General features: G+C 39.4%; 52 protein-coding genes and 1 pseudogene (2 of these 53 cut by a window edge). 23 read left to right on the forward strand and 30 right to left on the reverse strand.

Features of this window, described 5'->3' with window-relative positions:
- The 3 genes from hemW to ESY88_RS07540 form a co-directional block, all read right to left on the reverse strand.
- Nucleotides 1–582 carry the 5' portion of a radical SAM family heme chaperone HemW gene (gene hemW, locus ESY88_RS07530; RefSeq protein ID WP_147086263.1) on the reverse strand. It extends 552 nt beyond the left edge of the window, so only the first 582 of its 1,134 coding nucleotides appear in the window; the start codon lies at nt 580–582; the stop codon falls past the left edge of the window.
- Nucleotides 583–783: 201 nt separating this feature from the next.
- Nucleotides 784–1,389, reverse strand: a complete 606-nt coding sequence (gene ruvC, locus ESY88_RS07535) for a crossover junction endodeoxyribonuclease RuvC (protein ID WP_223270759.1) — start codon at nt 1,387–1,389, stop codon at nt 784–786.
- Entirely contained in the window at nt 1,389–2,018 is a 630-nt protein-coding gene (locus ESY88_RS07540; RefSeq protein ID WP_147086202.1) for a cell envelope biogenesis protein OmpA, read from the reverse strand. Before ESY88_RS07540 ends, ruvC begins: the two co-directional genes overlap by 1 nt.
- A 29-nt stretch (nt 2,019–2,047) precedes the next feature.
- Here ESY88_RS07540 and ESY88_RS07545 point away from each other — a divergent pair, with 29 nt between their 5' ends.
- From ESY88_RS07545 to ESY88_RS07560, 4 genes are all read left to right on the forward strand, one after another.
- Nucleotides 2,048–3,016, forward strand: a complete 969-nt coding sequence (locus tag ESY88_RS07545; RefSeq protein ID WP_147086201.1) for a lysylphosphatidylglycerol synthase domain-containing protein — start codon at nt 2,048–2,050, stop codon at nt 3,014–3,016.
- Complete coding sequence (locus ESY88_RS07550; protein WP_147086200.1) at nt 3,016–4,146, forward strand: glycosyltransferase family 2 protein; 1,131 nt, start codon at nt 3,016–3,018, stop codon at nt 4,144–4,146. Before ESY88_RS07545 ends, ESY88_RS07550 begins: the two co-directional genes overlap by 1 nt.
- A gap of 55 nt (nt 4,147–4,201) precedes the next feature.
- Complete coding sequence (locus ESY88_RS07555; RefSeq protein ID WP_147086199.1) at nt 4,202–5,083, forward strand: hypothetical protein; 882 nt, start codon at nt 4,202–4,204, stop codon at nt 5,081–5,083.
- A gap of 89 nt (nt 5,084–5,172) precedes the next feature.
- The gene (locus ESY88_RS07560; protein ID WP_147086198.1) at nt 5,173–6,483 is read left to right on the forward strand and encodes a TlpA family protein disulfide reductase; all 1,311 of its coding nucleotides are present in this window, start codon (nt 5,173–5,175) and stop codon (nt 6,481–6,483) included.
- Between the two features lie 253 nt (nt 6,484–6,736).
- On the opposite strand, the gene ESY88_RS07565 is transcribed toward ESY88_RS07560, so the two are convergent.
- The gene (locus ESY88_RS07565; protein WP_147086197.1) at nt 6,737–8,281 is read right to left on the reverse strand and encodes an Rne/Rng family ribonuclease; all 1,545 of its coding nucleotides are present in this window, start codon (nt 8,279–8,281) and stop codon (nt 6,737–6,739) included.
- Nucleotides 8,282–8,606: 325 nt separating this feature from the next.
- A complete protein-coding gene (locus tag ESY88_RS07570; RefSeq protein ID WP_147086196.1) occupies nt 8,607–8,897 on the reverse strand; it encodes an HU family DNA-binding protein in 291 nt (96 codons plus the stop codon).
- Nucleotides 8,898–9,033: 136 nt separating this feature from the next.
- Between ESY88_RS07570 and mutY the strand changes: the two genes are divergently transcribed.
- From mutY to gldD, 4 genes are all read left to right on the forward strand, one after another.
- A complete protein-coding gene (gene mutY, locus ESY88_RS07575) occupies nt 9,034–10,080 on the forward strand; it encodes an A/G-specific adenine glycosylase (RefSeq protein WP_147086195.1) in 1,047 nt (348 codons plus the stop codon).
- 123 nt (nt 10,081–10,203) lie between these two features.
- Complete coding sequence (locus tag ESY88_RS07580) at nt 10,204–10,668, forward strand: single-stranded DNA-binding protein (protein WP_147086194.1); 465 nt, start codon at nt 10,204–10,206, stop codon at nt 10,666–10,668.
- Between the two features lie 22 nt (nt 10,669–10,690).
- Entirely contained in the window at nt 10,691–12,001 is a 1,311-nt protein-coding gene (locus tag ESY88_RS07585) for a gliding motility-associated protein GldE (protein ID WP_147086193.1), read from the forward strand.
- 160 nt (nt 12,002–12,161) lie between these two features.
- Entirely contained in the window at nt 12,162–12,743 is a 582-nt protein-coding gene (gldD, locus tag ESY88_RS07590; protein WP_147086192.1) for a gliding motility lipoprotein GldD, read from the forward strand.
- Between the two features lie 80 nt (nt 12,744–12,823).
- Here gldD and ESY88_RS07595 read toward each other — a convergent pair whose 3' ends face one another.
- The 12 genes from ESY88_RS07595 to ESY88_RS07650 all read right to left on the reverse strand — a co-directional run bounded on the left by ESY88_RS07595 (nt 12,824) and on the right by ESY88_RS07650 (nt 31,331).
- Nucleotides 12,824–16,024 (reverse strand): TonB-dependent receptor, encoded by a 3,201-nt coding sequence (locus ESY88_RS07595; RefSeq protein ID WP_317128673.1) that lies wholly within the window; start codon nt 16,022–16,024, stop codon nt 12,824–12,826.
- A gap of 837 nt (nt 16,025–16,861) precedes the next feature.
- Nucleotides 16,862–18,544, reverse strand: a complete 1,683-nt coding sequence (locus tag ESY88_RS07600; RefSeq protein WP_147086190.1) for a choice-of-anchor J domain-containing protein — start codon at nt 18,542–18,544, stop codon at nt 16,862–16,864.
- 10 nt (nt 18,545–18,554) lie between these two features.
- Nucleotides 18,555–21,101 (reverse strand): TonB-dependent receptor, encoded by a 2,547-nt coding sequence (locus ESY88_RS07605; protein ID WP_317128674.1) that lies wholly within the window; start codon nt 21,099–21,101, stop codon nt 18,555–18,557.
- Nucleotides 21,102–21,263: 162 nt separating this feature from the next.
- A complete protein-coding gene (gene pgi / locus ESY88_RS07610) occupies nt 21,264–22,910 on the reverse strand; it encodes a glucose-6-phosphate isomerase (protein ID WP_147086189.1) in 1,647 nt (548 codons plus the stop codon).
- A gap of 3 nt (nt 22,911–22,913) precedes the next feature.
- Nucleotides 22,914–24,209, reverse strand: a complete 1,296-nt coding sequence (locus ESY88_RS07615) for a peptidoglycan DD-metalloendopeptidase family protein (RefSeq protein ID WP_223270760.1) — start codon at nt 24,207–24,209, stop codon at nt 22,914–22,916.
- Between the two features lie 11 nt (nt 24,210–24,220).
- On the reverse strand, nt 24,221–25,156 hold the full coding sequence (locus tag ESY88_RS07620) for a tryptophan 2,3-dioxygenase family protein (RefSeq protein ID WP_147086187.1): 936 nt from the start codon (nt 25,154–25,156) through the stop codon (nt 24,221–24,223).
- 21 nt (nt 25,157–25,177) lie between these two features.
- A complete protein-coding gene (locus tag ESY88_RS07625) occupies nt 25,178–25,957 on the reverse strand; it encodes a DUF3108 domain-containing protein (protein ID WP_147086261.1) in 780 nt (259 codons plus the stop codon).
- A gap of 650 nt (nt 25,958–26,607) precedes the next feature.
- Nucleotides 26,608–27,768 (reverse strand): 4-hydroxyphenylpyruvate dioxygenase, encoded by a 1,161-nt coding sequence (gene hppD, locus ESY88_RS07630; protein ID WP_147086186.1) that lies wholly within the window; start codon nt 27,766–27,768, stop codon nt 26,608–26,610.
- Between the two features lie 115 nt (nt 27,769–27,883).
- Nucleotides 27,884–28,375: a CCC motif membrane protein gene (locus ESY88_RS07635; protein WP_147086185.1), complete on the reverse strand. Its 492-nt coding sequence runs from the start codon at nt 28,373–28,375 to the stop codon at nt 27,884–27,886.
- A gap of 9 nt (nt 28,376–28,384) precedes the next feature.
- On the reverse strand, nt 28,385–29,551 hold the full coding sequence (locus ESY88_RS07640) for a homogentisate 1,2-dioxygenase (RefSeq protein WP_147086184.1): 1,167 nt from the start codon (nt 29,549–29,551) through the stop codon (nt 28,385–28,387).
- A gap of 502 nt (nt 29,552–30,053) precedes the next feature.
- Complete coding sequence (locus ESY88_RS07645) at nt 30,054–30,425, reverse strand: DUF3127 domain-containing protein (RefSeq protein WP_147086183.1); 372 nt, start codon at nt 30,423–30,425, stop codon at nt 30,054–30,056.
- 36 nt (nt 30,426–30,461) lie between these two features.
- On the reverse strand, nt 30,462–31,331 hold the full coding sequence (locus ESY88_RS07650; RefSeq protein WP_147086182.1) for a flavin reductase family protein: 870 nt from the start codon (nt 31,329–31,331) through the stop codon (nt 30,462–30,464).
- Between the two features lie 389 nt (nt 31,332–31,720).
- Between ESY88_RS07650 and ESY88_RS07655 the strand changes: the two genes are divergently transcribed.
- Both ESY88_RS07655 and ESY88_RS07660 read left to right on the forward strand, forming a co-directional pair.
- Nucleotides 31,721–32,875, forward strand: a complete 1,155-nt coding sequence (locus tag ESY88_RS07655; protein ID WP_147086181.1) for a sensor histidine kinase — start codon at nt 31,721–31,723, stop codon at nt 32,873–32,875.
- Nucleotides 32,876–32,915: 40 nt separating this feature from the next.
- Complete coding sequence (locus tag ESY88_RS07660) at nt 32,916–33,266, forward strand: hypothetical protein (RefSeq protein ID WP_147086180.1); 351 nt, start codon at nt 32,916–32,918, stop codon at nt 33,264–33,266.
- 99 nt (nt 33,267–33,365) lie between these two features.
- Here the strand turns inward: ESY88_RS07660 and ESY88_RS07665 are convergent, their stop codons facing one another.
- Nucleotides 33,366–33,755, reverse strand: coding sequence for an HIT family protein (locus ESY88_RS07665; RefSeq protein ID WP_147086179.1), 390 nt, complete (start codon nt 33,753–33,755; stop codon nt 33,366–33,368).
- A 327-nt stretch (nt 33,756–34,082) separates the two neighbouring features.
- Nucleotides 34,083–34,556 (reverse strand): transcription elongation factor GreA, encoded by a 474-nt coding sequence (greA, locus tag ESY88_RS07670; protein WP_147086178.1) that lies wholly within the window; start codon nt 34,554–34,556, stop codon nt 34,083–34,085.
- Between the two features lie 197 nt (nt 34,557–34,753).
- Here greA and ESY88_RS07675 point away from each other — a divergent pair, with 197 nt between their 5' ends.
- Nucleotides 34,754–35,179: a Rieske (2Fe-2S) protein gene (locus ESY88_RS07675; RefSeq protein ID WP_147086177.1), complete on the forward strand. Its 426-nt coding sequence runs from the start codon at nt 34,754–34,756 to the stop codon at nt 35,177–35,179.
- Nucleotides 35,180–35,284: 105 nt separating this feature from the next.
- On the opposite strand, the gene ESY88_RS07680 is transcribed toward ESY88_RS07675, so the two are convergent.
- From ESY88_RS07680 to ESY88_RS07715, 8 genes are all read right to left on the reverse strand, one after another.
- Entirely contained in the window at nt 35,285–37,726 is a 2,442-nt protein-coding gene (locus tag ESY88_RS07680) for a TonB-dependent receptor (protein WP_147086176.1), read from the reverse strand.
- A 699-nt stretch (nt 37,727–38,425) separates the two neighbouring features.
- Entirely contained in the window at nt 38,426–38,830 is a 405-nt protein-coding gene (gene arfB / locus ESY88_RS07685; protein WP_147086175.1) for an alternative ribosome rescue aminoacyl-tRNA hydrolase ArfB, read from the reverse strand.
- Between the two features lies 1 nt (nt 38,831).
- A complete protein-coding gene (locus ESY88_RS07690) occupies nt 38,832–40,409 on the reverse strand; it encodes a DUF4301 family protein (RefSeq protein ID WP_147086174.1) in 1,578 nt (525 codons plus the stop codon).
- Nucleotides 40,406–40,975, reverse strand: coding sequence for an AAA family ATPase (locus tag ESY88_RS07695; RefSeq protein ID WP_147086173.1), 570 nt, complete (start codon nt 40,973–40,975; stop codon nt 40,406–40,408). Before ESY88_RS07695 ends, ESY88_RS07690 begins: the two co-directional genes overlap by 4 nt.
- The gene (gene pnuC, locus ESY88_RS07700) at nt 40,933–41,568 is read right to left on the reverse strand and encodes a nicotinamide riboside transporter PnuC (protein ID WP_189702551.1); all 636 of its coding nucleotides are present in this window, start codon (nt 41,566–41,568) and stop codon (nt 40,933–40,935) included. Before pnuC ends, ESY88_RS07695 begins: the two co-directional genes overlap by 43 nt.
- Nucleotides 41,552–41,812, reverse strand: coding sequence for a thiamine-binding protein (locus tag ESY88_RS07705; protein WP_147086172.1), 261 nt, complete (start codon nt 41,810–41,812; stop codon nt 41,552–41,554). The genes pnuC and ESY88_RS07705 overlap by 17 nt, the downstream gene beginning before the upstream one ends.
- Nucleotides 41,813–41,907: 95 nt before the next feature.
- On the reverse strand, nt 41,908–42,636 hold the full coding sequence (locus tag ESY88_RS07710) for a geranylgeranylglyceryl/heptaprenylglyceryl phosphate synthase (RefSeq protein ID WP_147086171.1): 729 nt from the start codon (nt 42,634–42,636) through the stop codon (nt 41,908–41,910).
- A gap of 108 nt (nt 42,637–42,744) precedes the next feature.
- Nucleotides 42,745–43,371 (reverse strand): 4'-phosphopantetheinyl transferase family protein, encoded by a 627-nt coding sequence (locus ESY88_RS07715; RefSeq protein WP_147086170.1) that lies wholly within the window; start codon nt 43,369–43,371, stop codon nt 42,745–42,747.
- A 132-nt stretch (nt 43,372–43,503) separates the two neighbouring features.
- Here ESY88_RS07715 and ahcY point away from each other — a divergent pair, with 132 nt between their 5' ends.
- Both ahcY and ESY88_RS07725 read left to right on the forward strand, forming a co-directional pair.
- Nucleotides 43,504–44,820, forward strand: coding sequence for an adenosylhomocysteinase (gene ahcY / locus ESY88_RS07720; RefSeq protein WP_147086169.1), 1,317 nt, complete (start codon nt 43,504–43,506; stop codon nt 44,818–44,820).
- Between the two features lie 289 nt (nt 44,821–45,109).
- Nucleotides 45,110–45,574 (forward strand): DUF1569 domain-containing protein, encoded by a 465-nt coding sequence (locus ESY88_RS07725; protein ID WP_147086168.1) that lies wholly within the window; start codon nt 45,110–45,112, stop codon nt 45,572–45,574.
- A gap of 715 nt (nt 45,575–46,289) precedes the next feature.
- On the opposite strand, the gene ESY88_RS07730 is transcribed toward ESY88_RS07725, so the two are convergent.
- Nucleotides 46,290–48,377, reverse strand: a complete 2,088-nt coding sequence (locus ESY88_RS07730) for a S46 family peptidase (RefSeq protein WP_147086167.1) — start codon at nt 48,375–48,377, stop codon at nt 46,290–46,292.
- Nucleotides 48,378–48,646: 269 nt separating this feature from the next.
- Here ESY88_RS07730 and ESY88_RS07735 point away from each other — a divergent pair, with 269 nt between their 5' ends.
- The 5 genes from ESY88_RS07735 to ESY88_RS07755 all read left to right on the forward strand — a co-directional run bounded on the left by ESY88_RS07735 (nt 48,647) and on the right by ESY88_RS07755 (nt 52,279).
- Nucleotides 48,647–49,120, forward strand: coding sequence for a very short patch repair endonuclease (locus tag ESY88_RS07735; protein WP_147086166.1), 474 nt, complete (start codon nt 48,647–48,649; stop codon nt 49,118–49,120).
- A 103-nt stretch (nt 49,121–49,223) separates the two neighbouring features.
- A complete protein-coding gene (locus ESY88_RS07740) occupies nt 49,224–50,366 on the forward strand; it encodes a methionine aminotransferase (protein ID WP_147086259.1) in 1,143 nt (380 codons plus the stop codon).
- A 98-nt stretch (nt 50,367–50,464) separates the two neighbouring features.
- Nucleotides 50,465–50,995: a hypothetical protein gene (locus ESY88_RS07745; RefSeq protein WP_147086165.1), complete on the forward strand. Its 531-nt coding sequence runs from the start codon at nt 50,465–50,467 to the stop codon at nt 50,993–50,995.
- 5 nt (nt 50,996–51,000) lie between these two features.
- A complete protein-coding gene (locus ESY88_RS07750) occupies nt 51,001–51,501 on the forward strand; it encodes a hypothetical protein (RefSeq protein ID WP_147086164.1) in 501 nt (166 codons plus the stop codon).
- 1 nt (nt 51,502) lies between these two features.
- The gene (locus ESY88_RS07755; protein WP_147086163.1) at nt 51,503–52,279 is read left to right on the forward strand and encodes an amidohydrolase; all 777 of its coding nucleotides are present in this window, start codon (nt 51,503–51,505) and stop codon (nt 52,277–52,279) included.
- Here ESY88_RS07755 and ESY88_RS07760 read toward each other — a convergent pair.
- Complete coding sequence (locus ESY88_RS07760) at nt 52,266–53,873, reverse strand: Ig-like domain-containing protein (RefSeq protein WP_147086162.1); 1,608 nt, start codon at nt 53,871–53,873, stop codon at nt 52,266–52,268. The genes ESY88_RS07755 and ESY88_RS07760 overlap by 14 nt on opposite strands.
- An 87-nt stretch (nt 53,874–53,960) precedes the next feature.
- Nucleotides 53,961–54,560, reverse strand: a complete 600-nt coding sequence (locus ESY88_RS07765) for a ComF family protein (protein ID WP_317128675.1) — start codon at nt 54,558–54,560, stop codon at nt 53,961–53,963.
- 150 nt (nt 54,561–54,710) lie between these two features.
- Here ESY88_RS07765 and ESY88_RS07770 point away from each other — a divergent pair, with 150 nt between their 5' ends.
- The 5 genes and pseudogenes from ESY88_RS07770 to ESY88_RS07790 all read left to right on the forward strand — a co-directional run.
- The gene (locus ESY88_RS07770; RefSeq protein ID WP_147086160.1) at nt 54,711–55,595 is read left to right on the forward strand and encodes a hypothetical protein; all 885 of its coding nucleotides are present in this window, start codon (nt 54,711–54,713) and stop codon (nt 55,593–55,595) included.
- A 181-nt stretch (nt 55,596–55,776) separates the two neighbouring features.
- On the forward strand, nt 55,777–56,028 hold the full coding sequence (locus ESY88_RS07775) for a type II toxin-antitoxin system ParD family antitoxin (protein ID WP_147086159.1): 252 nt from the start codon (nt 55,777–55,779) through the stop codon (nt 56,026–56,028).
- 58 nt (nt 56,029–56,086) lie between these two features.
- Nucleotides 56,087–56,320: pseudogene (locus ESY88_RS07780) on the forward strand (type II toxin-antitoxin system RelE/ParE family toxin); the annotation flags it as partial.
- 335 nt (nt 56,321–56,655) lie between these two features.
- Entirely contained in the window at nt 56,656–56,835 is a 180-nt protein-coding gene (locus ESY88_RS21375) for a hypothetical protein (RefSeq protein WP_223270761.1), read from the forward strand.
- A 304-nt stretch (nt 56,836–57,139) separates the two neighbouring features.
- Nucleotides 57,140–57,671, forward strand: partial view of a glycine--tRNA ligase gene (locus tag ESY88_RS07790; protein ID WP_147086158.1) — the beginning only. The gene runs 1,010 nt beyond the window's last position; the window shows 532 of its 1,542 coding nt (coding positions 1–532); it begins with the start codon at nt 57,140–57,142; its stop codon lies beyond the right edge, outside the window.

Genomic DNA, 57,671 nt, shown 5'->3' on the forward strand with positions numbered 1-57,671 from the left:
CGTTTTGGGTTCTACCGTGAGCGCATAACTCGAAATGTGCGGAATATCAAAGGTCAAGGCCGTTTGGATATTTTGCAGCCAACGCGCGTTGCTCAAACCGGGAATACCATAAATCAAATCGACGGAAATGTTATCAAAAAGACGTGTTGCTTCTTCTAAACAGGTTTTGGCTTCCTCGGCGTTGTGCGCGCGATTCATCAGTTTTAAATCCTGCTCAAAAAAGGATTGAATCCCAATGGACAATCGGTTGATTGGCGAATTTGCAAAGCTGTTGAGTAGTTGCGTAGTTAAATCGTCTGGATTGGCTTCCAAAGTGATTTCTGGATGGGCAACAACTTCGTAATATTTATAAACCGTTTCAATCAAAAATCGCAACTCATCAATCGTCAATAAACTGGGAGTGCCGCCGCCAAAATAGATGGTTTCAACCTGTTGCTTAGCAAATTCGTTTCTACGCAATGTAATTTCTTTGGCCAGAGCTTCAATCATGTCATCGCGTTTCTTGAGAGACGTCGAGAAATGAAAATCACAGTAATGACAGGCTTGTTTGCAAAAAGGAATATGAATGTAGATACCAGACATTGAATAACGAATAACGAATAACGAATAACGAATAACGAATAACGAATAACGAATAACGAATAACGAATAACGAATAACGAATAACGAATAACGAATAACGAAAGTAAAAAAGCTACTTCACAAAGTAACACAAAGAAGCTCGAACTTACACAAAGTTATCACTAAATCGAAGCACTGAAAACTACAACTGAGACTGAAAACTCATTTCTTTTTACGCAAGTCAACAATAGGATTGTTTTTCACTCCCCCTTTGGTGGCTGTGGGGCTCTTACTATTCTGTTTTACAAAAGCATCCCAACCCGAATAGCTCTTACCAATTTCAATACGCCCCTGATTATAAAAATGACACACTGCAGCCGCCAGCCCATCAGTAGCATCGAGGTTTTTAGGAAGGGTTTTAAGGCCTAAAAGGCTTTGCAGCATTTTGGCCACTTGTTCTTTACTGGCATTTCCGTTACCCGTAATGGCCATCTTTATTTTTTTGGGCGAATACTCAGTTATAGGCACTTCCCGGGACAAGCCTGCTGCCATGGCCACGCCTTGTGCTCTTCCTAACTTGAGCATACTCTGCACATTTTTTCCGAAGAAAGGCGCCTCAATGGCAATTTCATCGGGATGGTGTGTGTCAATAAGCTCTATGGTGCGCTCAAAAATGAGCTTTAATTTGAGATAATGATCACTGTATTTTTTGAGGTCGAGTTCATTGAGTTGGAGAAATTCCATCTTTTTGCCCACGACTTTTATGAGTCCAAAACCCATAATGGTCGTGCCTGGGTCAATTCCCAATATGATTTTTTCGTTTACCATTAATCGCAGTATCTACAGCCACTCAAGGAAAATGTCAATCCAAAAGTCACAGTTAATAAATCGCCATTGAAAGCACCAAAGCCTTCAGCAACGGGATCAAAATCATTCGCAAAGCCCATAATGTAGGACACATCGGTGTAAACGGACAAAGTTTGCGACAATCCATAATGAAACTCAACACCTGCCATCGCATTCAAAAATGACAAGTCATTGTTGCTGTAATTACCCAAAGGCTTAATTATGGAATATCCAGGACCAGCGTGCGCTACAATACCGATGCGTTGTGGCAAAAAAACCAGCGCTTCGGTAGGATCATAAACGAGCTGTGCATTGATGCGTGTATAATTGGTTTTAAATTCCAGCGAAGCCTCGCCACTGGAAAACCGATTGAAGCCAAAGTCCAACTTAGCGCCCAACTGTTTTTTGAACATGTGCTGAATGCCAAGATTTACCGTCGGAAAATTTAGCGATTTCGATTCAAAACCGGCAACAAACCCCGATGATGACGCATTGTTGACACCAAGTGCCAACTGTGCTTTCCACTCATTGGTTGGGCGCTGCGCAAATGACAAGGTAGTAATCAAAGCGCATACCACAGCAAAGATTAGAGGTCTATAATTTGGGGTCATATCATTTTTATGATTTAATTTGCGCCATCATGCTTGTACGCCTTTCCCACAAAACTAAACAATTCTTTTTTGTACTTATTAAATTAAGTGTTGTTGTTGCTGCATTTTATATCATCTCTCATAAATTGACCAGCAACGATGCTTTAGAAATAAGCTCTTTTTTAAAGGTTTTGCAAGAAAACGAGCTATTCTCCATTGAAAACGTCTTTCTTTTACTGCTTTTGACCGTTTTTAATTGGTTTTTTGAAATCCTTAAATGGCAACTCCTTCTAAAACCAATAAGCCCTATTTCATTTAAAATCGCTGCAGCACAAAGTCTGGGCGCATTGACCGCGTCGTTGCTTACACCCAACCGGCTTGGTGAGTATGCAGCTAAAGTAATGTACTTTAAAAAGCCAAAACGAAAGGCTGTGGTTTTACTCAATCTGCTGGGGCACCTGCTGCAAATGAGCGTTACCGTTATTTTTGGGGTCATCGGTCTTTGGCTATTTCAATCGCAACAGGATTTGGGGATCGATTACATCAAGATTTCACTGGTCATTTTTGTAATTGTAGGTTTAATAATACTTGTGCTTTTTCTTCTGAATAAAATCAAGATGCGAATCAAAGGATATTCCGTAGAAAAACTGAAACACTTTTTTCAAAAACTTCCGAAGCAAACATTCGTTTACGTGTTTTTGTGCTCAGTGGTACGTTATCTTATCTTTTCATTCCAGTTTTTTTTATTGCTGAAATTATTCAAGGTCAACATCTCTTATTTTGATGCCATGACTGTGATATCCTCGGTGTATCTTTTGGCTTCCATAATCCCATCGCTTTTGATTTTTGATGTGCTTATCAAAGGAAGTGTTGCGGTTTATTTATTTGGTTTGATTGCTGTGAATGGTTTAACAGTGCTTAGTGTGGTAACTTTGATGTGGCTGTTAAATTTTATGCTTCCAAGTGTTTTTGGAAGCTATTATGTGCTTAATTTTAAACTTCCTAAATCTACTGCCTAATGCTACTTATCATCATTTTGATCATAACCCTTTTATATGTAGCGCTCATTGGCAGCTTTGTGATTGGTTTTGACCGTGTTGAAATCTTCAAACTCACAGACAAGACCCCAAAAACCGGTTTCACAATTGTGATCCCTTTTAGAAATGAAGCGCAGCACTTGCCAATCCTTCTAAAATCTCTATTAAAACTTCGTTATACCAAACAGCTTTTTGAGATCATTTTGGTAGATGACGACTCTTCAGATGCTTCCGTAGCGATCATTGAAAAACAGTTGCCGCGATTCAAAAATGTATCTATCACTATATTGAAGAACACTAGAAAAACAGATGCTCCAAAAAAAGACGCCATTACCGAAGCCATTATAAACGCCAAGCACGATTGGATTGTGACCACAGATGCCGATTGCCAAGTCCCAATATTTTGGCTGAATTGTTTGGACGCTTTCATACAGCAACGGGATAGCAACTGCATTGTTTTACCCGTGGCTTACGTGGCGCAAAATTCTCTATTGTCCCGTTTTCAAATCTTGGACATGCTCAGTTTACAGGCTTCCACCATTGGAGGTTTTGGCATCAACAAACCCTTTATGTGCAATGGCGCAAATCTGGCTTATAGAAAAACAGCATACCACGAGGTTGAAGGTTTTGAGGGCAACTCGCATATCGCAAGTGGCGATGATGTTTTTTTGCTGGAAAAAATGCTTAAAAAAGCGGCTCACAAGGTCAATTACCTTAGAAGCAGTAAGGCCATAGTGCTTACAAAATCACAGCAATCCTTGCGCCACCTCATTTCGCAACGAGTGCGTTGGGCTGCCAAGACCTCTAATTATAAGAATAAATTCGGAAAAATCACAGGGATCATCGTACTCTTGATGAACGCGCTTCTGCTTGTGTTTCCATTTTTGTTGCTGCTAGGCATTATCAGTTTAAAACTCTTTATCTACATCTTGATCATAAAATTTTGCCTTGATTTTTTATTGCTATTTAAAAGTGCCCGTTTTTTTGAACAGGAATCCGCATTGAGCAGCTATATGTGGAGTTGTTTTATATATCCCTTTTTCAGTGTTTATGTGGCAATTCTCTCGGTTTTTAATGGCTATAACTGGAAAGGTCGCGCTTACCTAAAATAATTTGGCTTTCAATTATTTTCGTTAGATTTACCCAAACTTTAATCCCTCTTTTCAGATGAAAAAATTAGCGTTCTTTTTCTGCTTCATTGTTTGCAGTATAAGCCTCCAAGCTCAAGAAACCCATCTGGTTGATGGGGAATCGGTAGAATTGGAGATCGAAGCCAACGGGAAATTGGATTTACTCTGGAAGATTATCAATCGCGAGTATCGGTATTTTGTAAAAACGGAATCCAATGAACTCATTGAGTTGAAAAACACCGAGTCCAACGACGGGGACTTTCAATATGAATACAGGACAACGCTCAACCAACTTACCCAAGATGAAACGCTCGATACAGGCGCTGTGAATTTCACACTTTCTAGTTTAAAAGCATTTGTGGATGCCTACAATGCAGCATCAGACAACAGCTATCAATCTGTACCCACCGAAAAGCGCATCACCACAAGGCTGGGTGTTTTTGGCGGCATCACCAATAGCCCTTTCATCTCAAATCCAGACAACCTAAAGTCGGGACTGTTTGGTGCAGAACTTGAGGTTTTAGACGCTAGGGGACTTATGCGCTCGGCACTGTTCATGCAAGTTAGACATGTACTAGAACATGATGACCTCGCTTATTCAACCACCGAAATCGCTTTAGGCTATCGCTTTCGAGTCGTCAATAAAAGAGCCTTCAACCTTTATGTGCAAACTAAATTTGCCACTTTGAATTTTTCTGATGCCACAATTGTTAGTACTGATGAAAACGACATCCTCACTCAAAATAATATAAAGGAGACTTCTTTTGATATACCGCTTATCTTTGGCATAGGTGTAGATATAAGAGTCAGCGAAAACAGTTTCATCACTTTAGGCTATGATCAATTATTTGCTATATTGATTGATAATCAAGGTAATTTCTCAACCGATTTCACACTTGGGTACAAGTTCAATCTTTGATCAAGTTTTCTTGACACGCCGTTTTGGAAAACAGTTTGCATCCTAATGCTTACTACCAATTTAGCTTCCTAATTTTAAATTATTTTTTGATGAAATCAATCCTTTCCATTCTTCTTTTACTTCCCTTTCTCAATTTTGCCCAACACAGTGTAAGCGGAACATTTTTACCTGCCGAAAATTACACCTATGCGCTCCTATACCAGTCGAAACCTTCTGGCACAGAATATCTGGATCGCTCGAAAATAGGAGAAGCAGGGGATTTCAAAATCGAAATGGATTCTAGCTACACGCCTGGCATGTATAAAATAGTGTATGCCTTACCTGCTGAAGAATATAATTTCAGCTTCATTTATGACGGAAAGGAAAATATTGCCATCACATTAAGTGAAGATCAAGGCTTGGCATTTACAGAGAGTAGCGAAAACAAGTTGTGGTCTTCCTATACCAACAGCATCAATTTGGTAAACCGAAGCATCAATAATTTCTACACACAACAAAGTAGTGATCAAAAGGCACTCACGGCCATTTTTAAGACCTTAGGCAATACCCAAGACTCTTTTGAACAGGCCGCCAATGGCATGTTGGTTTCTGTGTTTATAAAAGCCAATAGGCCCTATGCCCCCAAGGAATACCAAAATTTAAGCAGCTATTCCCAAAACGTGAAACGCAGCTATTTGGATGCAGTGGATTTTGGTGATCCGCTTTTGCAAAGTTCAGATTTTTTGATGGATCGGGTGATTACCTATATTTTTGGATCTTCGGAAGCAAACAGTACGGCGCAATTTAAAACCGATGTCGCTACCCTTGTGGCCAAAATAGGAACGAATAACCCAATCATAAAAACCATCTTGTTGGAAACCATCTGGCGAAAATTTAAGCTTATGGATTCGGTTGAAATGGCCAATTATGTAAGTGACACCTATTTGATGGCGCTGGCCAAAAACGCCAATTACACGGCATTGATAGAAGAATTGAAGGTAGATAAAAGCACAGCTCTAGGTTCTATGGCGCCCAATTTTGACATCGAGTATCTTAAGGATGGCAAAGCAGTGAAAACGAATCTCTACGATTTGGCTGGTGCCGAAAATTACTTACTCATTTTTTGGAGCAGCACATGCGGGCATTGTCAAGAGGAATTACCGAAAATCAAGGAACTCCTATCTAATAAACCAAACGTGAACGTTATTGCCATTGGATTGGAAGATGACGACGTAATTTGGAAAAATGCCATTAAACAATTCCCGGAGTTTATTCAAGTGTTGGGCTTAGGCCGTTGGGACAACCCCATTTCTAACGATTATGGGATAGCATCCACGCCGACTTATTTTCTGCTGAACCATAAGAAAGAAATTATTGCTAAGCCTTATGATGTTGAAGCTTTAAAAGCTGAACTGGAATGAGACTCTTCGCGAAGTATACCGTAGTCTTGAACCAATACCCTTTCCTAAATTTCATCAACAGGTTAACAATCGCATAATCCAATGCCAGCGGCATTGTAGGTTTGTAGAAAAGCCAAGCCAGCTGCAATCCCGACTCCAACGGAGTCGCACAACCGCACTGATGCGCAGGTCAATGACGCAAAATTTATTGATTTCTGAAACAAAAAAAACCCTTTTCGATCCCGATAGTTATCGGGAGAAAAGGGTTTGGATATTATTTGATTTCCTTACCATCTTTATCAAAAAAGTGGTATTCAAGATATGTGTAAGCATCTCTGGGTAAAACCTTTACCCATTTTTTGTGCTCCAAAAACCATTTGGAACGTACTGATGGAAAACCTCTAGTAATAAAGGCTGCTATAAAAGGATGTGTGTTTAAGGTTATCTTTTTAAAGTCTTTTTTTAAGAGTCTCTCGAGGTCTTGGGTAATGCGTTGAATCACTTTTATTGGTGCTTCAATCTCACTGCCTGCAACTCCGTTAGGATCTTCTTCTTTTGTTTTAATGTTGCGTTCTGGACGCACTCTTTGTCTGGTAATTTGTATCAAACCAAACTTACTAGGTGGCAAAATCTTGTGTTTTGCCTTATCATCGTTCATTTCGTCACGAAGATGATGGTACAATTTTTTTCGATTCTCTGCTTTATTCATGTCAATGAAATCGACAACGATAATGCCGCCCATATCACGCAAGCGTAATTGTCTGGCTATTTCTGTTGCTGAAATCATATTGACTTCTAGAGCAGTATCCTCTTGATTTTTTTCCTTATTGGATCGGTTTCCACTATTCACGTCAATAACGTGCATAGCTTCGGTATGTTCAATAACTAAATAGGCACCTTTTGCCATAGAGACTGTTCGACCAAATGAGGTCTTTATTTGACGCTCAATACCAAACTTTTCATAAAGTGGTACGCCATTTTTATACAGTTTGACTATAGATTCTTTGTTCGGTGCTATCTCGTGAACATAATCCTTAATTTGTCCGTAAAGCGTTTCATCATCAATAGTAATCGATGAGAATGAGTCGTCAAAGATATCTCTTAAGATAGAGGAAGCTTTGTTCATTTCACTCAACACCTTACTCGGGTGATGCGCTTTGTTCAATTTTTTACACATTGCTGTCCATCGTTCCAGCAAATTCTGTAAATCTTTGTCGATTTCGGCAACTTTCTTGCCTTCTGCGACGGTACGGATGATCACGCCAAAACCTTTAGGGGTTATGCTTTTTACCAAACGTTTCAAACGTTCTTTTTCATCCTTCGATTCAATTTTTTGTGAAATTGAAATACGGTCTGAAAATGGTACTAAGACAATATAACGCCCCGCAATGGATAGCTCACTGCTTATGCGAGGTCCTTTGGTTGAGATTGGCTCTTTTACAATCTGTACTAATAGAGATTGATTTGACTTTATAGCGTTAGCGATGCTTCCGTTTTTGTCAATATCTTTCTCAAACTGAAAATTTTTCAGTAAAAAATCGGTATGTCTACCTGTGCTTACACGCTTGACGAATTTTAAAAGGGAAGGTAATTTTGGGCCTAAATCATGATAGTGCAAAAATGCATCTTTCTCATAACCCACATTTACAAATGCAGCATTTAAACCGGGAACAGCTTTTCTAACTTTGGCGATAAACACATCACCAACTTGAAAGTTGTTATCCTCTTCCTCCTTGTGCAATTCAACAAGTCTTCCATCTTTTAGTAAGGCAAAATCAACAATATCAGAACTAGATCTAATAATCAATTCTTTTTCCATGTTGTTAATTTTAGTCCGTTTTGATTCATTTCAAAACAGATGGATTTACTATAATTTGACACAGGAATCCCGATATGTATCGGGAAAATCCAGCAAATTCATGAAATGCGAAGGTAAATACGCAAATTTAACCATGAATTTTATATCAAAGAACGTTTGTTAAAAACTGAAAAAGTAGTTAAAAAACTACTTTTTCAATTTATTTCTTTTTGTGACGATTAGCGCGTCTACGTTTCTTACGCTTATGCGTCGCTACCTTGTGTCTTTTTCTTTTTTTACCACTTGGCATAAATTATGTTTTTAAATTAATTTTTATTTTAAATTCTTAGTTGACTTCAACGTTGGTCTTAACACCTTCTACAAATACTTTTGCAGGTTTAAATGCAGGAATGTTGTGAGCAGGAATCTTAATTGTAGTGTTTTTAGAAATGTTACGTCCTGTTTTTTCTGCTCTAGTTTTAACGATAAAACTTCCAAAACCTCTCAGGTAAACGTTATCTCCACCTTCTAATGAAGATTTTACTTCTTCCATAAAAGTTTCAACCGTTGCTTGAACATCACCTTTTTCCATTCCTAGTCTGTCAGAAATCTTAGCTACTATATCAGCTTTTGTCATTGTTATTAATTTTTAGGGTTAATCTATTAATTATAAGGGACTGCAAATATAGTATTTTTAATTTCAATATTTCTAGTGTAATTAATTAAAATTTAACCTTATAAAGATTTATTTTTGTGGCAGTTACAACAATTTTATGCATTTTAAGACAAGATTAACTAATTGGTACTCAATTCATAAACGCAGTTTACCCTGGCGACAAACTAAAAACCCCTATTACATATGGCTTTCTGAAATTATCATGCAACAAACCCAAGTGAAGCAAGGTTCACCCTATTATGAAGCTTTTGTTTCAAGGTTCCCTACGGTTTTTGACCTTGCCGATGCACATGAAGAAGAGGTGTTGAAACTGTGGCAAGGTTTGGGCTATTACTCTAGGGCTCGTAATTTACATGCTTCGGCAAAACACATTGCCTCCAATTTAAATGGGATCTTTCCAAAAACCTATTCTGAGATCATTAAATTGAAAGGTGTTGGCGATTACACCGCAAGTGCCATTGCCTCTATATGTTTTGATGAACCCACTGCAGTTGTAGACGGCAATGTCTACCGTGTATTGTCTCGCTATTTTGGCATTGACACCCCTATTAATTCTACGGAAGGCGTCAAGGAATTCAAAAAACTAGCCACTACATTGATTGACCATGAACACCCAGGTGATTACAACCAGGCGCTCATGGAGTTTGGCGCCACGCAATGTAAGCCCAAAAACCCTTATTGTTTGCATTGCCCTTTCAATGCGAGCTGCGAAGCCTTGCAAAAAGGAAGGATTGACCAATTACCAGTAAAACTTGGCAAAACAAAAGTGAGCAAAAAGCATTTCAACTTTTTAGTGCTCATTTCTCCAGATAGAACGACACTTTTTGAAAAACGAACCAAAAAAGGGATTTGGCGGAACCTCTATCAGTTTCCGCTCATAGAGACTAAAACAGAATTGGCCGCAGAAGATTTCAAACAGCACCCAAAAATTAAGGCCTATTTTGAAGACCTTCCGTTTGAGCACAGTCTATATAACACTAAAGAATTAATCCATAAACTCTCCCATCAACATCTTCATACCCGGTTTTGGATCATTGAACTTGAAGCGTTGCCTGAGCAAGGCATGCCAATTTCCGAAGTAAAGAATTTACCCGCCCCAATTTTAATTGGCAATTTCATTGAGGCATTTGATTTCACATCTTAAAAACAACATTTTAATAACCCAATTTAGAGGCCTACTACAAACAATAGCATTCCAAACAAATTCCTAAAATGGGTTCTCGGTGCTCTCAAAATGTTTAATTTTGTAACTTAAAATGAAGAGATTATGTCTGGAACCTTAAATAAAGTGATGCTCATTGGGCATTTGGGAGATGAAGTGAAAATGCACTACTTTGAAGGCGGCAATTGCATAGGCAGATTTCCGTTGGCCACCAATGAGACCTACACCAGTAAGCAAACCAATGAACGTGTCACGAATACGGAGTGGCACAATATTGTAGTGCGCAATAAGGCTGCTGAAATATGCGAAAAATACTTATCCAAAGGCGATAAGGTCTATATTGAAGGACGCATCAAAACCAAAAAATGGCAAGATGATAAAGGCATGGACCGTTACTCTACCGAAATACAGTGCACTGAATTCACGTTTTTGAGCACCAAAAATGAGGGACAAACTGGCACGACTCCGCCACAAGCCAACCAGCAAAGTAACGAGCAAACCCAACATCAAACCTCAAACCAAACAACTGAAAAGCCCAAGGAAGAGGATCATGATGACCTACCCTTTTAATTAACTAAATTAGTCTTTGATCTTGGACCCTGAACCCATAAGTTCGTTTTTATTACCACTTCTAAATATAGATTTGGCTCTAATTTTTGGACTCGTTTTACTTGTTGTGCTTTTGCTATGCTCTGCCCTGATTTCTGGCGCTGAAGTGGCTTTGTTTTCCTTGACCAAATCTGATTTGGACACAGGGCTATCAGAACAAAGCAAAGCCTTTGATATTATTGTTAGATTGTTGGAACGTCCCAAGAAACTTTTGGCCACGATATTGGTTGCCAATAATTTTATCAATATTGGCATCGTCATCCTCTTTGCCTATTTGAGCGAAACAATATTCCAATCTGTAACTATTGGTTGGGTGCGGTTTTTATTGGAAGTGGTTGTGATTACCTTCTTGATTTTATTGATTGGTGAGATTGTACCAAAAATTTATGCGAGCAGAAACCGCAATAAGTTTTCGATGTTTATGGCCATACCTTTAAGGGTGTTAGATGTTGTATTCTCACCAGTGAGTTTGCCCATGCGCCAAATTACCATTGCCATTCACAATAAACTGGGCAAACAGAAATCCAATTTGAGCATTGATCAATTGTCACAGGCCTTAGAACTAACCAATAATAGTGACACCTCAGTGGAGGAGCATAAAATCCTTCAGGGCATTGTATCTTTTGGCAATACAGACACCAAACAAGTGATGCGTCCCAGGGTAGACATATTCGCCATTAATGAAGATCAAAAATATGCCGACATACTTCCCGAGATCGTAAAGAACGGGTATTCCAGGATTCCTGCGTATAAAGATAATATTGACAATGTCACGGGCATCCTATATGTGAAAGACCTGTTGCCTTATGTAGATAGAAAACAATTTGATTGGACCACACTTTTGCGCGAACCTTTTTTCGTGCCAGAGAACAAGAAACTTGACGATTTGATGGCCGAATTCCAAGACAAAAAAGTGCATCTTGCAGTTGTTGTAGATGAATATGGCGGCACCTCAGGGCTGATCTCTTTAGAAGATGTGATTGAGGAAATCGTTGGCGATATTAGTGATGAGTTTGACGATGAAGACATAAACTTTGTCAAAATTGATGCCAAGAACTATTCTTTTGATGGGAAAACAACCTTAAAACAATTCTATAAAATCATTGATCAAAACGTAGAGGAGGTTTTTGAAAATCACAAAGGTGAAGCGGAAACGATTGCAGGCTTTATTTTGGAAATTTCAGGAATTTTCCCAAAACGCCTGAGTAAGATCAATTTCAAGAATTTTGTGTTTACCATAGAAGCACTGGATAAAAAACGCATCAAACAGGTTAAGTTTACGATTTTGGATTGATGCCACTGACTTCAATATTCAAAAGTCGCCAACTTTCAATACAGGAACGATTTTTCAATTGACATGCGTTTTAAAAGCTTCAGTAGGAGACAATTCTCAAGAGTCGTATTATATTTTGTAGTTTGCGCACTAATTTCAGCCTAAAAAAATCCTAAGAGCAATGACCATTAAAAAGTTCATCATTCCCATATTGGCTTCTGTATGTATTTCCTGCGGAAGCGATCCCCTGCCTAAACCTAAAGCCATGTTGCGATTGGAATATCCACAACCCAAATACGTCAAGGTGGACGTGCCATTGCCATTTACTTTTGAAAAAAATGTTTTGGCAGATGATATTTCTAGCATCAAATTGGACGGGGTAAATAACCTCGTTGGTGTGGATGTTACCTACCCTAGTTTGAAGGGCACCGTTTATTTAACCTATAAAAAGGTAGAGGATGGCAATCTCACTAAACTCTTGACCGATGCACAAGAGCTTACCCAAAAGCATAGCATCAAAGCCGATGAAATTGAGGGCGTCTTATACGAGAATCCAAACAATAAGGTATTTGGGATGTTCTATGAAGTTGGCGGTAACGCTGCGTCACAGTCGCAATTTTATGTGACCGATAGTACCAATCATTTTTTAACCGGTTCGCTCTATTTTTATGCGAAGCCCAATTATGATTCCATCCTGCCTGCTGCGGAATATTTAAAGAAAGACATCAAACACATTATGGAAACGATTGAATGGAAAGAGTAAAGGCTTGATATTTCCAAATTCCATATAAAAAAAAATGCCCTTCAGTTTTGAAGGGCATTTTTGGTAATTGAAGTTATGGTTTAGAAGCTATATCTCAAACCAACTTGCATTTGCCATCTTGAAGAAGACAAACCAGAATCATCAACGATGTTAACGGTATCGGCTGCTCTTGGATCATAAGAGAATAATGGCGTTGTACCATCGGCTGCAAAACGTTCAAAATCCAACAACTGTACTTGATTGAAACCTGCGAATGTTCTCACACCCCACTCTTTATTCAATAAGTTTGTAAAGTTGAAGATATCTGCTGTTAACTCAAGTGAATGAATTTTTTCTCCAAATTTAACTCCAAATTCTTGAGCGAACTTTAAGTCAACAATATGTATCCAATCAGAGCGATCGGCATTACGTTCAGCAAACTGACCTCTTCTACTGCTCAAATAGTCATCGCCTTCAATAAAAGCATTCAACAGAGCATATTGTTGAGAAGCCGTTAGATCATCGGTATCTACCAATTGCGCTTCACTTTCGTCTCTTGGCACATAAATCAAAGCGGAGTCAGAACCAGTGTCCGACAATAAATTATTTCCATTGTAGACATAACTAAAAGGAGAACCTTCAGCCCCATCATAAAATAAACCAATGCGAGTCTTGATTGTTTCTGACCATTTGAATTCAAAACTCGAGTTGGCCAACACGCGGTGTCCTGGTGAAAAATCTGAGGTGGAAAGCACAGGTCTGTTTGAGCCATTGACGGTTTCCAAGTTTCTCCACTGTGAACTGTTTTGTGAGCTTGTAGCATCCAAAAGTACATCAGCATCACCATAAGTATAGGTAACAGCACTTCTTATATCCAATCGATCTGTAATATAATTATTTGACAAGGTCATATTTGCATTGTAAGAGCTGCCTGCCCCGGTATTGGATCCTAAGTAAATATCGCTATAGGTGTCATCAATCAATCTAAAACCATAGTTTGGTCGAGACCCTGCTCCTGTAGTGTTGAACTGAGGGCCTTGTAAATTGATGTTTTCATAAACAACCGCATTGATATTATCATTCCAAATGAATTCTGCAGACAAGACGAATCCAGCGCCCAATTTTTGGTCAACTGCAATATTGGTCTTGAATACCTGAGGTAGCTTAAAATCTTTTGCAAATAAATCCACTTGCCCACCAATAGCACCACTTCCTGGCTCAGGATCTGCAAATTGGGTGTTGGGATTTGGGTTGAAATCGGGGGTGTTGCCACCTGTCAATTGAATGAACCCTGCAGTTAAACCGTTATTATTGTAAGCGCCACCTGGCCAAACCAAAGGCAATCTAGAGGTGAAGATACCAACACCACCGCGAACTTGGGTCATATTCCTGTTGTTCACATCCCAGTTAAATCCAACTCTAGGAGAGATATGTACGTTTGCGTTAATCCCCTGACCTACTCTGGCCTCTTGCAAATCTTTTCCGTTAGCTTCCAATAGTGGAATTGTTCTATTATTAAAATCGTCATTCACAAGACCATCTTCCCAATAAGGGATATCTACTCTCACACCTGCAGTTAACTTAAAGCTATCTGAAAAGCTAACTTCATCTTGAACATAAAGACCTAATTGGAACAAATCAAATTCGGCAGCGCCTTGTGAATTATCACCAGTCCCACCCAATAAGGAATAACCGTAACGGTATCTATTAGGTTTTGCACCGCCCAAGAAATCTTGAAGATTATTGAATCTATAATCTCCAAAATTTTGTCTAAAGAAGACGTTCTTTGCAGAGGAAAATTCATTATTTGTACCAATGGTAATGGTATGCTTTCCTGAATAGATCTCAAAGTTATTGGTAAATGTCAACACACGTTGCTCCAATAAGTTTGCAGTTGAAAACGGCTCAGAACCAAAAAATATGGAGGTTCCAGCTGCATCTCTAATTTCTACCGAAGGGAAAGGACTACCATTTGGATCCCTGTTGTCATCTACTGAGGTATACCCGATAACCAAGTTGTTTGCGAATTTGTTTCCAAAAGTAGAACTCAGCTCCAAAGCTGTGGAATTTGTAGTGGATTCAAAGTTAACGGCTCTATTTAAAAAATTGATCCTTCCAGAGTTTGAACTTGGCGCATCCAACTGGATTGCTTTTACATAACTGTGCTTAAGCGATAATTTATGATTTTGGTTTATGTTCCAATCTATTTTAGCAATAAGTTTATCACTTTCTAAAGAGGAGGTATTGTTGGCATAACCTCCAGCATTGTAACCATAATTACTCTGTAAAAAATCTGATAGATTATTTAAATCGGCCGCTGTGACATCACCACGGTAGTTTTCGATATCAAAAGGCTGTGGTGTTTCATTATCCTGTCTTTCATAATTGATAAAGAAAAACAATTTGTCCTCGATAATTGGACCGCCCAATCTTACACCATAAGTCAAGGCCGTAAAATCATCTAATTTTTCACGTTCACCATCCTCACCCGCTAAGTCAAACGGCGTCTTGCCAGCTAAGGATTGATCCCTGTAAAAAGAATACGCAGACCCCTCAAAGGTGTTGGTTCCTGATTTTGTGATGGCATTGATACTACCACCTGCAAATCCAGATTGTCTCACATCAAAAGGTGCTACATTGATTTGAAATGATTCAATCGCATCCAATGAGATTGGGCTTACCCCTGTTTGGCCACCATTAGTACCATTAGGAGCTAAACCAAAAACATCATTATTTACTGCACCGTCAATATAAATAGCATTGTATCTATTATTTTGACCTGCAATAGAAATGACATCATCACCTGTAACTTTTGCTTGTGGTGTCAATCTCACAAAATCTGCAATGCCACGGGAAAGCGTTGGTAAGCTTGTAACTTGTTGATTAGAGATAGTAGTCTCTGCACCCGTTTTACCGGAGTCAAAGAGACTGTTGGTTTGGGCGGTAATTACAACTTCGTCCAAAGCGCTGGCATCTTCGGTCAACTTTACCGAGATTTGCTGGGAGTCTCCCAGTTGCAGATAAATATCTTGTTTCAAGAATTCTTGGTAACCTACATAGGTAATGGTCAATTTGTAGGGGCCACCAACTCTCATGTTCGACATCCTGTAATAGCCGTCAAAATCTGCTGCTACACCATAAGTAGAACCAGATGGTGTGTGAACAGCCACCACGTTTGCACCTGGCAATGGCTCATTGTTAGCGTCGGTTATTTGACCGTTGATGGACGCGGTTGTCACACCTTGACCAAATGAAGCGGCTGAAATTAACAGCACAACAGCCAGACATAAAATTTGATTCATTTTTTTCATCAGTAAAAGAGTTTAATTTTTGGCAAAAATACGCAGGTTATCATTATAATACATTAACAAAATGTTAAGAATCATTAACGTTTCAAATTACGTAAAATATTGTCATAACCCAGTTCTAAATCACTGACTGCTAATGCGTTTATTAACAGGTATTAGCGTTGCACTCTGTAGCGCCCAATGCTGTTTTGTGAAAATGTATCTCAATTGTTGATAACATTTGCATTCACAAACTCTTTAATTATTCAATTTAATAACCATTTAACCAATTCAGCACCAAATTGGTCATCACTAAAAATGTTTCAAATAATACTTTGGCCGAAATCTTTTGCTCATACCTAACAATCAGTGGCTCTAAGCTATATTTCGATTAAGAAGCTGCTGGTTGGCTTTTTGCCTTAAGAAAGCCTAGAAGGCCTAATGCTTTGATTTTTCTTCGGAAGATACTTTGTGAAACCGGCAAAATGCTCAGGAATTAATTTACCGCCTTGATGAAGGAACTGAAAAAAGGATGTTGCGCATTGGCGCCCGATTCGCCCCAAATGTTCGTTCCGGTGTGATAGTTTATTTATGAAGTAGATGACTACGCTGAGTCACAATCGCAATTTTATTTGAGGTATAGCAGCGGTCTTTTATTTTACTGCTTCGCTATAGTTCTAAGTGAAGCCCAATTACGATTCCTGCCTGCTTCGGAATACTTGAAAAAGCCATCAAACTCATTATAGAAACGATTGAATGAAAGGAATGAATTTTTGGTCATTTTAAGATTTCAGAATAAAAAAAATGCCCTTCAAATTGAAGAGCATTTTTTTATAGATTGAATTCTAGTAACTAGTCCACATTAGGAACCCATACACCACCGGTTTTGATGTATTTTAATTCCTCTGTTCCGCTACTGCCATCATAGATATCAAAAGTCAACACATATTTTTGACCTTCTTCAGCATTCGGCGCTAAGAAGTTAGTTAGCAAATCTGTAAATACAGTGTTCAACATTTCTACACTCCAAAAGGCCGCATTACTTGACCTTCTATCAAAATTACCAAAGTTGGCCATACTAGATACTGCTGCGCTAAAGCCATCAGCACTTGCATAGTTGGTAGCGATATAATCAATATCAGCTTGAGCAATTATGTATCTAATTGTATTATCTGGAACCCATTGCCCCTCGTCAAATCCAAATTTGAGTGAGGTCTCAATTGTAGATTCATGAGCCATCCATTGACCGCTAGTAAAAGTGTATTCATTACCTCTTATCCCTGCACCACTATTACTCGAGAAGTACTTATAAATAACAATGATTTTATTCTCTTCTTGGGCAAAAGGATATTTCAAATCTAAAAATGTTGGAAGGTAACTATCTGCCGGCGTGGAACTGCTAAAGTTGTTGAATGCGCCAGGTTGTCCAGAACTTTCTCCCATAGAATCGTAATCGGCGTTACTCAAATAGTACACATTCTCAGCATCATTCCAAGAGCCACCTTCGTACACAAAATATTCTCCTTTAGAATCGGTGTTGCCAGTTACACCTAAAGTTTTGATGTTGAAGTAATCGATTCTCCATAAAGGCGCAACTGTTGAAGTAGAGTTGTATCTAAAGGCCACATGGATCACGGTATCGTCATAAGCCGAAAAATCATAATCCTCAGAAAGTATAAATTCGGAAGTATTTCCAGACGGCACAGTAGTCAAAGTAATTACATCCCATGTTGCAGCGATTGGGTCGCCACCTGTAGTATAATTGGTTGACACCAAAATATTCACAAAATCGGCAGCTTCGTTCCCATTCAAAAAACTGATTCTTTGATTGATTTGAAACTTAAGATCAGTCTCTCCACTAAGATCAATTTCAGGAGAAACCAACCAATCTTCACCAGCGATTTCACTGCCATTGACAAAGGCCGATGCATTGGCGTGTGCAGCGCCTTCAGACCAACCGATACCGTCCATATCGACATCGACATTTTCGAATGTAGGGTAGATATCAGGAAAATTACCACCACCAACAATAGCCAAACCTACATCTGGAGTTTCAGTATATTGCTTGTAAGTCACCAAAGCGATTTGACCTTCAACCGGTGCAGCAATTTGCGCATCCAATACATCAGGAATCAATGCTGTGGGATCTACGTTTGGATAAAATCCAAAGGCATCACTACCAGTTAATGCGTAATCATCATTTGATAGGGGATAAGTTTCAGCACTTGTGTAAGCACTAACGCCTTCCGCAGCACCTACAAAAAGCTTGTAGTTTACCAAAACCGAAGATCCTTGTCCATATAAAGGATAGAGATCCGAAAGCAATTGAGGAATGGAATCTTTGGCTTGATCTTGAGAATTAAAACTTCCGAAGCCCAAATCGAATGCACTGTAATCTGCATCGGTTAACGTATATTCAAACTCACCAATATTTGGCTGCTCTGGGAGGGCATCAACTTGGTCGTTAAGATCATCTAAAGGGTTACATCCTACAAAGGCTGCAGCCATGACTAATAAATAAATTACTTTTTTCATTTTCTTTTTTTTAAAAATTAAGTTTTGCACCTAAACTAAACGTTCTTCCAAAACCGTAGAACACTCGAGTTGTGAATACATCAGACTCGGCACCATCACGTGCATCGGCAATAAACTCAGTATCGAAAATATTATTGATACGGCCTGTAAGTTCGGCATCAAGAGAACCGAATTTGAAACCATGTCTAATCGCTGAATCAAAGAGTCCGAAATCTGGAAGTTTAAAAGCATCTGGTCTTTTTGTAGTTCGATTGCTGGGATCATAATCGGCATAGATATCACCATTATAAAGGTAATCAATTGTAAACGTAGTTTTTGGAGTCAATTTATAAATGGTACCTAAGCCAAAAGTTGTTTGTGCAGCATTACCAACGTGCAGGTCTTCGATAAAAAGGTTAATTGGGTCACCGACTGCATTATTTTCTTCATCAAAAATTATAACATCCTCTACATTATTTTGCCATCTCCAATCGCCTATAGAAGCCATTCCCGTTACAGAAAAAGTTGAAGATACACGATAATTAAAATCGAGTTCCACACCCATATGCAACGCATTAACACCTAAAATATTGGCGAAATTTCTTGTCCCATCTTGGGCTTGAAAACTGGCAAACTCTGTTCTGTCTTTCCAAGTGGTATGGTACAGGTTAATGTTTGCAGATAATTTCTCAGCTCTATGACCGTATCCAACTTCAAAACTGGTAATCCTTTGGTTTGGAGCATCTCCATTAACATCAGTGTTGTTACGGTTAGCGAAAATAGAGTTAAAAAATGGGGCTCTTTCAAAGTATCCCAAATTAAAAAACACATTGTTTCTATCGTCAAGACGGTAGTTCGCACCACCTTTTGCGCCGTAAGCAAAGAAGTTGTACACATCTGACTCTTGTAGTGGATCACTATCCAAATATAAGAAACGATCTACTCTTTGATAAGATGTGTTGGAAGCAGAAACCGAGACAAAAGCATTGAAATTCTCTTGAATGTCATATTCCGCTTGGACAAAACCGCCCAACCAGCCTACTTTACCATCATTGTCATAAAGGATTTTGTCACCTACTTGAGCTTGATTGTTTGGATTGTTAACATCGGAAGCATCTGAAAAATATTGGCCACCCAATAAATCGGTCACCTCGGTAAAGTGAAAGCCTTCATAGCCTCTAAGATCTAAACCTGTTAATAGTACAAGATCATCTGTAAGGTCTGTTTTAAAGGTAGAAAGCACCCCGTACCATATGTGATCATTTCTAGAAGCTCTCAAAATACTTTCAGAACCTTCAACGCCTGCAGTTTCATTTTCTGAAACAATCTTGTCAAAATCAACTGTGCCTAGGTTACCGATTCTATATTCGTCATCATCAAAACGGAATTTGTTGACACCGCTAAAACCGCCGCCACCTCCAGAACCAACAGACACATAAGCAGCTGTAGACAAACTTGAAGCCTGGCTGATGTTCCAATAGTGGTTTAAGGAAATTTGTGGTTTGTGGTAGAAGTTATCCTCCACACTGGTAAATTGACCGTCTTTATAACCCCAATCTGAATTGTACTTTCTACCGCTTTCGCTTTCTCTAAACGTTTCAACTAAATATGGGTTTTGTCTTTGACCGTGCGTTTGTTTTGCACCAAAGGCTGTTAAGGCAATTTTATGTTTATCGTTGATTTCCTTCGAAACATTCAAAAAATAAGAAATGGCATTAAATGGTGTGCCATCTACATAGCCATCACCATCGGTTTTAGAACCAGAAACAGTTACTGCAAGGCCATTATCCATTAAACCCGTAGAGTAAGTGACGCCAAATTTCTTGAAGCCATCGTTGCCTAAGGTTGTGTAGAAGTTACCACCTTCTTCAACATCTGTAGTTTTGGAGATGATATTGATGGTACCACCAATAGAAGGTACTGCTACCTTAGAGGCACCAAGGCCACGTTGTACTTGCATAGAACTAGTCACATCGCCTAGACCCGCCCAGTTGCTCCAATAGACACGGCCATTTTCCATGTCGTTCACTGGCACACCGTTGATCATAACCGCAACGTTTTCAGAGTTAAACCCACGAAGTCTAATCTCTCCATCTCCAAAACCACCACCTGTTTTGGTAACATAAACACCTGGAGTTGATTTAAGGATTTCTGGAAATTCTTGACTCCCTAATTTCAATTCAATTTCTGAAGCTCTAATGGTAGATACCGCCACTGGGGTTTTTCTATCGACTGCTACAGAAGCAATGATTTGCACCTCTTGGAGACCTACCTCACTAGGATCCATCATGATTTTACCAAGATCCATATCTCCAGAGAAAGCGATAGTCTTTGAAGTATAACCAACAAAAGAAAGCACTAACTCACCTGTTGCAGACTTTGTATTAATAATAAACTGACCGTCAAAATTGGTTGCCGAGCCATTAGAGGTTCCTTTTTCGATAACGTTAACGCCTGGAAGAGGCTGGTTCATGTCTGAACCTATTATCGTTCCCGACACCGTACTTTGCGCAAATGCAAAGGAACAGAACATTGTAAGAACCAATATGGTTAAGCACTGTGATACTTTTTTCATCATTTTAAGAATTGTTTAAGTAGTTTTAATTTTTGACAAACATACGGTCATCATTGTAATTACACATTAACTAACTGTTAAGAATTATTAACGTTTCTAATTACAAAAAAATTTGTTAAAACTTATTTACAAACAACTTAAGATGAGATAATTTCGAAGTGAACTCTAGCGATGGGTTTTATAACGATTGATCAGGTTTTGGGTAGAAATATCGTGATTGTTGATAACATTTTTATCTTCAATCTCTTTCAAAATGGTATTGGCCAACTCCTTGCCCAGTTCAACACCAAATTGATCGTAACTAAAAATGTTCCAGATAATGCCTTGAACAAAGATCTTATGCTCATACATGGCAATCAATTTCCCTAGGCTTTCTGGAGTCAATTTATCGATTAAGAAAGTGGTGGTTGGCTTATTGCCTTCAAAGACCTTATAAGGACTAAGTTCTTTGATTTTTTCTTCGGAAAGCCCTTGTGCTTTCAATTCCTCTATTACGGTATCCTTGGACTTGCCGTTCCATAAAGCTTCGGTTTGGGCGAAGAAGTTGGACATCAATTTATCATGATGATCTTGATTGCCGTAGAGCGACTTTGTGAAGCCAATAAATTCCGCAGGAATTAATTTGCTGCCTTGATGCATCAACTGAAAAAAGGCATGTTGCGCATTGGTGCCCGGTTCGCCCCAAATGATGGTGCCGGTTTGGTAGTTTATTTTATCGCCGTTTCTATCCACACTTTTTCCGTTGCTCTCCATGATACCCTGTTGCAAATAGGTTGCAAATTGATTGAGATATTGGGAATAAGGAATGACCGCCTCACTTTCAGCCTTGAAAAAATTATTGTACCAAACGCTTAAAAGCGCCGTAATTACCGGAATATTTTTATCAAAGTCTTCCGTACGGAAATGTTGGTCCATTTTATGAGCTCCAGTCAATAGCTTATCAAAATTATCAAAGCCCGTTGCCAAACTAATGGTTAAACCCACAGCGCTCCAAAGCGAAAACCGACCGCCAACCCAATTCCACATCGGGAAAATATTTTTTTCATCAATCCCAAACGCCTTGACCTTTTCTATGTTGGTTGACACTGCCACAAAATGCTTTGATACCGCATGTTGAGGCGCCGATTTTAAAAACCATGCTCTAATGGTATTTGCATTTGATAGCGTTTCTTGGGTAGTAAAGGTTTTGGAGACAATAACGAATAAAGTAGTTTCAGGATTTAGGGTTTTGATGACCTCATTCACGTGGTCTCCATCCACATTGCTCACAAAATGGGTTTTTAAATGATTTTTATAATAGCCCAAAGATTCAACAACCATGGCGGGCCCTAAATCTGACCCACCAATGCCAATATTCACTACATCGGTAAACGTTTTACTAGTATAGCCCTTTAGTTTCCCTCCTACAACGGCTTCAGTAAAGCCTTTGATTTTGTTCTTGACCTCATAAATTTCTGGCATCACATTTTCGCCATCAACCATGACTTCTGCCGATTTGGGGTTTCGCAAAGCGGTATGTAAAACCTCGCGACCTTCAGTCTGGTTGATGACCTCGCCACCAAAATACTGGGACATGGCGTCTTTAAGTTTCACTTCTTCCGCCAATTCCAATAGCAAGGCCATGGTTTCAGAAGTAAGGCGGTGTTTAGAATAATCAACATAGAAGTCTTCCCAAACAATACGCATATCATCTGCCCTATGAGGTGCTTCAGCAAAAAATTGCTTGGCGGGCTGGTTCTTTATGGTATCAAAGTGCGCTTGAAGTTTTTTCCAAGCTTTGGTGGTTGTTGGGTTTATTGCTGCTAATGCCATGTATTATTGGGTCTGTAAATTTATATCGTTGCTTGACTGTGCTATTTGATCTTTCAATTCTTCATCCATGGGTATCACATCCAATCGTGTTTTAATTGGTGCTATATAATCAAGGTATTTCAGCTTTAAACTAGCAGAAATAGGCTCTGCTTCTGGTAATTTTTCCCTTAAAGGATCCACTTGTTTGTCGTTTTTCCAAAAACGGTAGCACACGTGCGGGCCTCCGCTATTTCCTGTCATACCAATCCAGCCAATCACATCACCTTGTTTTACGTATTGGCCTTTTTTGACGTTTTGTGCCTTCATGTGCAAATACTGGGTGCTGTAGGTCGCATTGTGCCTAATCTTTACATACTTGCCATTGCCCCCTCTTCTTGTAGATTCAGTCACGGTGCCGTTTGCAGTGGCCATAATGGGCGTGCCTAATGGTGCTGCGAAGTCGGTACCTTTGTGTGGCCTTAATTTATAACCGTAGTAAGCAATACGCCTATTGAGATTGTATCGGGATGAAATCCTGCTAAATTGCACGGGGGCCTTCAAAAATGCACGTCTTAGGTTTTTGGCGTCCTCATTAAAATAGTCTCTGATGCCCTTTATGGAATCGGTTTCAAACTCAAAGGCATAAAAGGGTTCACCGTTGTGTTCAAAATAAGCGGCCTTAATATTGTGCAAACCAACATAGGTTGTATCGTTGATATATTTATCGGTATAGATAACCTTGAAACGGTCTCCTTTTTGAAGCCTTCTAAAATCAATGGTCCAAGCATAGATTTCATCGGCCAATTTAAAGGCCAACCTTGGGCTCAGGCCTTTTTCCTGAAGTGTTTCGGAGATACTGCTTTCAATGACGCCAGTGGCGGTTTTTTCAATATAAGTAATGGGTTTTCTGCTGGTATAGGCATGAATCGAATCTTGAAAATTCACAACTACATACTCCGAAAGGCTGGGTTGATAAATAAAGCAACGTGGCGTTTGCAAGGAATCCTTAGCACATAAAAGGGTGTAGGGTTTACCGGTTTGCAGTTTCCTGATGTCAAAACTGTCCTTAGCTTTTTCAGCAATTTGGTAAATTTTTGGATAGCTAATGTTATTGCGCTGCAAGATCTTTCCGAAGCTATCACCCGCCTTAATGGTGTCCCGCTTTACGATATACTCGTCGAGCACGAAGCCAAACTCTGTGATTGGTTCTGGCTCAATAACCTCAGCTATAGGCTCTAAATCCAATTTTTTAGTATCTTCTTTGCAGGACAAAAAACCCAAACAAATCAAAAGTGCGATAAGTGCCTTATTAAATTTCATAGTATTGTACTTCATTTTAAATCGTCTCCCCAGTTATCAATTTCATTTTCACTCCAAAGTTCAGGAAAAAAAATGCGTTTTTGGTATTTTGGATGCATGTATTTTTTCCAGTCGCTACCTCCTGTCGCCTCGCCATCACCTGTACCACTTTCTATATAGTGTTTGGCTGCATTGTAATGTGCGATGACCCAGGTAATGTTTACCGTATAATCATAATGGCGCATGGCCTTTATCAAGTCGGTATTTTCTTGATCTTTTTTGGGCAATTCCTTAAAGCGCGACCAAAGGTTTTTTGTGTTATAGGTTTGCATAAAACGTATAAAATCGCCTTTGTAACGTTTTTCAAAATTAACCAAAAGTGTTGATTTTTTGCCGGTATTATAATCCTTTCCTGCGGCTTGCCAATATAAATGCTCAAATGCATGCTCAAAAGGAGTGTTACGGTCAATGGTTTTTCTAAAGCGGTAATCTATTAGATTGATCAATTCTGTAGAAGCGAACTCGATCATGCGATATTGTGCGCTTTGAAATCCGCTTGCAGGCGTCAAGGTGTACCTAAATTTCATGTATTGCTCCACATCCATCCCTTCGCGCATGATATTGAAAGAGGTCGTCAACATATCAAAATACCTGCTAATACGCATGAGTTTGTTCTCAAAAAAACTGACCTCCAAATTCTCTTTTTGCGCCAATTGGTCAATTTCCCAAAGGATCATCTTAAAAATAAGCTCATTGATTTGGTGGTAGGCAATAAACACCATTTCATCTGGCAAAGTGGTACGCTGGATTTGAAGATTGAGTAAAGCATCGGTTTGGATGTAATCCCAATAAGTAATGGGCTTGCTATAAAGTAAGCCATGTAAATGATCATCGGTATCTTGATCTATATCTGTAAATTTTTTCTGAAGTTGTTTAACAATGCCGTCAAACTTATGTAAATCATCCATTCTAATTGATTGGTCTAATTGTTAATCAAATTGCACCTTAAAGGAGTGCTTTAATCCTTTAAAGGCTTCGAGGTTTGCCTGCAAGGAGCCAACCGCCAAATCAGCTTTAATCTTAAGCGGAATCTTATTGTCATCTGCGCTTACCCAAAGTGTCAAGCTTTCCTGCTCCTTGAAAACGCGACCCGCCATGACGTAAGGCCTAAACTTAAGCGTTTTTACCCGACCAAATGCGGTGTCTATGGTTTCCCTTCCCAGGTATTTTAATTTGAAAATGTAGTTTTCCTCATCAAAAAACATGTTGAGTTCAACCACTTCGCCGTCCTTAATGCTCTCTGTTTCGTAATTATTACGAAGATAATAAAAAGCAGATACCATGTCCTGAACATCCTGTTCTATAGATACTCTTTTTGTGGTCTTGTGTTTTTTGTTCTCAATGAAAGCTTCCTTTTTGATGTGATCAAAATCAATTTCGAGATCCTTGGTATGGCCGCCTTCATCAATTTTACGGATGAATTTGTATGGCATTCCCGTATCTTTATCGATGTAGCTCTCATAACGATCCTTGACCTTAAAAAACCATTTAATGGCGCCGGTGGTCCATCCCTTACCCACAATGTGATAAACGGGTTTTCCGTTCAAGGTTGTTTCATCCACTTCCAAAGTGGCCGTTCCTGCAGTGAGGAAGTTGCTATAACTCATGTCAAACTTGAACCACTCACCATCTTGGTAGGCAGATTTCTTTTGAGCAGCAACGCTATGCAGCCCAAATATTAAGGTTAGTATAAGTAGGGTCTTTTTCATCATTGTAATTGGTGTAAATGTAACTTAAAACGCCACATTATATTGTTCAATATGTAGAATTACAATTATTGTTCCAAAAGTATTGATTTTATTGAAACGGTTTAGGTTTAGGCTGTTATAGTTATGTTAGAATTTTAGGGCAAAATACCTCAGTTCACGAAAGCGGATTTCGTTTTCAAGTGAACTTGGTTTCTTTTAAATAGTTGAAGTCTATGGCTTCGGAAGGATGACGAATTGGTTGATGTTTTTTTCTGAATTGTTTCAACGGAAGGATTTATTCATGAAAAGAGCATACCGTTTTAAATCCCACCACGTAGGGATTGACTAATCTATTGATTGAGTCAAAACGGAAGCTTCTCAAAAATAAATACCTCACAGGTTTTGAAAACCTGTGAGGTCTGCACTCTTACTTGGTATCTTCTTTTTATTAGGCAACTCGTAATTTTTATCACGTAGGATGTTATGTAAATGATGTGAGCTCGAGAAACCAACCAATCAGCACATTCATAAAGACTTAAAAGGTCTCTGAGACCTTGCAGGTTGATCAAATGAGTAATTTCATGTTTAGAAAACCTGTCAATCCCGAAGACTTTTGGGACTGACAGGTCTAATTTGTTGGTTAAAGGCAGCCTATTCTTGTTTCTTTATTTTCACAAGGTGCCACGCTTTTCTTGTTCTCTTTCAATAGATTCAAAGAGCGCCTTGAAATTGCCTGCTCCAAATCCTTTCGCGCCCATGCGCTGTATGATTTCAAAAAAGAGGGTTGGTCTATCTTCAACAGGTTTTGTGAAAATCTGTAGCAAATAGCCTTCCTCATCGGCGTCGACCATGATGGACAGTTCCTGTAATCTACCGATATCCTCTGTCATCATCTCGCGATGTTCGCCCAATCGCTCGGGAATCATGTCGTAATAAGATTGTGGCGGTGGTGGTAAAAACTCAATCCCTCTTGCTTTCAATTGGGCAACGGTTTTGATAATATCGTCTGTGGCAACTGCAATATGCTGTACGCCAGAATCTTCATAAAAATCCAAATATTCCTCAATCTGTGATTTTTTAGCGGCTTTGGCTGGTTCATTAATTGGGAATTTAATGCGACCGTTACCATTGCTCATAACCTTACTCATAAGTGCAGAGTATTCGGTATGGATTTGCTTGTCGTCAAAAGACAGAAAGTTGACAAAACCCATAACATCCTCATACCATTTTACCCAAACATTCATTTGGCCCCAACCTACATTGCCCACCATGTGATCAATGAATTTAAGCCCAACAGGCTCTGGGTTATAATCAGATTCCCAAGCTCTAAATCCCGGTAAGAATTTGCCTTTGTAATTTTTGCGCTCCACAAACATGTGAACGGTTTCACCATAAGTATAAATCCCAGCACGCACCACTTCGCCATGTTCGTCTTTTTCAACTACAGGTTCCAGATATGATTTGGCACCGCGCTTGGTGGTTTCCTCATAAGATTTTCGCGCATCATCCACCCAAAGGGCAATAACCTTGACACCATCACCATGTTTAACGATATGATCGTTGATAGGGGATTTACTGCTTAAAGGTGTGGTCAACACCAAGCGAATCTTATCTTGCTTAAGCACATAACTAACGGAGTCTTTTGATCCAGTTTCCAAACCCCTATAGGCATAGGACTGAAAACCAAATGCAGTTTTATAGAAATGTGCTGCCTGTTTCGCATTACCCACATAAAACTCAACATAGTCCGTTCCTAAAAGCGGGAGAAAATCCTGAGCCTTGTCGAAAATTTTTTCCAATCCGTATTCTACATTCTTTACTTCTTTTGCCATCGTATTTAAATTTTTAGCTTCCGTTTTGGGAAGCGAATCCAGATCAAATATCGTCTGGATTTTCATTCTTAAATTAAGTATTGTTTGTAGGCCACTTGCTTCCGAAGCCCACTTTTCAATTCAACGTATCTATAGCTTCGTTGTCATCCAGCATCTCAGTTTCGTCGATTATTATTGAATCCATATAAATGCTATCACGCTCCAAATCCCTGTTATAATCTTCATTTAGACTGTCATTTTCCCATTCAAATTGAAAGTCGCCGTTTTCGTTTCTATGTTCATAGGCTTCCTTGATGATTTCAGAAAACACGACACCATAAATTGCAAAATAGGCCACATAGACCAAAGTCATCCCTGCACTGATAATCAAGGCAATGATGTTGAGTATCTTGGCTGTATACACATTGCTCCTACTTTGAGGATTGTATAATTCACTGTTATAGCGATAGGTTTGCAAACTTTTATGGGCCATTACCAAACCGATAATACTTAAAATCAACGGGATGAATGCAAAAAGTCCACAGCAACAGCCAACCAAGGACAAAATGAGCGCAATAACCCCCAGAATCATGGCAGTTGGATCTGCCGGTAAATTTGAATTTCTCATAGAATCCAATTAAGCCTCATGTGGTAACCACGATTTGAAGTAATCTTCATCGGCTATTTTCATGGCTTCCTCAGTAAGCTGAAGCGGTTTAAACGTATCTACCATAACTGCCAATTCTTCGGTCTTGGTTTTGCCAATACTACGCTCGGCAGCTCCAGGGTGCGGCCCATGCGGTATGCCTGCTGGGTGCAGTGAGATATGCCCAACTTCAATATCATTTCTGCTCATAAAATCGCCATCCACATAATACAAAACCTCATCACTGTCTATGTTGCTGTGGTTGTATGGCGCAGGAATACTATCGGGATGGTAGTCGTACAAACGTGGCACAAAACTACACACCACAAAGGCATCGGTCTCAAAGGTTTGGTGCACCGGTGGCGGTTGATGGATACGACCGGTAATGGGCTCAAAATCATGAATTGAAAACGCATAGGGATAATTATAACCATCGTAACCCACCACATCAAAGGGATGAGAGGCGTAGATCATTTCAAAAATGTCGCCTTGCTTTTTGACTTTCATCAAGAAATCCCCAGATTCATTGTTGGTCTCCAACTCGTAAGGGCGTCTTAAATCGCGTTCACAATAGGGCGAATGTTCCAAAAGTTGTCCAAACCAATTGCGGTAGCGTTTTGGTGTGTAAATGGGCCTTCGGGACTCGACAATGAAGAGCCGATTATCTTCGGTATCAAAATCGATTTTATAAATAACCCCTCTAGGAATCACTAAATAATCCCCGTACTTGAAATCGAGATTGCCTAAGTGGGTTCGCAATTTTCCCGTCCCTTTATGGATGAACAAAAGCTCGTCGGCATCGGAATTTTTATAAAAATAATCTTTGGTGGATTGTTGTGGCGCCGCCAAAATAATGCTGCAGTCACTGTTGGTAAGGATGGTTTTTCGGCTTTGCAGATAATCGGCCTCAGGCTTGACCTGGAAGCCTCTTAAGCGATAGGATTGAATGTGATTGGCCTTAGCTATTTTTGGTGCTACGCTGTATTGTTTTCTAATTGCCTTGACCTGGGTTGGACGTTGCTCGTGGTAACTGTTGGTGGACATGCCATCAAAACCGATGGTGCCGAAAAGTTGCTCGGAGTACAAGCTCCCATCTTCCTTGCGGAATTGCGTATGCCGCTTGGGCGGAATCTTTCCTAATTTATGATAAAATGGCATCTTCTTTAGGTTTAAGGTTATCCCCTAAATCCCCAAAGGGGACTTCTGTTCACGATATTATTCGTATTGGGAATTATTTTTTAATTTGTAAATCTTTCCGAATTCAAGGTATAAGTTTCCTAAATCCTTGAAAAGGATATATTTTCAATTCAGCATAAAGATACAAATATGTAGAAGTTATTGAAAGGAAAGTTTGGAGGGATTGATGTTAGCTGATTTTATAAGTCCGGGATAATCTAAATTTTTAAAAATGACTCAAAAGCAGGCGCTGTATCTTAAACAATTGAAGAATCGTAGTTAAAAAACAAGGTTCAAATATGTTTACCTGATAATTTTTTTTTCAAATAATGCAATCCTAATGAGTACTTAGACAATTTCATTTAAACGCTTTAAAAAATTAAGTACTCATTTAAGCAAACCTACAAGGTTTTTGAAACCTTGCAGGTTGAAAACAAGAAAACCCCAATTTGCATTGAGGTTTTCTGGTCTTTTTGTCTTCAGCTTAAAAAGGCAGATCGTCGTGATCCTCCTCATTTAAGTTGGTTGCCGGCTCAAAGGCCTCATTAGGTGCTTTAGGCGCTGCATTATTGCCAGCTGCCTGCCCAGCTTCAATTCTCCAACCTTGGATGGAATTGAAATATTTGGTTTCGCCTTGTGGATTTACCCATTCGCGTCCTCTAAGATTGATGTTGACTTTTACCTCTTGACCTACTTGGTAGTTGTTCAATAAATCGGTTTTATCCTGAACAAACTCAACCATAATGTGCTGTGGGTATTGCTCCTCGGTGGTCACTACCAATTCTCTCTTTCTAAAACCATTGCTTCCAAAGGTTTGCGTCTCGCCGATCATTTTGATTTTTCCCTGTACTTCCATTTTCGTGTTGTATTAACTATTAAATTTTCAGTTTATTTATGAGAGCAGCAATTTCCATGCGCTCTCCACATCGCCATAGCTCAAATAATTTCGAGCGATCTTGTGTTTTTCACGATGCGTTTTCTCTTTTATATTTGGGTAGCGCTCACCTACGCTATTTATAAATTCATTGATTTCAGTCTCTGTTGGCAAGGCTTCCACATTGCCCAACATCCCCAAGTCATTGCCGGTTAAGACCATACTTTCCCTAACTTCCCTTGGCATGGCATCTACGCCAATACCTAATTTTGACAAGGGCTTGGGAATTTCAAAAAACCCCTTTTTGGCCCGACTGTAATAATTGCCACCAGCCCTAGCGACAAGGTCCATTTTTTCCTGCACAATAATACCATCGTCATCAAGAACCTCATCGGCAATATGGAATTTTACAACCTCACAAATGATTAGGTTTCCTGCGCCACCCTCGGTTCCCAATTCAATAATCTCATTGACCTTACACTCAAATTGTACTGGCGACTCGGCCACGCGATACGGCTTGACCATATCAGACTTAAGCATGGTAAGTCCCGACTTTTCGAATTCGTTGACGCCTTCCGCATAATCTGTGCTGCTCAATGACATTTGATGCACCATATCATAATTGACCACATTAATGACCACTTCCTTGGTAAGCTTGCTGTTTTCCAACGTATGTTTTGTGGTGTTGTCACGCACACGTCGCGCCGGTGAGAACACCAAAATTGGCGGATTGGAACTAAACACATTGAAATAACTAAAAGGCGACAAATTTGGTCGTCCCTCAGCATCCATCGTACTCGCAAAAGCAATTGGCCTAGGCGCCACCGAACTCAGCAAATGGCTGTGTAAGGTTTTGGTGGATATTACTTTAGGATCAAATGATGGCATGTAACAAGTTGTTTATTAGCACTATGATTTTATCTCAAGGCGTCGCGTTGCAAATGTAACATTATTGAATACACTATGAAAATGATTTGCAATAGTCTCAACACAATATTATTAACATATTTGCTTTATATTTAAACTTCGGTTGCGGTTAAGACATAAATCTGCTACGCTCTTAAGTGTGAGAGCCGGCAGGCCAGCAGGCAGCCAGGCAGGTAATTGATTGTTACTAACTAATAAGCTGTAGCGCTTTGATTTGCATCTTCATACTTTTTTCTTTTTCTGAAGGTTTTAATCTTATCAACTGAAAATGGAATAAAATCACAAGACTCAACTAACTGGTATCTATCGTTCTTCTGAACGCTATAATCTTCAAATAAAAATACATTTTAATGAGCATACGCATCAATAGGAACATCACACGCTGGTTAATTATCATTAGCTCCTTTTTCATCATCACGCTCATTCTTTGGAATACGTATATGTTTTTTCAAAATTTCAAGGAAGAGGAGCGCACCAAAATGCAAAACTGGTCTTTTGCGAACGAAACATTGATTGCCACCACCAATGACGATGAAATCAAAATGACATCCAGAATTTTAGAGAGCAATACCACAACACCTATGATTCTGGTAAATGCCGACGACGAAATCACTAGTTTTAGAAATATTGACACCTTAAGAATGAGAGTTCCAAAATTAGCTTTGGAAAAACTTAAAAGTACTTTTGAAAACGAGAACAAACCAATCCCTGTGTATATTGAAGATGAACTTTATAGCACCATCTACTACGGAAACTCACCGCTGCTCAACAAGCTCAAGTATTATCCATTAGCACTATTACTCATCATTTTCCTCTTTGCTGCAGTCGCCTATTTTTTCTATAAAAGTTCCAAAACTGCCGATCAGAACAAACTATGGACCGGCATGGCCAAGGAAACCGCACATCAAATTGGCACACCTTTATCGTCATTAGTGGGCTGGACCGAAATATTGAGAAGTGAGAACGTGGATCCCGATTATTTGATTGAAATTGAAAAAGACATCAGCAGGTTACAAACCATTACCGACCGCTTCAGTAAAATAGGCTCAGTACCCACTTTAAAACAAGCCGATATTGTTCACGAAACCATCGAAACTTTTGACTATTTGAAGGCGCGGTTTTCTAAATTGATAGAATTTAACCTGGTTGCACCTCAAGAGGAAATTCTTGTGGCACTCAACAAACAACTCTACAGTTGGACCATTGAGAACCTCGTGAAAAATGCCATCGACGCCATGAAAGGCAAGGGCACATTGCATTTAACCATGACCCAAGACGACAGCTATGTTAAGATCAAAGTAAGCGATACTGGAAAGGGCATCCCGAAATCTCATTTCAAAACCGTTTTTAGACCAGGCTACACCAGTAAGAAACGCGGCTGGGGCTTGGGATTGTCACTTGCCAAACGCATTATTGAAGATTACCACAAAGGAAAAATAAAAGTATTATCATCGGAACTGGGAAAAGGAACAACCATGCAGATTTCATTAAAAAAAGTATCTTAGTGAAAGCAAACGCCCAGATTTGAAACAGAACCAATATTCCATGAAGACACAATTTTTAACATTAAAGGAAGTCAAGCTACATAACAATTGTCCGGAATGTTTCTCCAACGAGGGATTGCACTTGCGCTTTAAACAGAAATTTGTTCAAAATGCGCTTTATAAATCGGTTACCAGTGATATCCAAAACGAGATGCAGTGCCATACTTGCAACTCCGGCATATCCCCAGGATCATGGACTCGTGAGATAGACCAAGTTGTTGCCTATCAAGAACGCGCAATCAAACCCAAGCCAAAATCCATAAAGCTTACAAAACTCGCTTGGATCATTGTAATTCTGGAAGCGGTATTGATTTTTGGCGTGCTGCTGTTTGCCTTTGGAGTGTTTAGTTGATATCGTTTAACGATTTTAGCTGAACACATTGCGCGCTCTCCGAGATTAGCAAAAGTATTCAGCAGTTAATTTCTAAACAAGCCTAAATCAGAAGGCATCTTACAGAAACGAGGCAATCCGTTTGGCAGTGGCCTCAAATTCCTCTTTATCTAAAGTGACCTTTGTAGTGAATTGTGCATCATCCATACTGTTTAATGGAATCAAGTGCACGTGTACATGAGGCACTTCCAACCCAATTACCGACATGCCGACCCGTTTGCAAGGCACAGCAACTTCTAAAGCCACCGCGATTTGACGGGAAAACTCCATTAAACCATGATAAGTCTTCTCATCCAAGTCAAAAATTTTGTCCACTTCCTTTTTCGGGATGCAGAGTGTATGCCCTTTCGCATTGGGATTTATATCTAAGAAAGCCAAATAATCCTCGGTTTCAGCGATTTTATAAGACGGGACTTCCCCATTGATGATTTTCGTGAAAAGTGATGCCATGATGTTGTGTGTTGTGTGTTGTGTGTTGTGTGTTGTGTGTTGTGTGTTGTGTGTTTAAAAATAGTTTGAAATTGGAAGCATGGGGTTCGAAGCGAATAGATCCAAAATCAATAAGCTCAGGGCAAGCCCATAAGGCACGAATTGAAAGATGATCTTTGTATTTCGAGCCGAGCCTCGGGGAATAAAACCCTCTGTAGGGATGCAACCCTGATTTCAGCAAAATGCTTTCTTGTAAATATAGAAAGATTCCCTTATTTCTTGGGGAATCTTTCTGCATTTTATGGTTTATTTATTTTAATGAAGCGGCTCCATTTGAGCGCATTCCAATTATCTACTAATTTCCAAAATATCAAATTTAATGACGCCATTGGGCACTTGCACCTCTGCAATATCGCCAACCGATTTGCCCAAAAGTCCTTTCCCGATAGGAGAATTTACCGATATTTTACCTGCAGCCAAATCTGCCTCGCCGTCGGCCACCAACGTGTAGGTCATCTCCATCCCGTTGTTTTGATTCTTCAATCTCACTTTAGATAGAACCAAAGCTTTTGTGACGTCCATTTGGGATTCATCAATCAAGCGTGCGCCAGAAAGCTGTGCATCGAGTTTTGAAATCTTCATTTCCAACATGCCCTGGGCTTCTTTGGCAGCATCGTATTCCGCATTTTCACTCAAGTCGCCTTTGTCCCTTGCTTCCGCAATGGCTTGGGATGCTTTGGCGCGTTCCACATCTTTCAAATGACTCAACTCGTCCCTCAGTTTTTTTAAACCTTCCGCAGTATAATAGGATACTTTACTCATAATATTTTCGTTTATCTACTGTAAAACTTGATCGCTATATTTAAAAATATCCCGAAACGTACTTCGACGGTGCGCAGTACATGGTTTCGGGACTAACGAAAAAAATCCCGCTCACACGAGATCTTCATTTCAAAGATACAAAATTTTTATGTCATGGCTCAAATAATTGTAAATTGCCGAAAATATTGAAATGCCCCATGAAAAAGCTCATGCTCCTTTTGTCTTTCTTAATTCTAAATAGCTGTAGCGATGACAATCGCATCAACAACTGCAACTATTTGCAAAACTTGGGCATCAATAGAACCCTGAACCTCAACCTGCCCTCAAACGGCCAATTGCTGTTTCCCTTAAGTCCCGTATATATCCCCAACGAAGGCAATGCAGGTATTTACGTGATTAGAACTGTAAGTGGCCAATATCGCGCTTGGGATGCGGCGGACCCGAACCACCCCCAAGAGAATTGTTCTTTTATGGAGCGAGACGGGATTGTGGTTACCTGTGGTTGTGTGGATGAAAATAAATATGATTTAGTCACAGGGCAATCCCGAAATGAACCGCTGCCATGTGGCCTCAAGGAATACAGGGTTACGGTTTCGGGGAATAATCTATTGGTTAGTAATTGATTAATTAAAAAAATCCCATAAAAAAACCCCTAGATCTCAAAATTTAGGGGTTTTTTTTTGGGATTCATGCTTCTACCGTTCGGTAGAAAAATTCGCAGGAAGGCTTTAGAACTTCAAAGTAACTCCGGCCAAAAAGTTTGTGGTCGCTTGCGGATAAAATCCAGTAAAATATCCCGTAGAAATACCCGTTGAACTTGTGTCGTCCTCAAAATCAAACGATCCAAAATAGCCGTTAGAGACATACTTTTCATTGAAAATATTGTTGACCAAGGCTGAGAAAACCACCGATTTAAAAATCGATTTTGGTATCCATTCATAAGTCACATTCAAATCATTTACAAAATAGCTGTCCAGTTTTGAATCTGGATTCTCAGTGTTGCCCATAAATTGCTCACCCACATATTTACTTAGTAGGGAGATTTGAAATCCGTCTTTAGGTTGATATACAAACGCATTGGCGGCAATCAGCTCTGGAGAAAAGGAAATATCGGTCTTGCCGAGGTCCAATACTTGACCGTTTACCGACTCGAATGTGGAAATGTTTTTGTTACTACTCAAGGTAAAGTTAGGTTGTATTGAAAATGTGTTGCTTATTGCCAATGCAGCATCTACCTCCAGGCCCATACGGTAACTGTCGCCACTATTGGTGCGTATGGGATTGCCCACATTATCAATTTGCCCCGTCAATATCAATTGCTCATTATACCCCATGTAATAGCCATTCACATACAATCGAAACTGTTCGGTATTATGTCTCCAACCCAATTCAAAATCGTTGAGCTGCTCTGGTTTTACGGTCTGGTTGTTTTCAAAATCATCACGATTTGGCTCTCTATTCGCTCTGGCATAAGAGAAGTAAAGATCATTGGCTCTGTTGATTTTATAGGTGATTCCTGCTTTCGGATTGAAAAAATTATAGCGCTCATCCACATTAAACGGAATTCGGTCTGAAGTCAAACCCGTCGTTTCATAGTCCACCACCCGCAATTGCAAATCGCCGTAGAGACTTATTTTATCATTTAAGCGATAGGTCGCTTTGGCGAACGTATTGAAATCGGTCTTGGTGCCATTCCCATCGTAATAATGGTCTTTGGTTTCGCTATTACTGGCAAATCGCGCCCAAATGATTTCTCCAAAATGATCCCCATCGTAATAACTGTATGAACTTCCTAAGGACATATTCCAATTATCATCCTTATAATTGGCATTGGCATTGAGCACATAAAAATCATTGTCCAACCAACGGCGGCGTATCAAATCGGTGGTATTAATGGTTTCGCCACCAATTTCTATAGGTGTCAAATCATAATCTGCAAAATCTTCGTCCTCCTTGTATTGCTCAAAAAAACCGCTTCCTTGGGTATAATTCAAACTTACTGTAGAGGTCCATTGCTTGCTGTAACGCTCATTCCAGTGCAATTGGTAGTGGTCTTGGCGGTAATCATCGACCTCATTGTCGTAGAATTGCGTGTTTCCTTCTTCGTCGGTGTACTGGCCTGAAGGATTAAACCGTCGGTCTTCCGCCAATTGCGTGGCATCTATCCCGTTGTAGGCTTGGTAAGTCAATTCATTTCCGCCGAAAACAACCGCTTTGATAAGCGTATTATCGCCTTTGTAGGCAGCCTGAAGAAAATAAGATTTCAAGTCGGAGGTGGCTCTATCAATATAGCCATCAGATTTGATGTTAGATAATCGGCCGGAAATCTCAAAATGCTCATTAAGCAGTCCTGTCCCGAATTTAACCGTATGTTTTCTGGTATTGAAACTTCCGAAGGAATTGGAGATTTCAGCAAAAGCGACTTCGGAAATATTATCGGTCAACACATTAATACTCGCTCCAAAAGCACCCGCACCATTGGTAGATGTACCCACGCCTCGCTGCAATTGCAAACTTTCAACCGAAGAGGCAAAATCACCAAGATTTACCCAAAATGTGCCCAAGGATTCCGAATCGTTGTAAGGGATCCCGTTGATGGTCACGTTAGTAGATTGGGCGTTGATCCCTCGTACGCGAATACCCGTGTAACCCACACCAGCACCAGCATCGGATGTGGTAACTACCGATGGCAAATAGTTAAGAAGCACCGGTAAGTCCTGACCCAAATTGCGTTTTGCCAAGTCTTCTTTGTCCACATCGCTGTGCGTTATAGGCGAAGTGGCGTCTACACGAATCGCAGTGAGCAGAATCTCCTCGAGTGATTCAGGAGCTTCTTCCAGAGTGATATTCAAAACGAGGTCTTGATCCAAATAAAAGGATTTTTCTACCGAAGATGCGCCAACAAAACTAAATATCAAAATGTTATCACCTTGAGCAAGTTCTAATTTGTACTGGCCATCGACTCCTGTTTGAGCGCCAGATCTTGTGCCTTTGATGAGCACATTCACGCCTGGCAGTGGTTGGTTGTCCATAGTAACCGTTCCGGAAACCACATGACTTTGTTGGGCAAGACTTAAAAAGCTTGCGAAGCAAAAACAAGTAAAAATAAATGCTGTTTTTAATGGTCGCCAATTAAGACAAAGCGACGGTTTTTTGAATAAAATTTTCATTACGACTATAAATTTATAATCGAATAAAAAGAGGTAATTATTCTTGGTTAAATTGATTTTGATAAGGTCTGCATTACTACACTTCGATTATACCAGGATAAAACCTTAGCAATTTATCAAGCATGAAGATGCATAATTATCTAATGGCGATTATCGCCTTTCCTAAACAGCATTACCTGTTCTAGGTTCAATGGGTATGATCTCAGCCCTTGGGATTTTCGATTGTTAGTTTTAGATTTTAGATTTCTGAACGGCTCCGTTCAAAAAATCGTCAATCGTCTATCACAAATCGTCAATCTTTTAAGCACCCCTTTTTTGAGAACGCTGCAAATATAGTGTGGAATTTTGATTATCTGAAAGCTAATTTTTGCTTTTTTTCAATGTATTTGAAATGATGGGATTACAGGTGTTTTTAGTCATTTCAACCTCTGTTTGAGCCTGATTTACGGCTTATAATTACTGGAAGAAACTGTTTTGAAGCTTTCGAAGCGTTAGCAGTCTACTGAAAAACAGCTCCAATAATTTTGAAACTTTGCAGTAAGCCCGATAAAAAATCAGTGTGAATGCGAAAGAAAGATTGCTTTGTGCAATGACGCTCTTTGAGAGGTTTCAAATAATTTGTAAAAATTGGAATTATGAATACTGAATCTGAAGCCCAACCAAGAACCTTGAATCTTGAATCTTGAACTCGAAACCCATTTAAAATTCCGGTGGCTTCCGGTTGGCTTTCTTTTCAGATTTGATACGCTTGTTTTTTAAGCGTCGTCGTTTGGCTCTTTTGGGGGTTTTTGTGGGGATGCGCTCTTTCTCTTCAACTAGATTATCTTTCAGCAAATCTAAAAAACGCTTAATAATGATCGATTTATTTTGATGCTGGCTTCTACTTTCGCCACATTGCATCATCAAGACAATATTGTTTGTGAGACGGGATTGTAAGTTTTTTTTAAGCAGCATTTTTTGATGCTCGCTTAAAAATTGGGAGTTTTCCAAATCAAAAGTCAACTCCACCTTAGAAGCGGTTTTATTAACGTGCTGCCCACCAGCGCCAGAACTTCTAACCGCCTTGAACTGTAACTCGCTTAATATGGCCTGCTCATCAAACATATTATTTGATTTGGTGGGTCGTTTTCAATAAATCGTTGACCGTTTTTACCGGATTAAACGTGATCAAAGGCACTTCCACAAAAATGGTATTCCAATTGGCCATGCTTCCATTCCACAACCCAGGAAGCTCTAAAGCTTTCAAATCTTTACCAGCCGTGGTTTTTTTTGTGATAAAGGCCGTTTTGTGATCCACATATTTTTTGAGCTTGAATTTTTCTCCCTTGTAATCCATAATCCCACAAACCAAATCTACGGGGTTAAAATGGGTTGCAGCTTTGAGGATTTTTTTCTGGATTTTGTTCTTGGCATTGATTTGAGCCGATTCTACGATTTGCAAAGAAACGCTTCCGTTTTCGTCCTTGACCCAAAAGGGGCCGCCACCAGGTTCTCCTTCGTTTTTTACCATCCCGCAAACACGAATGGGACGGTTTAATTTTTCAGCTAAATATTCAACCTGAAACCTTGTTTTGTATTTCTCAAACTCTGAACTGACTTTCACGCTCATCTTAGTTTCCAAAAAGACTCTGATCTCTTGAATTTTTTCTTCGGCCGCTTCGGCAGATAGCTTGGAAAGGGCTTTTGCGTCCAACACTCGCAAGTACTCAAAAGCGCTTTCTTGAACTTCCAGAAGTACTCCAGCCAAGATTTTTTTGTACTTGACCACCTCGTTCTTGTATTTATAGACTACGACATTGTCAATGTTTTTGACGAAGATGATGTCTGCTCTTAAATCGTTGAGATTCTCAATTAGAGCACCGTGACCAGAAGGCCGAAACAGCAAGCTGCCATCATCATTTCTAAAGGGTTTATTCTTGGGCGTCACCGCGATGGTATCGGTTGATTTTTTTTGATAGGAAAAGGAGATGTCAAATTTGGAGCCTGTTTTATGTTCTACCTTATCTTCGATACGCTTAAATTCCTCATCAAATTTGAGTTCGTGCTCTTCTGAAATCGTAAAATGCAATTGTGTGGGTTTTCCTTCTGAAGAATACAAAGCCGATTCAAATAAATGCTCCTCAAAAGCTGTGGAAATGACTTGGTTTTTATATTCGTGAAACGGCAACAAGCCTTTTGGGTAATTGCCATAATCCAATTGATTTTTATCCAACATGGCCCTAACAAACGTTAGAAGCTGCGTATTGATTGGCAATTGGTTAAAATTTGGGTTTTCTTCCTTCAATTGATCTAATACAATGTGATAAAACGGAAACTTCTCCAAGCCAATAAAAAACAAGGACAAATCTGAATCCTTTTTAGAATTGATGTAAGAGTTGATGCTCTCCTCTTTAGGCTCATAATCGTCTAAAAACGTAAAAAGAAACTTAAACATTCGGGTTGCTGCGCCAGAAGCGGGCACAAATTTTAAGATAGAAATCGCATTCTTTTTTTGCTCAAACAAATCAATATAATTGGCCTCTTGTTTTTCACTGAGTTTTGTGATGCCATTTTTTAAAATCGCTGCAGAAACCAAGTTTGAAAATGGCAGTCCGTTCTCAAAAAGTTCCATTTGTTTTTTTACTTTCTTAGCGCTAAGCCCTTTCTGCTCTATTTGCTTTAAATCTTTATCTGAAAAATTCATTTTAACTGCTTTAATAAATCATCAATATACTGAACACAGGTTTGAAATTTACTTTCAAAATCCCCTTTTAGTGTCACATAAGTCTTTTTGTTACTCTGTAATTCACCTTCAAATATATTGAAAAGTTCTTGTCTATTGTTAGGTTGATCCCTAATTCCGTCGGCTTGCCAATTAGTGTCGATATAAGTTAAAAAATACAGGTCATAAACGTTGAGCAAGGCATGCTTTTTAACTGAAGGCGGGCAAAACCCATCGTAATAATATTCCGAATATACTTTGGTTTCAAGCAAATCGGTGTCGCAAATGAGTAAATTCTTCGCGTTTTTGAGCTGTTTGTTTTCAAGTGCCATCTGCCCGATGGCAATGGGTAAAACATCCTCTCGGCTAAGTTGCTGCTGCTTTTGTGCTTTAGCTTCCGCATAAATACGTGAAAATTCTGAAACGAAAACGGTGTTGTAATGTGCAGCCAAGCGCTCACAAAGCACAGATTTGCCTGTGGATTCTGGGCCAAAAAACACCACTTTTATGCAATCTGGCTTGTGGTCTTGTCTAAGCTGTTTCTCCATGCGATATAACCTTGAATGGCCAAAATAGTGAATATTAAATACTGTAAAGACAGAATCCCGAGCCCGCGATAGGCGTACAATGGGATTGTAATAAGGTCGCCAATAATCCAGAGTGTCCAGTTTTCAAGCTTCTTTGTGGCCATATACCACATGGCGGTAAAGAATAAACCAGACGTGAAAATATCAATATAATTGGGGATTTGCAACTCGTAATCGTAAACACGATACACGAGGTAAGTGACCATCATGGTCAACACAAATAAAACGATGCCTATCCATTTTTGTCTTGTGGTGGTTCGTGAAATGGGCAGCACAAATCCACCTTTCTTTTTTCGGGACCAGTTCCACCAGCCATATATACTCATTACCGAATAGTAGAAATTCATCATCATGTCGCCCAAATAACCGGCTTTATAAAGCAAATACACCGTGATTACGGTCGCGACCAATCCCGTGGGATAAACAAGAATATTCTCTTGCTTGGCATAAACCACACTGGCAATACCGAATACAAAGGCCAAGATTTCCAGAACGATGTCTAGGGTTGAGGCACTTCGGTAAGGTTCTAGGAAAAACTCAAAAATGGGGCTCATAATCGTAGCGGTCTGATTTGACGATTTTCATCTGCAATACGCCGCGCTCTATCAACTCAAAAGCCTCTTTGATTTCAACAGTAAGCACTTGCATGACGGCATCATAATCGCCATAGACCTGAGTGCTCAATGGGTTTTCAAGCACTTTGAGTTTAGAAGCTCTTAGTTTTTTTATAAAATGTATGATTGCCGGTTCGTAGTCGTCGTGCAATGGTGTTAAGGTTAATTCTACTGATATGTTCATAGGCCCCTTTTTGTCTCCCCAAAGGGGAGGAACTGTTATGTGTTAAACTAAAAAATTTTTATTAATATAGACGCCTTTATCTAGGTTCTATCTGTCTAGACTCCAGGTTCTTTTTTCAATTTCAAAAAGAAACTCTCATCCTCCTCAAAAGCGGTTCCAATCACCACCAAATCTGCTCCTGCTTCAAAAGCTTCATCCAATTGCTTTTTGGTTTTGATACCACCGCCAACAATAAGCGGAATATTTAAATCCTGCTTTACAAAACTAATGATTTCAGGCGGAACGGGATGCGTTGCGCCACTGCCGGTTTCCAAATAGATCAGGTGCATGCCTAAAAGCTCGCCAGCTTTTGCGGTATCGGCAATGGTTTGGATTTCTTTTCGAGGTAGCGGTTTGGTGCGTGTTACCTTTTCTACGGAAGTAGGTTTCCCATTCTCAACCAAGATGTAGCCTGTTGGAATGATTTCCAGTTTTGAATTGCGGAGTTTAGGAACCGCCTTGACCTGTTGCCCAATCAAATATTCCGGATTATTACCAGAAATCAAGGACAAAAACAGCAAGGCATCTGCCGCGTTCGAAATCTGCCCCACATCACCTGGAAATAAAACGATTGGCAGCTTACTAAAGGCTTTCAAAGCCAAAATTAAAGGCGCTGTGGCATCGGGCGCGACAGTACTGCCACCAACAAAAATATGGGTTGCTATCGTAGATTCGACTTTTTCAACAAAGGCTTCAACCGCACCAACTGCCATTTTATCTGGATCAATCAAAACCGCCAATCCTTTTTTACCTTTGGCCACACGTTCAATTAGATGTTTATACATATTGATTTTTGAGCTCACTAGCTTTAAAAGTCTATGTTCTATACTCTATTTTTTTCTCTCCAACCACCACCACCTCATCACTACCCTCTACCTACTACCTACTACCTACTACCCTAAAGCATAAGCACAAGTAAAGCCTTCAAACTCCAAGAAATAGGTGTCATACTTGTATTTTCTGTCTTGGTAATCAATCCAAGCCACAGTTTCGCCATCTTTCAGCATAAAAGGAATGACCAAAAAATGTTGTCGAAACAACATCCCAGGGGTCGCAAATAATTTATAAAGCGATTCCTTGATGCCCCAAACAACGGTTAATTTTTGAATGTAATCCTTATCCGTTTCCGAAAGATAATTGAACTCATAATCCACAAACTTCTTGGCGATGATTGCGATTTTTTCACGCTGCATCTCGATATCAATACCAACTTCCGAAGCGCTTATTATCACGCCCGAAAACGTAAACGAATGCGTAATCGAGATGTGTTTCCCATCCTTGAGATGTGGTTTTCCATGCGCATCGTAATACAAGTCCTGGTCGGTGTAACCAAATTCTCTAAGGAGATGACGAACGCTTAAGAAGCCGCGTTGGTGAAGTTCACTTTTCATGCCTAATACGCGTTCTAAGCTATCCGGCTTTAAATCTAAAGGCTGCATTAAATCGGTGTAAGATTCTTCAATCTTCCAGATTTTAACAGTAGTTTGTGAATTTGGCTGAATGGTTTTATAAAGTGGCATTTAATAATCTGAAACTTAATGGTTATCTTTGCAGCGCCTAAGGCTGAATTGGCATTTTTAAGCAGGCGAATTTAACCATTTTAAGTGCTAAAGCCAAAGGGCTTGACTAATTAAAAAACAAAGCATAGTTATATGAATACGAAAACCACCACTTACGTTCCTTACAAAGTAAAAGACATGTCTTTGGCCGCTTGGGGAAGAAAAGAAATTGAATTGGCAGAAGCCGAAATGCCAGGCCTAATGAGCCTTCGTGAAGAGTACGGCGCATCACAACCTTTAAAAGGCGCTCGTATTGCAGGCTGTTTGCATATGACCATACAAACTGCGGTTTTGATTGAAACCTTGATTGCACTTGGTGCCGAGGTAACTTGGAGTTCTTGTAATATTTTCTCTACCCAAGATCAAGCGGCGGCGGCAATTGCAGAAGCTGGCATCCCCGTTTACGCATGGAAAGGCATGAACGAGGAGGAATTTGATTGGTGTATTGAACAAACGCTTTTCTTTGGTGAAGACCGCAAGCCTTTAAACATGATTTTGGATGATGGTGGCGATTTGACCAACATGGTTTTTGACCGCTATCCAGAATTGCAGGAAGGCATCAACGGACTCTCAGAAGAGACGACCACTGGTGTTCACCGCTTGTACGAGCGTATGAAAAAGGGAACTTTATCTATGCCGGCCATTAACGTGAACGATTCTGTGACCAAATCCAAGTTTGACAATAAATACGGATGTCGCGAAAGTGCTGTTGATGCGATTCGTCGTGCCACAGATCTCATGCTTGCAGGAAAACGCGTAGTCGTTTGTGGTTATGGCGATGTTGGTAAAGGCACCGCTGCCTCATTTAAAGGTGCGGGAAGCATTGTTACCGTAACCGAAATCGACCCAATTTGCGCGCTTCAAGCCGCAATGGATGGATTTGAAGTCAAAAAATTGGAAAATGTAGTTGGCAAAGCAGATATTGTAATTACCACTACCGGAAATAAAGACATCGTTCAAGGTCATCACTTTGAAGCAATGAAAGACAAGACCGTCGTTTGTAACATCGGGCATTTTGATAATGAAATCGATATGGCTTGGTTGAAGAAAAACCATGGCAAATCTCACGTTGAAATTAAACCTCAAGTTGATAAATACACGCTTGGCGGTAAAGATGTGATTATTTTGGCACAAGGCCGTTTGGTCAACTTAGGTTGCGCCACTGGCCACCCTAGTTTTGTAATGAGTAACTCGTTTACCAACCAAACCTTAGCCCAAATTGAATTGTGGACCAATAGAGATGCTTACGAAAATGAAGTGTACATGTTGCCAAAACACTTAGATGAAAAAGTGGCAAAATTGCACTTAGAGAAAATTGGTGTAGAACTTACCGAACTTCGCAACGACCAAGCAGAATATATTGGCGTAGAAGTGGAAGGCCCATACAAACCAGAATATTACCGTTACTAAAAATAGACCGCTAGCGCTCTTAAAGTTTAGACCGCTTCGCTTATAAATTATAGACTAAACCCCGTACAGTTGCTGTTCGGGGTTTTTTATGTTTACCTCGCTGCAAAGCGCTTTTCGCCAAGCGTTTGTCGTTGCTAGGAATCTTTCGCGATGCAGCAATCTCTTGAATTGAAGTTAAATTGCCAAATCCCAATAGTTGTTAGGACACCTCACTTTAGGAAAATGAAGCAGTTTCTTAAGAGAATCCATCCAATTTATCATTACATTCACGCTTAAAAATTTTAGTACCATGAGCTTAAAAAAGCTGAATTTCGCACTTAACAAATTAGAAAATCATTTAGAGAACCAAAGCGCTTCTAATCCAAAAATATCTAAGAGCAACGTGGCATGGCACATAGACCATAGCCTAAAAGTGATTAATAATGTGTCTATTTCATTGCAAACATCCGATAGTAGTACCTATAAAAACAATTTTAGTTTTTTAGGAAAAGTATTCTTTACAATCGGTTTCTTTCCCAGAGGAAGAGCGAGAGCCCCAAAACATGTTGTACCACCTGAAACTATTTTAGAAGAAGACCTTCTAACACAAATTAAAAAAGCTAAATCCAATATTGAGAGTATAGAAGGCTTAGACAAGAATGCTTACTTCAAACACCCATTTTTTGGCAATATCAATACGCCTAGAATTTATAGATTTTTATTTATGCATACCAATCATCATGTGAAGATCATTAATGATATTATGGCGAAATAAAATATTTTGAGTTTCCATAGCCATCTTGTTTTGGCAAAAAAGCCAAATTCGGCGATTGTTGGTGTTTTCCACCAACAATCCCATGCGAGTGAGCTTGCTAAATTGATTTTTGTGCTATAAAATCAATAAAAAGGCAAAGCTGAAGTTAAGGAAATTTCCTCCTAGAATGCGAGAAGCTGTTAGTCGAAAACAACATCATCGGCTTTACGAACCTGATTAAAAAAAGCCTGACCGGATTATAATCACTTTATCTTCCCTTTCATTCTGGACAAAATATCGGATTTCAAAATCAACCTGAAAATACCTGCGACTCCGCTGGAGTCGAGATTACGGGATCGCTTTCTTTTCGATAAACCTGTGATGCCGCTGGCATCGGTATTTCTTGATAGGAAGTGGAATGCATTAGGTCGGCCATTGTTGGTGTTTTCCACCAACAATCCCATGCGAGTGAGACGGCCGTTTTGTTGATAGTCTATAAATCATAAAAAGTAAAATTAAATTTAAAGAACATGTTCCCAGAATAAGAGAAGATGTTGGTGGAAAACACCAACATCGGCTTTACGAACCTGATTAAAAAACCATTGTGTCTAGCATTGTAATCTCAGTTTTCCAAGCCTTGCAGCACTTCAAAAAATTATCTTTTAAAAAATTGTTGTAGTCAAAAAGAAACCTTTCCATTTTTGGAAAGGTTTCTTCGATACAAAGTAATAGGTCCTTATTTTTTGGGATGTACTAAGGTCATCTCATCAATAAGATGTTTTGCACCAGCATATTTATCGACTATAAACAGCACATAACGCAAATCGACCATAATGTTTCGGCAAATTTCTGGGTCGTAATAAATATCACTCATGGTGCCTTCCCAAACGCGGTCAAAGTTTAAACCTACCAAATTGCCTTCCGCATCTATAGCTGGGCTTCCAGAATTGCCACCTGTGGTATGATTAGTACCCAAAAAACAAATGGGAAGTTTTCCGTTTTCATCGGCATATTGACCGTAATCTTTGGCTTTGTATAAGTCGAGTAGCTTTTCTGGAACATCAAATTCATAATCTCCTGGAATGTATTTTTCAATAACGCCTTCCAAATAAGTCACAGGCTCATATTGCACTGCATCCCGAGGCGCGTAGCCATTCACTTTTCCGTAGGTCACACGAAGTGTCCCGTTGGCATCTGGGAAATAACGCTCTTCGGGCATGACCTCCATTAGGGCTTTCATATATTGGGTTTCCAAAGTATTGATTTGCGTGTTGATGCGTTGAAATTCTGGTTCCAGTGAATTGTAAAATTCGGCAATCATTGGCTTTGCATACTTGTAAGCCACATCATCATTCAGGTTTTTCAGCACAGTGGCCTTGTCGCCTTTTAATAATTTTAAGGCAGAATCCAAATCTGTAAACGCTGATTTTTTATAAATTCCAGAAGGTATATTTTTTGAATATAATGGCATGACTGCCTCGAAAACACCTTGATCTACCTTAGCGCTATAATTTTTGTGAATGCCTTTTAAAGTGTTTTCCATTTGAGATTTTGCGGTCTCGAACTTGTCTGGATCGGCCTGAAGGGCTTGCTCCATTTGATAGGCTCTAAAGGTCATTTGCATTAACTCATTGGTGCGCAAGAACACTTCGATAAAATTATTGCGTCGTACATTTACCGATTCAAATTCACTATACAAACGCTCAAACTCTGGTAATAAATTCCCGTATTGTGCTTCCTTATTTTGTGCTTTTAATGCTTTTGTAAATTCACTTTCAAACTCACGTTTAATGGCCACGGCGCCACTTTTTTCGATCCCAAGATTTTCTCCAATCCATTTTTTCCATGCGTTGGCAATTCGGGCTTGCTTGGAGGCATACTGAATTCTAATTTGATCATCGACTTTCATATTGGCATCAATCACTTTGAGTGCCGCTTCTCTAATAGCGATATTTGACGGATTTACTTTTTGCGTGATCTGCTCAATAGCTACAGCGGGTAAATACTCACTGGTGCGACCCGGAAAGCCGAAAACCATAGTAAAATCGCCTTCTTCAATACCATCCAACGAGATGGGTAAAAAGTGTTTTGGCGTGTAAGGCACATTGTCTTTGCTATAGGTGGCAGGACGATTGTCTTTGTTGGCATAGATTCTAAACATCGAAAAATCGCCGGTATGTCTTGGCCAAACCCAATTATCGGTATCGCTACCAAACTTTCCAATACTGCTTGGTGGCGCTCCAACTAATCGCACATCTTCAAAACGCTCGGTCACGAATAGATAATATTGATTCCCTTGGTAAAAAGGTCTGATTTTAAAGTCTTGCCAGTCTTCTTTGTTTAGCGCCTTGACAACGGCGTTTCTATTGATATCTATTTTAGACTGTCTTTCCCGTGGTTCCAAATCATCGGTCACACCAGCCAACATGGCTTCGGTCACGTCTTCAATGCGCACGATGAATTCAACAAAAAGTCCTTCATTTGGGATTTCCTCTTCCATGGACATGGCCCAAAATCCGTCTTTCAAATAATCATTCTCTAAAGTGGAATGGGATTGGATTTGACTAAAACCGCAATGATGATTGGTCAACAATAAGCCTTTGGGCGAAATCACTTCGCTAGTGCAGCCTCCATTGAAATGCCCAATCGCATCTTTAAGACTGGAATTATTGACGTCATAAATATCTTGCGCGGTCAACTTACTGCCCAAACTTTGCATTTCGTCTTCGTTCATCCCTTGCAGCAAGGATGGAATCCACATGCCACCTTGCTGTGCAGAAACCTGAACAACAATAAAAAAGAAAATTACCTTTAAAAACCTCATCTCAGCGCGTTTTAAATTTTGATGACTGTAAATATAGAAATAACCGTAAACTTTTTTGGCTAATCTTGAATCTTAAAATGCTAAAAAAGACAGATTCAGAAAGTTCAAAGAACGCAATTTTGAAATTTGAATATATCCAACGTATTGCTTGAGATTTAAAATATCAGCCCAAATCTATAAGGAACTAAAGAATGCAAGGCCTATAAAAAATTTGTTAATCTTTAAATGGATTTTTCAGAAAAAGTCAAATAAAGCTTATCTTGGGAGTAATGGCTATTTACGATGAACCCAAAATAATTGTTCCCAAATTCAATGAGGAGTCTGGCTTTTACACCACTAAGAAACGCTCCAAAATCATGGGCAAGATTCGTGGAAAAAACACCAAACCCGAATTGCTGTTTCGCAAAGCACTTTGGAAGAAAGGCATACGCTACCGCATCAATTCCAAGACCATTATTGGAAGACCCGATGTGTCTATCAAAAAGTACAAGCTTGCCATTTTCATCGATGGCGAGTTTTGGCATGGCCACGATTGGGAAACCCGTAAAAACAGAATAAAAAGCAACCGTGGCTTTTGGATCCCAAAGATTGAACGCAACATGCAACGCGATCGTGAAGTCAATATGCGCTTAGAAGATTTGGACTATACCGTGTTTCGGTTTTGGGAGACTGAAATTAGAACCAATCTAAACACCTGCGTGAACGACGTGATGGTCTTTTTAGATACGGGTGGCTTCAACTGAAAATGGAAGCTTCCTAGAAACCTATCTTAAACCGTTCATCGCTATTATGAATTTAAGCCCTTATTCTTCCGCAGAACCGTCCTTTTTCAATATCTTATGTTTTATGAATATTTCAGCGAAATTAAATACCACAGAAGCATCTATCTTTTCGGTCATGAGCAACCTAGCGAATCAGCACGATGCTATAAATCTCTCACAGGGCTTTCCCGATTTTAAGTGTGACCAAAACTTGATTGATGCAGTTTCCTTTGCAATGAACGCAGGTCACAACCAATATGCGCCTATGCCTGGCTTGATGGACCTGCGCGTGGCCATTGCCAAAAAATTTGATTTGCTTTATGGCACAAGTTACCATCCGGAATCGGAAATTACCATAACCTCAGGTGCAACCCAGGCCATTTACACCATCATTTCCACCTTTGTAAAGCAAGACGACGAGGTGTTGATTTTCAAACCTGCCTACGATTGTTACGAGCCAAGTATCAAAATCAATGGCGGCAAACCCATTAGTATGGCGCTTAAAGCACCAGATTATAAGGTGTACTGGGATGAAGTGAAAAAAAGCATCAATCTCAAAACCAAAATGATCATTATCAATACACCGCACAACCCTAGCGGTACATTGATGAGCAAAAGCGATATGTTGAAACTTCAGGAATTGACCAATGGTACCGACATTATTATTTTGAGCGATGAGGTTTATGAGCATATTGTGTTTGATGATGAGCAGCACCAGAGCGTTTGCAGGTTTCCGGAACTTAAAAAACGGAGCTTTATCACGGCCTCCTTCGGCAAGACTTTTCATGTCACAGGTTGGAAAACCGGCTATTGCTGCGCGCCAAAAGCATTGATGCAGGCCTTTAGAAATGTGCACCAATTCAATGTGTTTTCGGTCAACCACCCCATGCAAAAAGGGATCGCAGATTACATGAAAGACCCAAATCGCTATTTGGAACTTCCTGAATTTTACCAGCAAAAACGGGATTTGTTTCTGGAACTCATCAAGGATTCCAGATTTAAGTTCAGCCCTTCAAAAGGCACTTATTACCAACTCTTGGATTTTACAGACATCACTACGGAAAACGATTTGGAATTTGCCAAGCGTCTCACTACGGAAAAAGGCATTGCTTCGATTCCGCTTTCGCCTTTCAACGATAATGCTAGAGATGACAAGGTGTTGCGTTTTTGTTTTGCAAAGACGGAAGATACGCTTAAGAAAGCAGCCGACATCCTAAACCGAATCTAAGGGAATTTATAATTTAGTGATTTCGAATGCATCAAGATTTTTAGGGAATTAATCAGGAAGTTCAGCACTATTGCGCTATATTCAAAACAAAAACCATTATGAAAATACAACACATTTTAATGCCATTTCTAGTAGCACTTTTAGTAGCTTGTGGTAGCTCACAACGCGTTATCACAGCCGATGGAAGTGTCTATCAAGTAAAAGGCAACAAAATCATGAATGCCGGTACTGATGTTTCTGAAACCCTTAGTGAGGACCAGAAAGCCAGTATTAAGACATTGGTGGCCGAGCAAAAAGAAGCAAAAGCTACCGCCGAGAAATTACAGGAAGAGTTAGAGGAAAAACAGGACCGTTTGAACGATGCTATAAAGGAGACCCAGAAAAAGCAGGAAGCCCTTATAGAAAAACAAGAAGCGCTAGATGAAAAATTGGAGGCTAAAGAGGAAGCCACCGCCGATTTTCTAAAAGCTAAAAAACGTCTTGCCGATAAAACCAAAAAGTATCAGCGTTTAAAAGATAAAGGTAAACTCTCGCCAAGAGATGATGAAAAGTGGCAAGAAAAATTGAAGGATTATCAACAAGATATTGACGATGCGCAAGCTAAAATGGATGCCCTGAATAAAGATTAAACCTGATGAAAAAACTTATAGCAATTTTAATGTTGTGTTTTATGGCACTCTCCATAAATGCCCAAACCGTCATTAGCAATGGCAAATCTTACACCGTTAAAAAGAGTAAAATCTTTCTTGACGGAAAAGAGGTTAGCACAACACTTTCCGAAGCAGATAAAATCGATATTTTAGGTCGGGCGAGCACTATTTCAGAAAAAATAGATGCAGATGTCAAAGCCAAACGCGAAGCGAAAGCCTTGGAAAAAGCGAATAAAAAAGCTGAGAAAGCTTTGAAAAAGGCTGAGAAAGCCCAAAAACAAGCTGAAAAGACTTTAAAACAAAATCAAAAAGCACAGGATAAATTGATCAAAGCCTCAAGGAAGCTAAAAAATGCCGAATCAAAATATCAAAAACTGAAAAGAAAAGGTAAGCTTGCTCCTAACGATGACGCCAAATGGTTAAAGAAAATCGAGGGCATCAAAAAAGACATTACCAAAGCGCAACAACAATTAGAACGATCCTGATTTGAAAGATAAACTCAAAGTAGCAATCCTGCAAAGTGACCTGGTCTGGGAAAATGCCGATCAAAATCGCATTAATTTCAGCAATCAAATGACCTCCATTCTCGAGCCGGTTGACCTCATCATACTTCCTGAAATGTTTACAACGGGTTTCAGCATGAACCCCGAATCTATTTATGAAACCATGAATGGCAATACCGTGTCTTGGCTCCAAGAGCTGGCAATCCAGAAGGAAGCAGCCATCACGGGAAGCATCGTAATCAAAGAAAATGAGAACTATTACAACCGATTGTTGTTTGTGACACCAAACGGGCATATTGAACACTACGACAAAAAACACACCTTTACTTTAGCTGGTGAAAACAAGGTCTACTCCGCAGGAAGCAAACTGCTTAGCATAGACTATTTAGGCTGGAAAATTAGACCTTTGGTATGTTACGACCTGCGTTTTCCTGTGTGGTCTCGAAATACCAATGAGTACGACATATTGATTTACGTTGCCAATTGGCCCAAAGTGAGAATTGCTGCATGGGATGCACTGCTAAAAGCACGTGCCATTGAAAATATGAGCTATTGTATTGGAGTGAATCGTGTTGGTTTGGATGGTAACAATCATGAATATTCGGGTCATTCAGCAGTTTATGATGTTATGGGCGAGCGTATTGATTCTATTTCTGAAGAAAAAGAAATTGCTATTGTAACACTTGACAAAGACCATATCGCAACACAACGTGCCAAATTGGGCTTTTTGAAGGATAGAGATTCTTTTACTTTAAGCTAAGCTCAACCACTTCATCAAAATTCGCCCTGGCTTCGTAAGTATAATCAAAATAGATGATTTTTTCTGGTTGAAGATTTTTGAGAAAATTTCCCGTATCGAACTTTCCGTTTTCATTTGCATCCAAAACCACCCGAATAAAATATTTACCAGGATTGATGTTTCTGAAATCTACTTTAGAACCTTCCGTCAAATAGGAGCTTGCATAAACCTCAGCCTTGGCATTGACTATCTGCACAATCATGGGGTAGCTCACATTCCCTTGAATATTTAGCCTGAGGTTTCCATAGTCGGAAAATTTCTTGGTACTTGCCCTGAAATTTAAAGTGTCGTTGACGTTTCCGAAGAAATCCTCAAAGGCATTTGGCAAAATAGTGATGCTGTATTTATCTGCTTCCTGTTTATCAAATGACAGGTTGTAGGTGTTATCAATTTCAGAAAAAGACGTTGTAAAAGGCACGTTGAGGGAGTCCTTATCTAAAATACTGATTTGTTGCTCGTCAAATTTTACAAAGGGGATGGAGCCTCTAATCCCGTAAGCCTCAGTGAAATTCAAAACGCTGGATACACTTGGTGTAATTACCAAGGAATCTTTTTCAAGATCCCTAAACTTATGCGTTAAAGTATCGCGATAGACTTTGTTCCTAATCACAAACAAGGCCGAATCCATCTCAATTTTAGGCTTGTACCAATAAAACAAAGAATCGGCTTTAGGATCTTTGGTAATGCGCTGCTCCAGATCTTTTAAGGAATCCCCCAGAATCTCGATTTCCATAGACTCGTAATCCCCTTCAAAACCAAAGGCAATTTTTTGACCAGCCACCTGTCTTGGGCGGTTGGCATTAAAATCTAAAGTTTCCTTGAACAATTTTATGGTGTAAAACGAATCGGTTGGCACTGTGATAAATCCTTCAGTAAAACCAATCTTATCTGTTTTTTGCTGGTACGTATTATTTGGGGTTTCCTCTTTTAAAGCAATCAATTTGTATTGACCTGCCTTGATGTTATCGATACTAAAAATTGTTAAGCTATCTAAAGTGTTGGTAATATACTTAGGCTTTTGTTTGAAGACCAGAGAATCGGTATAGGTGGAATCGGCCTCATAGAGCATCACAGAGACAAAGGAATCTGGCATTCTATTTTCAGCGTCCAAAATAGTGCCTGAAACATAAAGCGAATCAATATAGTTGCCAGTTGAAAACACGTACCTGTAATAATCATAAGGGTTTTCCTCATTGTTATCTACGATACTCCGGCCAAAATTGAAAGCATAAGTGGTATTATCGTCTAAAGTATCGTTGATGGTAATTTGAATGTATTCACTGGCCGAACCCAATGGGGTTACCGTAGGTTCTGGATCCATTGGAGGTGATACGATCAATTGTTTTTGAAGGTCCTTAACTTTAACGTACTCATCAAAATAGATACGTATTTCTTTCTCTTTAAAATTGGTGGAGTAGTTCTCTGGAGAAGAATTAACGATTTTTGGAGCATCGATATCCTTTGGCCCACCATCTGGTGTCCCTCTACTTGCGCAGTTTATGGAAATAATGGCCATAAGGAGTAGTACAAAAAGTTGTATGACAATCTTGCGCATGGGTGCTCTTAAATTTTAACAAATAAACGACTAATTTGCAGGAATCTCAAAAGAATTAACTTGCTTTTGACAGCTTAAATACAGGTCTCAATCGGTAATGGCCATTACCGCCAAGCTTAAGCGAACGCCTTTGATCTTTAGCAACTCATTGGCACAGGCTTCAATTGTAGCGCCCGTTGTGATAATATCATCAACCAATAAAATATGTTTTTGCGCCAAGTACTCCTGATTTTGAATCGCAAAATTGGCATCAATCGCGCTGCCTCTTTTGAGTCGATCTTTAAAGACCTGGGTCTTGGTATTTGTGATTTTGATCAAACTTTGATCCTCATAGCCGGCATTCAAAGCCAATGCCAATGCCTTCCCGAATTTTTCGACTTGATTGTACCCGCGCTTTTTTAATTTTGATTTGTGTAAGGGTACAGGGACAACGATTTCAACAGCGCTGTACTCTTTAAGATGTTTTAACTCCTCCCCCAACCATAAACCTAAAATATGGCCAATTTGCTCGTGGCCTCTATATTTTAGATTGTGCATTAATTGTTGTACGATGCCTTTTTTTGAAAAATGAAGTAAGGCCGTGGCGTTTATTAATTTCACACGGCCATAGAGTACTTTATGCACTGCATTTTCATGATCCCCATGAAAATTGGTCAAAGGCAAATCATGCCTACATTGCGTACACATATGCAGCTCATTGTCTGACAAGATGTTACTACAAGCATAGCAAACCTTCGGAAAAAACAAGTTCAACAAATTATTTAACATCTCAACGATTAAAATGAACAGTCCGCAACTTATTATCTAGTTTCGCAACCTATTTCACACCAATTAATAATGATAGTTAACCCTCAATTTTTTAACTACAGATTAATTATTGGTTCTTTAATTATTGCAGTTGCGGTATTGACCGTATTTAGTTTTACGAGTTACCAATCCATTTCAGCGCAACAGCAATTTATAGAACAAGAAAAAAACCTAATTGCAGGCGAATTATCTCAAATGATAGATCGCTACGATGATGTTTCCCTTTCAAATAATCTAATCGCTTCCAATTTGGCACTTGCAAAAGCAAAAGCCAAGACCACATTGGATTCTCTCAAAATGTTGCGCAGCGATTTAAGTACGCTCGCCAACTTTAGACAGCAACTCTCCCATTTAAGATTTAAAAATAAGTCTTTATTTGCCAGTTTAGATTCCGTAGAGCAAAAAAATGAAGAATTAGAAAAAGAAAAGCGACTCGCATACAGCAGCTTAGATCAAAAGAACCATACAATTTCATATTTAAAAAATAAGAATGAAAATTTGAGCAAGGTTTTGGAAAAAGGCGCTTTAATGACCGCAAATTCCTTTAAAGCCAATGGGTTCCAAAACATCTTCGGAAACAGGAAGGTCTCAACCAAAGCGAAACAAGTGAATAGTTTTAACGTTTGTTTTACGCTTGCTGAAAATGCTCTAACCACCAAAGGCTTAAAAAACATCTACATCCAAATCCTGAACCCAAAAAATAATGTCATCGCCGATAAAGGCGTGGTCAAATTCGGCCAGCACTCGCTCATTTACAGCCAAAAAGAAGCCGTTTACTACAACAATAAGGTGTTGGAGCTATGTATTGACGTAGCGGCCGAAAACAATGAGCAACCCCTTTTGGAAGGCACTTACAACATCTCGGTTTTTCAGGACCATCGCAAATTGGGGAACGCACAAGTTGATTTGAAGTAGCGCCATTTGATGCAAAAGCGCGCTTTAGATCCTTAGGGCTCAGAAAGTTTAGCATACATACTTAATCATAAGCGTTTTATCTTTAGTAATCGATAAAAACTTCACGTTTTTGCTTATTCTACCTCATGCGGAATTTGCAATAATTACCAATTTTAGATCCATTTGAGAAAACACAGTAAAAATGAGTAAAAACACATCCATATCGCTTGGGGATTATTTTGACCAATTTGTTCAAAATAGAATAACACAAGGACGGTTTAAAAACGTTAGCGAAGTGATCCGTGCCGGATTACGCCTTTTAGAAGAAGAAGAAAGTAAAGTAATCGCATTGAAAATGGCGATTCAGGAAGGAATTGATAGTGGGGTAGCTCATGATTTCGACCCAAAAAAACATCTCGCATCTCTAAAAGCAAAAAAGCACTCGAATGGCTGAATACAAGTTAACGAATAAAGCTATTGAGGATTTATCAAGAATTTGAGATTATACATTCGAAGTTTGGTCGGAAAAACAAGCTGACCACTATTACAAGGCACTTATCTTATCATGTCAAGACATTGCAGAGCATCCCGATTTAGGAAACAACTATGAGGGAATAACGAAACAATTGCTTGGAATAAAATCAAATCGACCTATCATTTTTTATAGAACAGTGAACGAAAGTTTTGTTGAAGTCACTAGAATCTTACATGAAAGCATGGATTTAAGACTAAGAATATTGGAATAAAACCAGGCATTAACTTTGAAAACACCCATTGCTGTGAGTCCCCTTAAAATTGAAGCTTTTCCAAAAATTACGTTTCACCTATTCGGGTTTTTTTAGGATCATCGCAAATTGAGGAATGCACAAGTTGATTTGAAGTAGGTCCATTTGATGCGGAAGTCCGTTTACATCTTTTGACTCAAAAGATACCGAATTGAGCTAATGCCCATTGAAATCCAGAGTATTTAAAAGCCAAACTTGAGCATGTTGAATAGCTCAATTGGACATCAACATAATTTTATAGTATCCAGATTGATACCCGATTACTGAAAGTGTGTCACGAATAAAATACAAAGGCCATGGAAACTAAAAGTTGGAAAGAAATAAAAGACAGCGTTTACGGAAAAAAAGGAACTGACCGCAGAGATGCGCTTGATAGCGATTTTGAATCACTCAAAATTCGTTCACTTTCAAGAATGATTCCAAAGAAAAAAACCGAAATCAATAAGCTCGGGGCAAACCCACAAGGTATAAATTGAAAGATGTGCTTTGTGTTTCGAGGCAAGCCTCGGGAAATAAAACCCTTTGGAGGGATTCAAGAAGGCCTTAGGGATGTTTGACAAAAACCAAACTATATTTTTGAAGCAAAACATTGGAAGTGGTTTGGCATCGTAGATCGCATTTGATGCCAAGGTTTGCATCTAAACCTAAATTTCAATCAAATCCCTTACAAAAATCGCTTTCAAACGTATTTCTTTTCATTTCACAAACAATAACCAATCGCAACTCCATAATTTCCCCAAAACCGCCGCGTTTATCGAAGCGGTTTTTTATTTTTGCATCATGGCAAACGACGATCAATTCAAAAAAGTAATCTCTCACGCAAAGGAGTATGGTTACGTCTTTCAAAGTAGTGAAATCTACGATGGTTTAAGCGCAGTTTATGATTACGCGCAAAATGGAGCAGAGCTCAAGAAAAACATACGTGACTATTGGTGGAAGGCCATGGTGCAAATGCATGACAATATTGTGGGCATCGATGCCTCTATTTTTATGCACCCCACCACTTGGAAGGCTTCCGGACACGTGGACGCTTTTAACGACCCCTTGATTGACAATAAGGACTCCAAAAAACGCTACCGTGCCGATGTTTTGGTCGAAGACTATTGCGCCAAGATTGAGGCCAAGATTGACAAAGAAGTCGCTAAGGCCGAAAAACGCTTTGGAGATGCCTTCAATAAAGAAGAATTTGTAAGTACCAACCCCAGAGTGCTTCGTTATACTGAAGACATTGAAACTACACTGAAACGTTTGGGCAAATCTTTATCTAATGAAGACCTGACCGATGTAAAAGCGCTCATTGAGGAATTGGAAA

The organism is Subsaximicrobium wynnwilliamsii, from assembly GCF_007997225.1.
Classification (GTDB): Bacteria; Bacteroidota; Bacteroidia; order Flavobacteriales; family Flavobacteriaceae; genus Psychroserpens; species Psychroserpens wynnwilliamsii.

What these genes read in the sequence shown, in the direction of transcription:
- ESY88_RS07540 (WP_147086202.1), bottom strand. Translation starts at nt 2,018, where the DNA reads ATGACCCCAAATTATAGACCTCTAATCTTTGCTGTGGTATGCGCTTTG.
- ESY88_RS07750 (WP_147086164.1), top strand. Translation starts at nt 51,001, where the DNA reads ATGAAAAAACTTATAGCAATTTTAATGTTGTGTTTTATGGCACTCTCC.
- ESY88_RS07625 (WP_147086261.1), bottom strand. Translation starts at nt 25,957, where the DNA reads ATGAAAAAGACCCTACTTATACTAACCTTAATATTTGGGCTGCATAGC.
- ESY88_RS07690 (WP_147086174.1), bottom strand. Translation starts at nt 40,409, where the DNA reads ATGAATTTTTCAGATAAAGATTTAAAGCAAATAGAGCAGAAAGGGCTT.
- ESY88_RS07640 (WP_147086184.1), bottom strand. Translation starts at nt 29,551, where the DNA reads ATGCCATTTTATCATAAATTAGGAAAGATTCCGCCCAAGCGGCATACG.
- hppD (WP_147086186.1), bottom strand. Translation starts at nt 27,768, where the DNA reads ATGGCAAAAGAAGTAAAGAATGTAGAATACGGATTGGAAAAAATTTTC.
- ESY88_RS07595 (WP_317128673.1), bottom strand. Translation starts at nt 16,024, where the DNA reads ATGAATCAAATTTTATGTCTGGCTGTTGTGCTGTTAATTTCAGCCGCT.
- ESY88_RS07660 (WP_147086180.1), top strand. Translation starts at nt 32,916, where the DNA reads ATGAAGACACAATTTTTAACATTAAAGGAAGTCAAGCTACATAACAAT.
- ESY88_RS07710 (WP_147086171.1), bottom strand. Translation starts at nt 42,636, where the DNA reads ATGTATAAACATCTAATTGAACGTGTGGCCAAAGGTAAAAAAGGATTG.
- ESY88_RS07580 (WP_147086194.1), top strand. Translation starts at nt 10,204, where the DNA reads ATGTCTGGAACCTTAAATAAAGTGATGCTCATTGGGCATTTGGGAGAT.
- ESY88_RS07730 (WP_147086167.1), bottom strand. Translation starts at nt 48,377, where the DNA reads ATGAGGTTTTTAAAGGTAATTTTCTTTTTTATTGTTGTTCAGGTTTCT.
- ESY88_RS07550 (WP_147086200.1), top strand. Translation starts at nt 3,016, where the DNA reads ATGCTACTTATCATCATTTTGATCATAACCCTTTTATATGTAGCGCTC.
- ESY88_RS07680 (WP_147086176.1), bottom strand. Translation starts at nt 37,726, where the DNA reads ATGAAAATTTTATTCAAAAAACCGTCGCTTTGTCTTAATTGGCGACCA.
- ESY88_RS07620 (WP_147086187.1), bottom strand. Translation starts at nt 25,156, where the DNA reads ATGGATGATTTACATAAGTTTGACGGCATTGTTAAACAACTTCAGAAA.
- ESY88_RS07675 (WP_147086177.1), top strand. Translation starts at nt 34,754, where the DNA reads ATGAAAAAGCTCATGCTCCTTTTGTCTTTCTTAATTCTAAATAGCTGT.
- ESY88_RS07560 (WP_147086198.1), top strand. Translation starts at nt 5,173, where the DNA reads ATGAAATCAATCCTTTCCATTCTTCTTTTACTTCCCTTTCTCAATTTT.
- ESY88_RS21375 (WP_223270761.1), top strand. Translation starts at nt 56,656, where the DNA reads ATGGAAACTAAAAGTTGGAAAGAAATAAAAGACAGCGTTTACGGAAAA.
- ESY88_RS07740 (WP_147086259.1), top strand. Translation starts at nt 49,224, where the DNA reads ATGAATATTTCAGCGAAATTAAATACCACAGAAGCATCTATCTTTTCG.
- pgi (WP_147086189.1), bottom strand. Translation starts at nt 22,910, where the DNA reads ATGGCATTAGCAGCAATAAACCCAACAACCACCAAAGCTTGGAAAAAA.
- ESY88_RS07600 (WP_147086190.1), bottom strand. Translation starts at nt 18,544, where the DNA reads ATGAAAAAAGTAATTTATTTATTAGTCATGGCTGCAGCCTTTGTAGGA.
- ESY88_RS07655 (WP_147086181.1), top strand. Translation starts at nt 31,721, where the DNA reads ATGAGCATACGCATCAATAGGAACATCACACGCTGGTTAATTATCATT.
- greA (WP_147086178.1), bottom strand. Translation starts at nt 34,556, where the DNA reads ATGAGTAAAGTATCCTATTATACTGCGGAAGGTTTAAAAAAACTGAGG.
- ESY88_RS07715 (WP_147086170.1), bottom strand. Translation starts at nt 43,371, where the DNA reads ATGCCACTTTATAAAACCATTCAGCCAAATTCACAAACTACTGTTAAA.
- ESY88_RS07645 (WP_147086183.1), bottom strand. Translation starts at nt 30,425, where the DNA reads ATGGAAGTACAGGGAAAAATCAAAATGATCGGCGAGACGCAAACCTTT.
- pnuC (WP_189702551.1), bottom strand. Translation starts at nt 41,568, where the DNA reads ATGAGCCCCATTTTTGAGTTTTTCCTAGAACCTTACCGAAGTGCCTCA.
- ESY88_RS07705 (WP_147086172.1), bottom strand. Translation starts at nt 41,812, where the DNA reads ATGAACATATCAGTAGAATTAACCTTAACACCATTGCACGACGACTAC.
- ESY88_RS07650 (WP_147086182.1), bottom strand. Translation starts at nt 31,331, where the DNA reads ATGCCATCATTTGATCCTAAAGTAATATCCACCAAAACCTTACACAGC.
- ESY88_RS07565 (WP_147086197.1), bottom strand. Translation starts at nt 8,281, where the DNA reads ATGGAAAAAGAATTGATTATTAGATCTAGTTCTGATATTGTTGATTTT.
- ESY88_RS07760 (WP_147086162.1), bottom strand. Translation starts at nt 53,873, where the DNA reads ATGCGCAAGATTGTCATACAACTTTTTGTACTACTCCTTATGGCCATT.
- ESY88_RS07745 (WP_147086165.1), top strand. Translation starts at nt 50,465, where the DNA reads ATGAAAATACAACACATTTTAATGCCATTTCTAGTAGCACTTTTAGTA.
- ESY88_RS07775 (WP_147086159.1), top strand. Translation starts at nt 55,777, where the DNA reads ATGAGTAAAAACACATCCATATCGCTTGGGGATTATTTTGACCAATTT.
- arfB (WP_147086175.1), bottom strand. Translation starts at nt 38,830, where the DNA reads ATGTTTGATGAGCAGGCCATATTAAGCGAGTTACAGTTCAAGGCGGTT.
- ESY88_RS07570 (WP_147086196.1), bottom strand. Translation starts at nt 8,897, where the DNA reads ATGACAAAAGCTGATATAGTAGCTAAGATTTCTGACAGACTAGGAATG.
- ESY88_RS07555 (WP_147086199.1), top strand. Translation starts at nt 4,202, where the DNA reads ATGAAAAAATTAGCGTTCTTTTTCTGCTTCATTGTTTGCAGTATAAGC.
- ESY88_RS07735 (WP_147086166.1), top strand. Translation starts at nt 48,647, where the DNA reads ATGGCTATTTACGATGAACCCAAAATAATTGTTCCCAAATTCAATGAG.
- ESY88_RS07605 (WP_317128674.1), bottom strand. Translation starts at nt 21,101, where the DNA reads ATGATGAAAAAAGTATCACAGTGCTTAACCATATTGGTTCTTACAATG.
- ahcY (WP_147086169.1), top strand. Translation starts at nt 43,504, where the DNA reads ATGAATACGAAAACCACCACTTACGTTCCTTACAAAGTAAAAGACATG.
- ESY88_RS07695 (WP_147086173.1), bottom strand. Translation starts at nt 40,975, where the DNA reads ATGGAGAAACAGCTTAGACAAGACCACAAGCCAGATTGCATAAAAGTG.
- ESY88_RS07765 (WP_317128675.1), bottom strand. Translation starts at nt 54,560, where the DNA reads ATGTGTACGCAATGTAGGCATGATTTGCCTTTGACCAATTTTCATGGG.
- ESY88_RS07545 (WP_147086201.1), top strand. Translation starts at nt 2,048, where the DNA reads ATGCTTGTACGCCTTTCCCACAAAACTAAACAATTCTTTTTTGTACTT.
- mutY (WP_147086195.1), top strand. Translation starts at nt 9,034, where the DNA reads ATGCATTTTAAGACAAGATTAACTAATTGGTACTCAATTCATAAACGC.
- ESY88_RS07725 (WP_147086168.1), top strand. Translation starts at nt 45,110, where the DNA reads ATGAGCTTAAAAAAGCTGAATTTCGCACTTAACAAATTAGAAAATCAT.
- ESY88_RS07665 (WP_147086179.1), bottom strand. Translation starts at nt 33,755, where the DNA reads ATGGCATCACTTTTCACGAAAATCATCAATGGGGAAGTCCCGTCTTAT.
- ESY88_RS07615 (WP_223270760.1), bottom strand. Translation starts at nt 24,209, where the DNA reads ATGAAATTTAATAAGGCACTTATCGCACTTTTGATTTGTTTGGGTTTT.
- ESY88_RS07635 (WP_147086185.1), bottom strand. Translation starts at nt 28,375, where the DNA reads ATGAGAAATTCAAATTTACCGGCAGATCCAACTGCCATGATTCTGGGG.
- ruvC (WP_223270759.1), bottom strand. Translation starts at nt 1,389, where the DNA reads ATGGTAAACGAAAAAATCATATTGGGAATTGACCCAGGCACGACCATT.
- ESY88_RS07770 (WP_147086160.1), top strand. Translation starts at nt 54,711, where the DNA reads ATGATAGTTAACCCTCAATTTTTTAACTACAGATTAATTATTGGTTCT.
- gldD (WP_147086192.1), top strand. Translation starts at nt 12,162, where the DNA reads ATGACCATTAAAAAGTTCATCATTCCCATATTGGCTTCTGTATGTATT.